The following is a 57,671-nucleotide window of genomic DNA, read 5'->3' as shown; positions in this document are numbered from 1 at the left end:
CGTCATATTAAAGACCCGGTCAAGCGCGCATCAAGAGCCATCTCGACGATGGACGGGCTGACCAATGCTTCCTATATATCCGGTACACTGATCCCGTTGCTTGCAATCGGACTTCCGCTTTCGCCAATGGCCATCGGACCGGCAAACGCACTGTTCAATGCACCGCCAGTCATGACACCGGAGAATAACTTCCACCACATCATGTCGATGAGCGAGATCATGATTGCGGCAGTTATCGGATCGGCCGTTGCCATCGTCCTGACCTTCTATGCGACGATCAAATACTCCAACCAAATCTGTGCTTTCGTGTTTAAGCGTATTCCGCACGAAGCACTCATTGGACTCTTTGCAGGACTCGTCGTCATGCTCGCGTTCATGGACGCCGGCTGGGTCAATATCTCCGGCGTGCTGCTGGTTGCACTGATCTCGGGGCTCTTGCACCGGTTTGGTGTCAACTATGGGGTGATGTTTATGGTTCTTTATGCGGCGCCTTGGTTGATGGGTGTAATCGGATAATTAAAAACACTATAAGAGGACGACACAGGTGTCACCCGTGTCGTCCTCTTTGTTCCCCATTTATATGTCATTTATCAACACTAATTTCACGACAACTTCATACTTTGTTACCCATTCGTCCCACGAAGCATCTCCGCCAGTCCAGCAGCTGCCTGCCCCGGATTCCGACTGTTGGTGATATGACTCCCCACTATGGCAATTCCCACTCCCAGTTTCCTCAGCGAAGGGAGGTCATCCGGACCGATACCTCCGGCAACAGCCAGATCTACATGATCCAGCCCCGCCACAAGGGGCAGCTGCTCTCCGAAATGCTGCCCACCGCTTGTCTGCCGGTCCTTTCCGACATGCAGACAAAACAGGTCGGCTCCTGTTAAGTGAATTTGTTGGACCCGGCCGGGATCCGTCACCTCAAGCAGGTCCACCATTACACGTTTCCCCTGTTCCTCAGCAGATCCAAGTACTTGCCGGATCGTTTCCATGCCTGCGAACCCCATCACGGTAACCACGTCCGCTCCTGCCCGAAAGGCCAGTTCTGCCTCGTGCCTGCCTGCATCACAGATTTTCATGTCGGCCACGATGGTCTTACCCGGATACGCATCTTTGATATCCTTCACAAGCCGGATACCGTGCTCCTTGATGGTTCCGGTACCTACTTCAATCCAATCGATGTCACCATGGGTTTCCGAGATAATGTCAAAACATTCCTGTCTTGAAAGGCGATCCAGAGCCAGCTGCAATTTCATGCGATTCTCCTCCCACTCAAATAAAAGGCCATGCCGTCTCCGGCACAGCCTTCTCATTCAATCAAACTCCCGAATACGCCATGAAGCCTCCGTCAACCGGCACCGTGATCCCAGTGACAAAGCCCGAGTAGGACTCGTCGGCCAGCCAAAGCACGGTACCGACCAGATCTTCCGGCTTGCCGAAACGTTTCATCGGTGTGCCGGCCATGATCTTCTCGGAACGGGGCGTAAGCGAGCCGTCCGGATTCGTCAAAAGATCTTTGTTTTGTGTTGTCAGGAAGAATCCCGGGGCAATGGCGTTGACACGCAGGCCTTTCTCGGCAAAGTGCACCGCCATCCACATGGTGAAGTTATTGATTCCGGCCTTTGCCGCGCTGTATGCCGGAACCTTTGTCATCGGCGAGTAAGCACTCATCGAAGAGATGTTGAGGATGACGGGATGCTTCTGTTTCAACAATTCTCTGCCGAACACTTGGCTGGCCAGGAAGGATCCTGTGAAGTTGGTTGAGAACACCCGGTCGAAGCCTTCCTGTTCCAGGTCGAAGAATGACTTCCCTTCTGCTGATTCATCGGCGGTTTCCATATCCGTAATGGCATCCGGATGATTGCCGCCTGCGCCGTTGATCAGGATATCGACCCGGCCGAAGCGTTCCAAAATCTGTTCTTTAGCCTGTTCAAGAGAGCTGCGGTCAAGCACGTCAGCCGCAACCGCTATCGCTTCCCCGCCATTCCTCTTGATTTCGTCGGCCACATCCAACCCTTTTTCCTCGGTCCGGTTAAGGATGGCGACTTTCACGCCCTGGGCCGCCAGCGACCGGGCCATCTCGGAACAAAGGACGCCGCTGCCGCCCGTGATGACGGCTGCCCGACCCTGAAGGTTTTCATGGGTTGTCATAATGGCTTCTCCTCTTTCCCGGACGTAAAGGCATCCCATAGTCCAAGCAGATACATGATGCCGAGTGCGCGGTCATAGAGACCGTATCCAGGCCGGCATTCCTCTCCCCAGATATGCCGGCCATGATCCGGCCGTACATAACCGTCATAGTCCTGATCGGCGAATTGACGGATGACCCCGTTAATGTCAACCGACCCGTCCGAGGTCAGGTGGGAACTTTCGATAAAGCTGCCATTTTCAAAGATGCGTACGTTTCGGACATGGCTGAAAGGTGAGTGTGCCAGATAGTCTTTTGCCAATTCGACCATGTCATTTTCAGGATTAGCGCCCATCGAACCTGTACAGAATGTAATGCCGTTCGACGGGGAATCGGAGATTTCACGGAGCTTCTTCCAGCTTTCGCCGCCGGTCATGATGCGCGGCAGGCCGAAAATCGACCACGGCGGATCGTCCGGATGAATAGCCATACGGATGCCTGCTTGCTCTGCAACAGGCAGAATCTCCCCGAGGAAGTAGGCGAGATGTTCCCAGAGCTTGTCTTCGTCAATCTCCCGATATGCCTCAAACAGCTCTTTGATCCGGGCCATCTTTTCCGGCTCCCAGCCCGGCAGCGTCAGATCGGACGCAGAAGCGACCGTACTGACAAGTTCTTCTGGATCCAGCGACTCAATCTTCTCTTTATCGAAATAAAGGGCTGTCGACCCGTCTTCGAGCGGTTCATACAGCGACGTCCGGGTCCAGTCGAAGATCGGCATGAAGTTATAGCAGATCACCTTGACGCCGGCCTCGCCCAGATTGCGGATGGTTTCCTTGTAGTTCTCGATGTAGCGGTCCCGCTCATCATTTCCCAGCTTGATTGACTCGTGCACATTGACGCTCTCTACGACATCCGCATGGAAGCCATGTGACCGGATATACTCGATTTCTTCAAGAATTTCATCCTTTTCCCATACATCTCCGACCGGCTTCTGATGCAATGCCCATACAATCCCCTTTACGCCCGGAATCTGGCGGATCTGCTCAAGCGTGACACTGTCGTTGCCGCGTCCGTACCATCTGAATGTGATGTTCAAAACTTATTCCTCCCTCATCCCTGTACAGCGGCCATATAGCTGCGGGCCGATTCCACGACGGCTTCCCTGCCGGAAGCACGGTATGTCTTCGTCAGGTCGCTTCCGACGCCCACTGCCACGGCGCCTGCCTCGAGCCAGCTATTCATATTGTCTTTGTTGATGCCTCCGGTCGGCATGATCCGGACATTTGGAAGCGGTCCCTGCACCGACTTGATAAATGACGGTTCAAACCCGTTGGCCGGAAACAGCTTGAGAATGTCACAGCCCGCTTCACTTGCAAGCACCATTTCCTTGATCGTCATGCAGCCCGGCAAATACGGCGTGCTGTAACGGTTGCACAACTTTGCCACTTCCGGATCGAAATGGGGGCTCACGATAAACGCTGCTCCCGCCAGAAGGGCATGTCTTGCGGTTTCTGCATCGAGTACGGTACCCGCTCCGACCAGTGCGTCCGTACCGGAAAGCCGCTCAATCACCTGCCCAGCTCCAGGGGTGGTGTAGGTCACCTCGATGGCCTTCATGCCTCCCTCAAGCGCCGCTTCGGAAATGGCCAACGCCTCTTCCGCATTTTCTCCCCGGATCACGGCAACCACTTTTGTATCAAGCAATTCCTCGTATACCTTTATCTTCGGAATCATGGACAGCCTCCTCAGTCAAATACAATCAGTGCTTTCCGGACCTGGTCCGGGTGCTCTTCGACAAACTTGAATGCTTCTCCGGCCTGTTCAAGAGGGAACTTGTGGGTGATCAGGCCATCCGAGTGGAGCTTCTTTCCATTCAGGAGTTCCACCACACGGCCGAACTGATTTGTCTGCAGTCGGGAACCGACGATGGTTACTTCTTTCTTGGTAACCGGAAGCTGCGGGATTGGCGAAGGACGCTCGTCGAATCCGAGTATCACAACATACCCGGCAGGCGTGACTAGGTCCACTCCGAGAGCAGCCGTTGAGGGAAGACCCACTGCATCGATGGCGACATTGACACCCTTGCCGTCCGTCAGGCGCATAACGGCCTGATCGACCTGCTCTTTTCCTGCATCAATGACTTCATCCGCACCGCTTTCAAGGGCAAACTTCATCCGTTCTTCATTCAGATCTGTCATATAAACAGTTGCCCCAGCAATCTTGGCCATCTTCAGAATACAGATGCCGATCGGCCCGCAGCCCTGGATAAGAACGGTATCCCCTTCCTCAACATTTCCACGCCATATTGCCTGAGCACCGATTGTATATGGCTCCGCCAAGACGATCTCGTCCCAATCAAGTTCAGGATCCACCGCGTGCAGCTGACGTTCAGGCAATACGATATATTCACGCATGCCTCCATCTTCGTGGACACCGAAAACGGAAAGGTGTTCGCAGACATTCGGTCGGCCTTTGCGGCATGCATAGCACTCTCCGCAATACCGGATTGGCTCAACGACCACATGATCACCCGCTTTAAGCTGATTCACGCCCGTGCCGGTTTCCACCACTTCCCCAGCAACTTCATGGCCCGTAATCCTCGGATAGGTGGCCAGAGGATTTGTGCCGTGGAAGATATGCATATCCGATCCGCAGATTCCCGCCCGCTTGACCTTCACGAGGACATCTGTCGAATTCTGGATTTCCGGTTTCTCCATTTCGATGACATTCAAAGTATGTGGTTCAGGAATATGGACAGCTTTCATCAGACATTCTCCTTAATTATCAAATAGACTTGGCAGGAATGTAGTGATTTCCGGCACAAACGCCACAAGCAGCAGGACCACGAGACTGACTCCAAGAAACGGAAGGAGCTCTCTCGTCGCCTTGCCCATCGAGACTTTCCCGATTTGAGAGGCAACAAACAAACAGACGCCCACCGGCGGTGTACACAGACCGATCACCAGGTTGAGTACCATCATGACACCGAACTGGATCGGGTCCATGCCGATGGATGTCGCCACAGGAAGAAGAACCGGGAACAAAATCACAATAGCTGCAATGGTTTCCATAAAGGTTCCGACAAACAACAAGAGCAAGTTAATCAGAAGAATGACCACAATCGCATTTGTCGAAATCCCAAGAATGGAATCAGCCACCAGCTGCGGGATCTGCTCCCGGACCATGATCCAGCCGAACAGGTTGGCGAATCCGACCAACAGCATGATCGAGGCCGTCGTTGTCATGGAATCCAGCATAATTTTCGGTATTTCCTTTATTGGAAGCTGTCGATAGACGAAGATCCCGATGACAAATGCATAAAGCACAGCCACAATGGATGCTTCTGTCGGTGTGAAGAAGCCTCCAAGGATTCCCCACAGGATGATGATCGTCATCAGAAGTGCCCAAAAGGCATTGATGAAACTTTTTCCAATTTCACCAAGTGTTTTGCGCTCCCCCTTCGGGTAGTTGCGCTTAACCGAAATGAGATATGTAGGGATCATCAGTCCCAACCCGAGCAAGATACCTGGAATGGCACCGGCAAGGAACAGATCACCGATAGAAAGGGATGCCAACGTCCCTACGATGATCAAAGGAAGCGACGGAGGAATAATCGGTCCGACCGTGGAGGACGAAGCCGTGACAGCAACCGAGAATCCCGCACCGTAGCCTTCCCGCTTCATTGCAGGAATCAGGACTGAACCGATGCTTGCCGTATCCGCAAGCGCCGTGCCGGAAATTCCGGCAAACCCCATCGACGAACCGACATTTGCAAGTCCGAGCCCGCCCCTGATATGACCGAGGAAATTATTCGCAAAATCAATGATCCTGTCTGTGATTCCGCTTGCGTTCATCAGGTTACCCGCGAGGACAAAGCCCGGGATACAAAGAAGAACAAAAGAGTTGAGACCGCCAAACATCCGCTGAGGAATGATGGTCAATGGAATATCAGCCACCAGCAGGTAAAGGAGGGAGGAGAGGCCCAGGCTGAAGGCCACCGGTACTCCCAAGAAAATTAAAACGATAAATGATACAAACAGAAGGGCAGCCATTACAAATCCTCACCTCCGAAGTCTTGGGAATAATCTTGTTCATTTCTGATCAGGTCGATCACTTTCAGAATCGCATAATAGATTAGGAAGACCGCCATAATGACCAGCGCAGCATGGATAACCGACATTTGGAATGGCATGGTTGCAGAAGCCTGGTTTTTGCCGATCAGCGTGAATTGATAGCCCTCTATCACCATAACTACACTGAGCGCAATGATGAGCACATAAATGGCTACTTCGTAGTACCGCCGGAACTTATCCGGCATTTTATTTAAGATGAGATCGACGTTAATGAATTCCCCTCTCATCAATGCCAGGGGCGCGCCGAAGCAAATGGCGTAAAGGAAGAGGTATCGGGTCAGCTCCTCTGTCCAGATAAAGGAGAACGGCGCAAACCGTGACACAATTTGCACGGAGACAATAATGATCACACCGGCAAAACTCAAAAATGTCAATGTGGCCAGAGTAAAGTCAATCGCCTTCCGGATCGTTGACACATCTGTTCAGTCCTTTCTAGTAGGAAAGGCACATATGGCTACTGTCCAGCCAGATGTGCCTTCCATCAAGTCCATTACTCTGTTTCAAGGATTTGGTTGTAGAGCTCCAACTGTTCTGGCTTCAAGGATTTTTCAATGGCCGGCTTCATCGCTTCACGGAACGCATCCTGGTCCACATCCACGAACTCCATGCCTTCGTCCTTCAATGCCTGTTCGATCTTTTCAATTTCTTCATCATAGAGTTCCATTCCATATTCTTGGGCTTCAGCCGCGGCCTCTTCAACAGCTGCCTTTTGCTCATCGGTCAGCTGGTTGAACTGCTCATTCCCGACGAGAAGATAAATCCAAGAGTAGACATGTTCCGTACGGTTGACGTAGTCCTGAACTTCATAAAGCCCACCGCTCTGAATCAAGTCGACCGGGTTTTCCTGTCCGTCAATGACACCCTGCTGGAGGCCTGTGAACACTTCTTGGAAGTCCATCACCTGCGGCTTCGCTCCTGCTGCGCTCCATGCGTCAAGGAAAAGCGGGACGTTCGGGACACGCATGCTGAATCCGGATAGGTCATCAGGAGATTCGATCGGCTCATTGGACGTCAGGTTACGCGGTGCGCGGGTATGGTAGTAAAGTGGGGTCAAGCCGGCTTTTTCTTTGATTTCATCAGCGATCTGCTGACCGATCTCCCCTTCAACTACCGACTTGACATGCTCAAGGTCACGGAAGGCATACGGCGCAGCCATCAAAGCAGCGCTTGGTGCCCAGTTCTGGAGCGTTTCGCCGGAGATGACCATGTCTGCCGTTCCTGCCTGGATGGCATTGATCGTATCCGTCTCTCCGCCAAGCGAGTTGTTCGGATAGATGGTGATTTCAATCTGGCCATCTGTTTTCTCGCTGACCGTTTCTGCAAATTGCTCGGCGGTCTTGTGCCAGATATGATTTTCATCCGCCAGGTGGCCCATCCGCCATTCGATCTTATCACCCGAACCCGATGCGCCTTCCGCTTCTCCTCCGGACGAAGTATCCGATCCGCATGCCCCCAAAATCATCGCGGATGCCAACGCTCCTGCCAACCATGCTTTTTTCATCTCAATCTCTCCCTTTTATTTGATGAATTCATTGTTTCAGCTTTTCAAATACTCATAAGTCTTGTCTGCGATCCGGATCCCCTGCTGGAGATTCCGTTCTTCATTCATCTGTTCGATTTCTCCCGGTACAAAAACTCGCTCGACCCCTTCCGCAGGAGGCGCCTCATGAAGCTCCCGGATCATCCGGTCCATCTGATCGAGGAACATATCCCGGTCGGTAAACCGTGTTGGATCGATTGCACAAAAGTAATGGCCAAGTTTGCGCTTACGGTCATAATCACCATACATCTTCGCGATGTGGGGACCGAAAGCGGCCCCGGCCAAGAGCCCGGAGAAGATGTCGACAATCAGGGAAAGGCCGTAACCTTTGGGTCCGCCAAACGGAAGAAGTGCTTTCACCTTTGAAGGGTCGTTCACTTCGCGGCCCTCTTCATCCACTCCCCATCCCGACGGAATTTCTTTTCCTTCCGCCTCACTCTGGAGGATCTTTCCGAGTGCGACATTGGATGTGGCCATATCGAGAATCAGCGGTTTTTCGTTTTTTGCCGGCACCCCGTAGGCAATCGGGTTTGTGCCGAGAAACGGTTCTTTACCGCCAAATGGCACGACAATCTTATCGGTGTGAGTCTTCGCGATTCCGATCAGGCCGCTATTTGCCGCCTTCTGGACAAAATAACTGAGCGCCCCGCAATGACTGCTGTTCATGGCGGTCACCATGCCCACTCCGTTCTCCAAGCCCATTTCAATGGCCCGGTCCATCGCAAAGTCTGCGACCATATGCCCCAGCCCATCGTCTCCGTCGACGATTCCGGTCACAGGACCGGTTGCCCTGAAAGTCCAGTTTCGGGGCAGGGTTGATGCTTTCCGATTGAAGCCGGGTCACATAATGTTCCGTCCTGAGCGATCCGTGGGAGGAAACCCCGCGCAAGTCTGCATGGATGAGCACGTCTGCAACTTTTGACGCCCCTTTTTGGGAAACGCCGTTTTCCATAAGTTTTTGTTCAATCAGCTCTTGTACCTCTTGATGAGGCACTGTGACAGTCGCCATGAGTCAACCTTCCTTCTCAGAGATTCGAGTGGCGATCCTTCAAGATTTGATGATCCAATCCGGAAGCGGGACCATCGATAACCGCCGCATCAAGCAACAGGTGCGCGCTCTGGTCAAACTGATTGCCGAGCGGCTGGACAGTCGCGGGCTCTCCGGGCTTGCGATTCCTCGTTGCAGCCGGAATCAGAATCCCGCCATCGCACCAAGTCTCTCCGAGTGCTTCCCCATCAGCGGTCACCAGCCAGACCCGATAACCTGTGGCCTCACTTTTCTTTGCCATCTCACGGATGCGTGCAGAATTGCCCGACCCGGAGATGATCAGCAGGCGATCCCCTTTGGCCAGGGAAGGGGTAATCGTTTCGTCAACGACATACACTTCACAGCCACAGTGCATCAGCCGCATGGCGATCATCCTCCCCAGGAGCCCGGATCGGCCCTCGCCGAAGATGAACAGCTTGCCCGGCTCGGCCAGCATTTCCTTGAGCTGTCGGTATTGGTCACGATCGACCTTTCCGACCACTTGGCTGATTTCCTGCAGAATGATTGATGGTGTGTTCAATGCAGATTCCTCCCCATCAACGTTCGATGACCGTTTCGTTCCCGAGGAATGCATTCACTTCATCAAGATCGGGCATTCCTTCATTGTCCCCGGAAACCGTCGTGACCAGCGCACCCACAGCATTCGCAAAGCGAAGACTCTCTTCAGGTCCAAGACCGTTCAGGTATCCGTAGAGATATCCGGCATTGAATCCGTCACCTGCTCCGACCGTATCGATCGCCTTCACCTGAAACGGTTCTCCGGTAAAGCATTTTTCTTCCCGGTAGAGCTTGGATCCCTTGCTTCCGTCCTTGATGACAACTTCCCGGATTTCGTACGAATCCAGGAAATCCAGGCATTCCTGCAAACCCTTCCGATCCGCGATCAGCTGAAGTTCTTCGAAGCCGGTCAGCAGGATGTCCACCCTCGGCAAGATCGGAGCAAAAGCTTCCCGGACCTCGTCGATCGTCCACAACTTCAGCCGGATATTCGGATCGAATGCGACCGTAATGCCTTTTTCTTCAGCAATATCGATCATTCGCAGGGCGATCGCCACATTCTTCGGGTCCAGAGAAAGGAATACACCGGACAGATAAAGCAGCTGAATCCCGTCAAACATGTCTTCGGTGATAGACTCGGGAGTCAATACACTCAGCGGAGTCGGAAACCGGTAGTAAAACGTCTTTCCCGACCCATCTTCGCGGATTTCTTTGAAATTGACTCCTGTAGCAAATTCCTCTTCATGACGGACATGGCTCACATCCACCCCTTCGCCACGGGCAAAACTGTATATGACCTTGCCGAATTCATCTTTCCCGAGCCGGCTGATCCAGCGGGCATTCAGCCCAAGCCGTGCACAGCCGATGGCAACATTCAGATCCGCCCCTCCGACCTTTCTTTCAAATCCTGATACATAACGCATCGGTCCCGTTGACATGGGATTCATGGTGATCATGGCGTCACCGATGGTCAGCATTCCATATTTCCCGGACACAGCATCCACTCCCTCAAAAAACAGTTAAATCGAATTTCTCTTCACCAGCTCAGGGGCAAACCGAATCTCCTCGCAAACCGGGTCAATCCGGCCGCCCTGAATCAGGTTAAACAGCATCTCTGCTGCAGCCTTGCCCATGTCAAACGTTGGTTGCCGGATGACCGTGATGGGCGTCTGTGCAATTTCAAGGAACGGAGAATCATCGATGGCAATCATTCCGAGATCATCCGGAATCCGGAGCCTTTCCTGTTTGGCAAACTTCATGAGCTCTATCAGAGCAAGGTCGTTCGCGGCGAAAAAAGCGGTTGGACGATCTGTTTTTTCCCACACATTCTCCAACCTGCCCTTGATGTTCGGTACCTGGTCCGCAATAATCCATTCTTCCACCACTTCAACCCCGTGTTTCTCTGCGGCATCCCGGAAACCGGCGATCCGCTCGAGTCTCGGAGTCACTTTGTTCTCGATCGAGTTGGAAACCATGCCGATCTTCCGATGCCCTCCACGGACCAGTTCCGCGACTGCCAACGATGCGGCTGCTTCGTTATCCAGCAGGACGGTCGGATAATAGGTGTGATCGATTTTCCGGTCCATGAACACGATCGGGAACTTTGAGCGTTTCAAATGCTCATAGTAATCCTCATTTCCGTTTGTAGGAAAAATGATCAGGCCGTCCACCTGCTTGGCTACGAGCATGTCGATATAGGCACGCTCTTTTTCCGGATGGTCATCCGCATTGCAGACGAATAAATGAAACCCGTTCCGCTCGCATTCGTCCTCGATTGACCGGATAATCTCCGTCGAGAAGGCATGAAGAATATTGGCGACAATCACACCGACGGTCGATGTCTTCTTTTGTCTCAGGCTTTTCGCAATGTAATTCGGAACATATCCCAAATCCTCGACTGCCTCTTCGATCCTGAGCTTGGTCGCCTCCGCCATATATTCATAGCGGTTATTGATGAATTGCGAAACGGTACTTTTGGATACGCCAGCCCGCTCTGCAACATCTGCCATAGTTACTTTTTTCATTTGTCAATCTCCTATATAAACCGGTTTAGTAAACCGGTTTAGAAAGAATTATATTTGAAAGCCCTTTCACTTTCAAGACTTTTTTCAAGAAAAGCAACAATCTCTTTTTTCAAGGCCGAGAATCACTCAAAAAATCTGACTAAAATGAATCCAGCCAAAGCTTGTTATGACAGCTTCTATTCCGGTCGGCAAACGTAAGCAGGCCGCCTGGATAGTCATTTCATCCAGGCGGCCTGTTTACTTTAATTCAATAACGGTTGTTGTATTCACTTAGCCAAACAGCTTTTCTGTACTCTTCTCTTTCAACTCCCCCGCCAGCTCCATAAAGAACGGCAGCGATTCCGGGTTGCTCATAGAGTCCGGATTAATCACGCGCTCTGGCTCAAACCCGAGGAGGAGCTTACGGATCGGCACTTCCAGCTTCTTGCCGTTCAGGGTTTTCGGGATGTCGGACACTTCGTAAATGTGGTCCGGCACGAAGCGAGGCGAAAGTTCCTGGCGAATCTGTTTTTTGATCTGGCCGGCCAGGTTCTCGTCGAGTTGGGCGCCTTCTTTTAATACAACAAACAGCAGCAGTGACGCCGTTTTTCCAATCATCTCAAGGTCGATGACGAGGCTATCGAACACATCATCCACGCCTGCGATGATCCGGTACAGGTCGCTCGTCCCCATCCGGACGCCGGAGCGGTTGATGGTGGAGTCGGAGCGGCCATAAATGATGCACCGGCCTTCCCCGTCGATTTTGATCCAGTCGCCGTGTTTCCAGATGCCCGGGTAGTCGTCGAAATAGCTTTCATGGTAACGTTCGTTGTTCTGGTCTCCCCAGAAGTAGATCGGCATGCTCGGCATCGGTTTCGTGATGACGAGTTCGCCTACTTCGTCGGTAAGCGCGTTTCCTTCTTCATCATAGGCAGCCGCCGACACGCCCAGCGACCGTCCCTGTATTTCCCCGATGCGCACCGGGTCGATCGGGACGCCGCCCACGAAACCCCCGGCGATATCGGTTCCGCCGCTGACCGATACGAGCCAGACATCAGATTTCACATGATCATATACCCACCGGTAACTCTCCGCTGTCAGCGGGGCCCCCGTGGAGAACACGGACTTCAGCTTACTTAAGTCATGCTCTTCCTTCGGGCTGACTCCCATCTTCAAGGAGCTGGCAATAAACGGCGCGCTCGTGCCGAAGAACGTGATGCCGGTTTCTTCCGCCAGTTCCCAGAGGATATTCATGTCCGGATAGGAAGGGCTGCCGTCATAAAGGACGATGGTCGAGCCGGCCTGCCAGCTGCCGACGAGCAGGTTCCACATGATCCAGCCGGTCGAGGAAAACCAGAAAACGACATCGTCGGGTCCCAGGTCATGCTGGATGGTCATCATTTTCTTGGTTTCCAGAACGATTCCGCCATGGCTATGGACAATCGGCTTCGGCAGGCCCGTCGTTCCCGACGAATAAACAATCCATAGCGGATGGCTGAACGGCAGCCGTTCTACAGCAAGCGGGACATCTTCCTGCAGCAAGCTATCCCAGGCGATGCCATCCTCCGGCACGTCTTCCTGGATATACGGAACGAAGATCGTATGCTGCACTGTCGGCAATTGCTTCCGGATAACTTCCACGTCACCGCGTCTGTCGAACTTCTTTCCATTATAGGAGTAACCGTCCACCGCAATCAGCACAACCGGTTCAATCTGGCCGAACCGGGTGATGACGCTGTCCGAGCCGAAATCAGGGGCGCATATCGACCACACTGCCCCGATGCTTGCCGTCGCCAAAAAGGCGATGGACGCTTCCGGAATGTTCGGCAGGTATGCCGCAACCCGGTCCCCAGGCTTCACGCCCAAATCCCTAAGGTTCTTGGCGACTGAAGCAACCTGCTTCTCCAGCTCCCCCCAGCTCATCGAACGGGTCGGAATAAATTCGGAGCGGGCATACAGCGCAGGCTTCTCCGCTTCCCGGTTCGAGAAGACATTCTCCGTGAAGTTCAGCGATGCCCCCTGGAACCAGCTGGCCTCCATCATGGAATTGCCTCCCAATACATTCGTATAGGACGGGTCACCGACCACGCCAGAGTACTCCCAGATCGACTCCCAGAACGACTCAAGCTCATCCACCGACCATTTCCACAGCTCGGGATAGTTCTGTACTTCAACGCCTTTTTCTTTTTTCAGCCAGGTCATGAAATCCCACATGACCGACTGTTCAACCCGCTGTCTGGAAGGTGTCCAGATGACTTCTCCCTGTGTGGTTGCTGTCATTTCACTTCCCCCTTCACCCTCAATAAGTTCTTCTGAATCTTCCCGATAGATGTCCTTGGGAAGTCGTCAATGATTCGGAATTCTTGGGGCACTTTGAAGTAGGATAGCCGTTCTCTACAGAAGTTCTCCAATTCATCTTCCGTCACCTGTTCTCCGTCAAACAGTTTGACGTAGGCAACGACTTTCTCTTCACGCAAAGCATCCGGCTCGCCGATCACGGCACAATCCTGAACGGCCGGATGATCGGACAGCACGTTCTCCACTTCAATCGAAGATATGTTTTCGCCTGCCCGCTTGATCATGTCTTTGTTTCGGTCGACAAACCAGATGAACCCCTCTTCATTCATATAGCCGTTGTCACCTGTATGTAGCCAACCATTCTGCAGAGTCTGTGACGTCGCTTCGGGATTTTTAAAATATCCTTTCATCAGAGACGGACTCTTGACCAGGATCTCTCCCGTTTCCCCGAAAGGCAGTTCTTCTCCATCAGGACCGACAATTTTCACTTCATGTCCGAGAGCCGGCTTTCCTATCGGGACAATGCCGGTCTCCGGATCGCGGACCATCTCCTCATAAATGGGCGTGACGATATTGGTCGTGATGGTCTCCGTCATACCGAACCACTGATACAGCTGAATGCCAAACCGCTCCCGGAATTTCTGCAGATCGGGATACGTGACGAACAATCCATAACCTGCCCGCTTGAGCGTATGACTCTTTTCCTTTGGATGTTCAGGACGTTCAAGAAGCATTTTGATCACTGTAGCGACCAGGCTGGATACGGTCGGCTTGTAACGGTCGACCGCATCCCAAAAACCGGAAGAACTGAACCGTTCCTGCAGGATGATGGTTCCGCCGGCGACCAAGGTCGCCATTGACGTGTAATACTGGGAGTTCGCGTGAAACAACGGAAGAAAGATCAGATACCGGTCTTCCGGTGTCAGCTGCTGATACAGAACTGATGAATGGCCGGCAAACAGATAGTTCTCATGCGTGATCAGAACCCCTTTTGGCTTTGCCGTTGTACCGGATGTGTACATGATACATGCTACATCACCAGCATTTGCCTGACATTCCACATCGGCATTCGAATGGCTCTCCCTCTCCTGTTCAAAGCTGTTGCCGGTCCCTTGTATGAAAGCCAGATCCAACTTCTCTGCCACTTCCAAATGCCCATCATCAATCAGCCCTTCTTCAAAAAGGAAACCCCGGCTTTCCGAATGATCAAGGAAGTATTCCAGCTCAGAGGGAGTGGAAGCCGTATTAATCGGGAGCATCACTGCACCGAGCGATCCGCATGCATACCACACATCATAGAAAAGAGGTGAATTGGACAGGAATGCCGCAACCGTGTCACCCTTTCCGATTCCCTTTGATGAAAGCCACCTGGCAGTGCGATTAACTCTTCCAAGCATGTCCTGATATGTGATTTCTTCATCTTCAAACAACAGAAACGGCTTGTCTTCATATCGTCTGGCCTGTTTTTGCAGCAATGTATATAATGTCTGGTTTCCGTGAGCATAGATAGGCCTCCTTACCTGGTTCTTCAGAAAATTAATGGTGCGATTGTGACGATAACACCGGATAGGATAAATAGAAGAATCATTGAGACCAGACAGTATCCCCAAATATCCTTCAGTCCCAGACCGGACAAACCGAGCGCAGGCAGGACGAAGAATGGCTGCATGAGATTGGTCACAAGGTCCCCGATCGTCACTGTATTAATTGCGGAAGAAACCGAGATTCCAAGTTGCTGGGCGGCTTCAACCATAATCGGCCCCTGTATCTGCCACTGTCCGCCTGCGGAAGGGACAAAGACGTTGACGATGGCTGCAGAGAGGAACGACAGGAACGGGAAGGTATACTCATTGGAAATGGCAACCAGTCCTTCGGTGATCACTGAGATCAGCCCGGAACCAGCCATCATTCCCATGATTCCTGCGTAGAATGGAAACTGCAGAAGGATACCGGAAGCAGACGGCATGCCTGACGTGATGGCATTGATATAACTCATCGGGGTACCATGCAGCGCAAGACCCAGGATGATAAAGAAGAAGTTCAGGATATTCAACTCGAGATTAAAGCCATTTTGCGAGAAGTATTGAAACAACCAAATAACGCCGAGAGCGACAAGGATATAGTTAATGACACGACTGTTGTCCATCTTTTCGGCAAAGGTGACCGCCTTTACTTTCTCGGGTTTCTTGAACTCCTCACTCTCCCCCTTGAAAGGAACAACTTCATCCGGTTTAGGCATCATCTTCAGGTACGCATACATGACGACCAGGAGCCCCAGGAAAGCAGTCAAGAGAAGTGTCGGACTAAAGATTGTTTCCGAAAGCGGGATCAAGCCAATTCTGTCTTCGAGTGAATGGCCGGGTGTGTTAACAAGGAGCGGAGCCGTGACCGTGATGCTCGCCGGAAGGATAGCGACTGTCCCGGTATAAGCCGCGGCAATCAGAAGGCGGAAGTCAGCCGTCTTTACGTTCTTTGCCACTTCAATCGCGAAAAGAGTTCCCAGCACAAAGCCAAGGCCCCAGCTCAGGTATCCGGCAGCAGCTGCAACCAAAATTGTAATGAGTACCGCTGATTTCTGGTTTTTCGGGATGGAAGCAATTCGGATCAGAAGCCTCTCAACGGGCGGTGCCTTAACAAGAGCATAGCCCGTGATCAGAATCAGAATCATCTGCGTGGTAAAGGCAAGGAAGTTCCAGAATCCCCCGTACCAATGCCCAGTCATTTCAAACAAAGACTGTTGCGTGACGGTCATTCCGAGAATCAGCGTCAAAAACGTCAGCAAGATGGCAAAGATAAAAGCGTTCGGCAGGTAGTTTTCGACCCCCACCTTGAATCGTTGCGAGACTGCACGTAACATCAGTTCCCCCCCTTTTTTGAATGCGCTTACATTTTTATTGAAGTTACTTTACAAAAACACTTCCGACAGGAATAATGAACAGACTATAGTCTTTATAGATAAGATGACAGACCACAGTCTGTTTGTCAATCGCATTTCATCAATATTCTGAAAGGTAAGATGATATGAATCTTCGTCAGAAACGCGGTCAGGAAACGAAGCGGAGGATCATTGAGACTGCCATTGCCCTCTTCCATGAGCGCGGCTTCAACAATGTCACGGTCGATGAGATTGTCGCTGTAACCAAGACCTCCAAAGGCGCCTTCTACAATCACTTCAAGAGCAAGCACGAAGTCTTTGCTGAGCAGTTCAAGCAGATCGACCAGTTCTACGTCGAGCACTTGGTGCCTAAGCTCGACCCTGAACAATCCATCATGGAGCGGCTGACCCTCTTCCTCGAACTCCAGATGACCTACATCCAGGACGAACTAGGATGGGACGTCACCCGCACCATCTACGAACAGGAACTCAGCACGGAACGTTCTTCGTACTTCCTCGACCCGGATCGCCCGCTGTACGATATTCTGATTTGCCTATGCCAGGAAGGGATTGAAAAGGGAGAATTCAAAGCTGGCTACTCCGCCCATGACATCGTGACGGTTTTGACTCACGGAATGCGCGGCGTGCTGTACAACTGGAGCCTGAACCGCGGGAAGATTTCGCTGGCGGATGAGCAGCGGATGGTGTTCAGGGCGTTGTTGGATGGGATGAGGGCTGAGTAACATTCTTTGAGAATATTAAATGAGAAGCGGAGAACGTATTGATGCGTTCTCCGCTTTTTCATGTCGGAAACCCGGATGTGCCACTCCGGCAAAATCAAAGTAGCGAAGCGCCATCCACAAGGCTTTATCATGAAGAAAAAGTATTTCAAAAAGTATAAAAAGTTATTGACTAACTAATCTCACTTTTCTATTATTGCTGTATACAGTATACACCCTGCAGGAAAGGTGGCTGATCGATTGCAACGAATCGCACCAAGAGAAACGCTTGCTCAACAAGCCTATCGCCAATTAAAAGAAGAGATTGTCTCGGGGAGACTCGAACCGAACGAAGAGTTACCCGAAGAAAGATTGTCGTCTCAACTGGGGATCAGCCGTACCCCTTTGCGAGAAGCATTGATGAGACTCTCAATGGAAGGGCTCGTGATTTTTAAAAAAGGAAGTCCGGCAATTGTGGCAACCTTCACCAAAGATGAATCCGGACATCTGATGGAGATCCGGCGTGTGTTGGAAGTCCATAATTTAGAGAAGATATCTGCCGACTTAAATGATAGCGTTTTCAAAAATCTGGAATCCAATCTGGCCAGCCAGGCAGAAGCCGTCAGTAACGATGACTTCCATAACTTTATTGAATACGACCGAGAATTCCACCTGATCCTCTCGTCGCTCAACGAAAATCCGAAAACCAGAGAACTCCTGAATCAGATGAACACCGGAGTGAACAGAGCATTTCTGATCCTTTCCAACACCCTTCCCATCAGCGCCAAAGAAGCCTACGAAGAACATCATAGACTCTTTGATTCCCTAAAAGCCGGCGACATCGACCTCGCCAAACAGTTGATGACAGAGCATCTGATGAATGTGGAAAAACGCTTCCTAAAATACTATCAGTGAGGATGAAGACATTTGAAGAAACTAGTTTTATTAATTGTGATGGCAGCACTGGTTGCCGCAGGCTGCGGCAGACCAACAGACAGTACGCCGTCTGCAGAAGGCGGAGAGGACTCCAAACAGTACACGATCCGAATCGCCCACCTCGTATCTGAAGAGCAGTCCAGCCACGTCGCAGCAGTAAAGTTCAAGGAGCGTCTTGAAGAAGAATCGGACGGACGCCTGAAGGTTGAAATCTACCCGAACGGCCAGTTGTACCCTTCTGACCGTGAAGCGATTGAGGCTGTTCAGCTCGGAAACGTCGAAATGACGATTCCCGCACTTGCACCGATGGCTTCGTTCAATGATAAATTCCTCGTCTTCGACCTTCCGTTCCTGTTTGATGATCACGAGTCCGCCTACGCTGCCCTCGACGGGGAACTTGGTCAGGAACTGCTTAAAGAACTCGAAGCAGACAAGCTGAAAGGTCTTGCATTCGGGGAAAACGGCTTCCGCCACATCTCCAACAACGTAGGCCCGGTTGAATCTCCGGAAGATCTGTCCGGCCAAAAATTCCGAACACTGGAGAACCCGCTCCATACCGATACTTTCAAATCGTTCGGCACAAATGCGTCCCCATTTGCATTCGGTGAACTTTACACAGCGCTCCAGCAGAAAACGTATGACGCCATGGAAGCACCGATTTCGCTCTACTACACGAACAAGTTCTATGAAGTCCAGGATTACCTGACGATGTCCGGCCACGTATATGCGGCCACCATCCTTCTCATGAACAACGACTTCTACAGCAGTTTGCCTGAAGATCTCCAGGAACTGCTTGTGGAAAAAGCAATTGAGTTCCGCGACGAGCAGCGAGTGATGGCCCAGGAACAAGACAAGGAATTCCTTGAAAAGCTGAAGGAAAGCGGCATGCAAGTCAATGAACTTTCCGCCGAACAAAAACAAGCATTCCGTGACGCGGCGCAACCGGTTTATGACAAGTACGTACCTCAGATCGGAGAAGACCTCGTCGACAAAGCAATGAATGCCAAATAAAGAATAAAGCTTTCAACAGAAAGATGGGGAATCCGAAATTTCGGATTCCCCATTCGCAAAAGGACGTGACACTATGGCTAAGAAGTTTGCCAGATTTGAAGAAATCGTACTTGTCTCCACGCTTGTTGTGATGGTCCTCCTGATTTTCTCGCAGGTGGTCGGGCGCTACCTATTCCAATCCGCTCCAAGCTGGACCGAGGAACTGGCCCGTTATATTCATATTTTCCAAGTTTGGATTGGCGCCAGCTATGCGGTGAAGCTCAGACAACATATCCGCGTGGAGGCATTTATCTCCCGCCTGCAGGGTACGCCACGAAAAATTCTTGAGACCATCAGCACACTGATCTGGTTTTTACTTGCCCTGTTTCTAGCGGTCATGGGCACCAAGCTCGTGATGACAAGCATCGAACTCGGCCAGGTGAGTCCGGCTATGCAGCTGCCGATCTGGATTCCTTTCCTGGCCATCCCGCTCGGTGCAGCCGGAATGGTCATCCGGCTGGCACAGCGGTTTGTTGAAATCTGGCGGGGGAATTATGAGGAGCCTCCAATCGAGGAGACGATGATATGACAGTCGCATTATTGTTCGGAACACTATTTATTTGCCTGCTGATCGGCGTGCCGATCGCCATCTCTCTCGGCGTGGCCGCATTGGTAGCCATCTACTTCGGATCAACCTTGCCACTTGAGATCATTTCACAAAAAGCTTTCACGTCTCTGGACTCTTTCCCTCTGCTCGCAATTCCTTTCTTTATGCTCGCGGGAATCTTGATGGGCAAAGGCGGTGTGTCCAAGCGGCTTCTGAATTTGGCGACGACCATGGTCGGCTGGATCACCGGCGGTCTCTCTGCAGTAACTATCGTGGCCAGTATGTTCTTTGCTGCCATATCGGGTTCAGGCCCTGCAACGGTGGCGGCAATCGGGGGCTTCATGATTCCGGAAATGATCCGGAAGCGATATGACAGCGGCTTTGCAGCAGCGGTTTCCGCCTCTGCCGGCTCAATCGGGGTCATCATTCCCCCGAGTATCCCGTTTGTCCTTTTCGGTGTGATCGGAAGCGTCTCCGTCGGCAGCCTATTTATGGCCGGAGTCATTCCTGGCCTTCTTATCGGATTCGCACTCATCATCACTTCTTATATCATTGCCAAGAAAAAAGGTTATGTGGCCCAGGATGTCACGGGTTTTTCCATGGCGGATGTTGTGAAAGCCACTTTTGATGCCAAATGGGCACTGCTCATCCCGGTCATCATTTTGGGAGGCATTTACGGAGGGATTTTCTCCCCTACAGAAGCAGCGGTAGTCGCAGCCGTTTACGCCTTCTTCATCGGTAAGTTTGTCTACAAGGAATTAAGCTGGGAAGACGTTTTTGAAAGCTTTCGGGAATCGGTCGTCATCAACGCCACGACAATGATCATTATCGGACTGTCTGTATCGTTCGCCTACTTCATGACGCTCGAACAGATTCCTGGACAGCTGGCACAGATTCTCACTGACTTGTCGTCCAATCCGATTGTCATTCTGCTACTGATCAACATCCTATTGCTGATTGTGGGAATGTTTATCGATACCATCTCGGCACTTGTCGTGCTTACGCCGATTTTGCTTCCGATCGTTACAGAAGTTGGCATAGACCCTGTTCACTTCGGTGTTGTTCTCGTCGCCAACCTCGCCATCGGTTTTATCACGCCTCCGCTGGGAGTCAACTTGTTTGTTGCTTCAAGCGTCGGCAATGTGAAATTCGAAAAGATTGTAGTCGGTGTGATTCCATTCCTGATTACAATGATCATCTGCCTGCTCCTGATTACGTATATCCCAGCCCTGTCCACATGGCTCCCAGGATTATTTGACTAACCAGTCAAATAATCCTTTCTCAAAAATAGAGCTGTATACAGTATACAAGCGAAGGAAGTGAAACTTGAATGCCCCCATTAATAAGCCCGCTCAACGAAAATGCCGCAGCAATCTCCATACCGGGCATCCGCGTTTTTGCAAACAAAGTAAACCTGCTTCCCGACGGCATTAACCTGACCATCGGCGAACCGGACTTTCCGACTCCGGAACCGATCAAACAGGCTGCTATCAGCGCCATCAACAACAATCTGACCGGCTATTCCCATAACGCAGGGCTGCTATTACTCCGCCAACGTGTTTCTGATCACTTTGAGAAAACTAGCGGATGCAGCTATGATCCTGAACATGAAATTCTGATCACAAACGGTGCAAGCAGCGGAATTGACGCCGCACTTCGGACGATTCTGAAGGAGGGAGATGAGGTTATCCTCCCTGCCCCGATCTACTCAGGATATGATCCGGTGATCAGGCTGGCCGGCGGTGTCCCTGTTTATCTGAATACGTCGGACACCGGCTTTAAGCCTGACCCCGACCGGCTTGAGGCACTCATCTCCCCCCGGACCAAAGCGGTCATCCTGAATTACCCGTCCAACCCTACCGGTGCCACGCTTGACCGGGATACGACCGACCGGCTTGCCGGTGTTCTGAGCCGCCATGATCTGTTCGTCATTTCGGATGAAATCTATAGCGAAAATGTTTACAGCGGAACGCACACTTCCCTAGCTTCGTATCCATCGCTTCAGAATCAGCTGATTCTGATCCACGGGCTATCCAAGTCCCACTCGATGACGGGCTGGAGAGTCGGATTCGTTCTCGCCCCCCAATTTCTGACTGAACAGATTCTGAAAGTCCATATGTCCAACTCCATATGCGCTTCCTTGCCCAGCCAGTACGCAGCGATTGAAGCGCTGAAAAACTGCCGGGACGTCCCGAAAGAGATGAACCGGGCTTATATCGAACGGAGAGATTTTGCCCACCGGCGGCTGAATGAAATGGGGCTGGACGTGGCGCTCCCGACAGGTGCCTTCTACTTATTCCCGTCCATCACGGGGACCGGACTTCCCTCCTGGACGTTTGCAGAGCAGCTTCTTGAACGTCAGCACGTCGCGGTCGTTCCAGGCGGGTCCTTCACCAAATACGGTGAAGGCTTTATCCGGATTTCTTATGCCACGTCCATGAATCAGCTTGAAAAAGGCCTTAACAGATTGGAGGCGTTCGTCCATGAACTCCACTCCTGAGCAAATGATAAAGGGAACAGATCTCTACGGGCACATCCGCAACCTGAACATCCATGAACAGGCCGAAGCCATCACCCGGCACCTCGTCGGTATCCCGAGCATCAATGGCACAGAAGGTGAAATCAGGGTTGTCCGAGAAATCCGTGACATTCTCTCTTCTTTCCCTTACTTCGTAGAGAATCCGGAAAACCTATGGCTGCAAAAAGTCGAAGGAGATGCGATCGGCAGGTACAATGTGTTCGCCCTCGTGGAAGGCCTTCCGGATTCCGATAGGACGATTCTTTACCACGCCCACATCGATACGGTCTCGGTGGAAGACTTTGGTCCGGCCAAACAACAGGCCTTCTCTCCAGATGAACTGGAGAACTATTTCAGGGAGCACTCGACAGATCCGACCCTGCGGGAAGAAGCCGGGTCCGGCGACTGGATGTTCGGCCGCGGTGCTGTTGACATGAAAAGCGGAGCCGCCGTCCACATCGCGAACCTCCTGTATTTTTCTGAACACCGGGATGAGCTGCCGGGAAATGTCCTCCTGCTCTGCAACGGTGACGAGGAAAGCGAACATAGCGGAATGGTCGGTGCTCTTGACGAACTGAACCGTTTGAAGGAACAATCCGGTTTTGATTTTGTATCTGCCATCAACACCGATTTCATCACTCCGCTTTATGAAGGGGATACGAAAAGGTATATCTATACCGGCACGGCAGGCAAAGTCCTCCCCTGCTTCCATATCTACGGCAGAGAGGTGCACGTTGGAGATACACTGGCCGGCATCGACCCGAGCTATCTGGCAGCCAAGCTCACGGAACGGATCCATAACCGTTATGAGCTGACCGAACGGATTCCGGGTGAACTTGTTTTGCCGCCGACCATCCTGCATCAGCGTGACACGAAAGAGATCTACACAGTCCAGACCGCCATGAGCAGCCATGTCTACTTTAATTATTTCATCTATGAACAGACGCCGAACCAGGTTCTTCAGATTCTGGCCCGCGAAGCGAAGGCAGTCTGCAGGGAAACGGAACAGTATTTCAGAGAGCAATACGAGCATTTTCTTTCCGTCACCGGGCACCCAGCCCGCGACTTGTCGTGGGACGTTGAGGTCACGACCTATGAAGAGTATGTTGACTATCTCTCGCACCACGAAATCGATGCTGCAGCCATAATCGGGGACGCACTGTCAGAAGCCTCCACCACGGATTTGAGGGAACTGGGCTTCCATATTGTCCAGGCCCTCCAGGAAGCCGATCCGTTCAAGAAGCCAAGGATCATCCTGTTCTTCGCTCCGCCGTTCCTTCCTCATAATTACCTGAGGGCGGACCATATAAGAGACAGCCGGATCCGCCAGGCCGTTTCGGATGTGCTGAATAAAGTCAGTGAAGAGACCGGCGAGTACTTTGAGCTCAAGAAATTCTTCCCGAGCCTGGCAGACGGAAGCTTCCTGTCCTTTCACGAAACAGCCGGCCAATTAGAACCTCTAACCGAGAACATGCCTGCTTGGGGCGAGCCATACTCCATTCCGTTTGACCGGATCCGGTCACTCGACATCCCCTCCATTACGATGGGTGTCTACGGAAAGGACGGCCACAAATGGACGGAGCGGCTCTACAAGCCATATTCTTTCGGCGTATTGCCGGGACTGATCAGGAAAGCTACGGTAAGATTGCTTGAGGGTGAGGAAACCAAATAGATTCGTTAAGCACACCATTGGGATGACCCAATGGTGTGTTTGTCTCTCGCCTCATTATTTTTATCTTCTCACCAATCCCCTATTGACACCCCATCCCCAACTCGCTTATCATACGATTAAATAATATTTATCTGAAAACATAGTAAATATTATTTTATTCATGATTGCTTCTTGGAGGCGATATACTGGTTACGACTATACAGACTGTAGGTGATTAAGATGCGGGTTAAAAGTCGGAGCGAGGAAGTCGTCAATGCGATCGGAAAAGACATCGTGAACGGAGTCATCTCCCCGGGAGAGCGTCTTCCCAAAGTGGAGGAACTCAGCGAGGATTACGGCGTGAGCCGGACGGTGATGCGGGAGGCGCTGCAAGGATTGGCTGCCCGGAAGATCATCCGTGCCAATCAGCGCTCAGGCACCGTTGTACTTCCGCGTGATGAATGGCAGCTCTGGGACTTGAGTGTTATGTCGTGGCTGAGCGAGTCCGAACAGCGAAATGAAAAGTTTCTTCTCGATCTTACTGAAGTGAGGTTGGGGCTGGAACCCGATGCGGCAGCACTGGCAGCCAAAAATGCGACAGAAGAAGAGAAAGCCAAAATCACCGCATGCTTCGAGCGCCTCGAACAGACACTGGACGATCCAAAGGCCTGGGCAGCGGCGGACTATGACTTCCACTTGAGCATCATCGAGGCCACCAACAACCAGCTCATGGCCGGCCTGCTGAAACTATTGCACAAAGGCCTGATCCTGAGCCGTGAAAAAACGGTCACCTCCTTGAACGAGCACACCGAACTGCAACAGGAACAGCCGACAACCGAGATCCTGAACCGGCACCGGAACCTTTATGAAGCAGTAATCTCAGGCGATGCGGAACAAGCAAAAGCCGTAATGACCGACATGATTCTAAGGGTGCGGCAGCTGATTGAAGCAACACAAGAACAGCAAATCTGAAGGGAGTTTTGAAGATGGGGATCAAACTTGTACGTTTTGAACATCAGGGGACAAACAAATGGGGCGTCGTTGACGGGGAGAACGTAAAGGTCCTGAACAACAGTGCCAAAACGCTTGCCGAATTCCTTGAGAATGGACAAGCAGAAGCAAGAGAAGCGCTTAACAACGACACGCTCCAAACAGTGGCACTTTCCGAAGTCACCCTCCTGAGCCCAGTCACCAAGCCGGCGAAAATCGTTTGCCAGGGGGCCAACTATTCCACGCACCGCGCAGAAGCCGGCATGGAAGCCAAACGTCCGCCGTTCAACATGATTTTCGGCAAGGCGAACAGTTCCCTCACCGGTGCCTATGACACAGTCGTGAGCCCTGAACACGTTAAGCTCCTCGATTATGAAATCGAACTCGGACTCGTGATCGGCAAGGACATCACGGAAGAAACGGCAGTCACAGACGACAACCTGCATGAATATCTGGCAGGCCTCGTCGTTGCCAACGATATTTCCGCGCGGGACGTCCAGCTTGTCCAGGGCCAGTGGCTAAAAGGCAAAAGCTACCGCACGTTCTGCCCTACCGGACCATATCTTTACCTGCTGGACAAGGAAGACATTCCGAACATCCACAACCTGGAACTCAAGCTGTGGGTAAATGACGAAATCCGACAGGAAGCCAACACGGAACAACTGTTGTTCAAGCCTTCCGAAACGATCGCTGAACTGTCCGGCGTCATGGACTTTGATAAAGGCGACATGATCCTTTCCGGTACAACAGGCGGCGTGGCGCTTAACCTGACGCCTGAGCTTCTGGCCACCGTCTCCAATCCGACCATCGATGCCAACCACCGATTGGAAGTGCTTGTTGAAGCGCAAAGCAAAAGCAACCGCTACCTGAAAGACGGCGATGTGATCCGCACTAGCATCAAGAGCGCCGACGGAAAAATCGATCTCGGCGAACAGAAAAACAAGGTACAGGCACCCGCTCTCGTCTCTTCCAAGGCATAAATCAATCGGGTGCCCTGCACCCACGGCTGAATTGTATGCGCTTACACTCACATGAAGATGGAGGTTAAACATGACGAATACACACGCTTATGACGTGATTGTGATCGGCTACGGCCCGGTCGGCAAAATGGTTTCCGCCCTGCTTGGGCAGAAAGGCTGGAAAGTCGGTGTTTTCGAGCGGTATGACCGTCCGTATGGCCTGCCCCGGGCGGTGAAATATGACCACGAAATTACTCGCCTGCTTCAGAAAATTTGCCCTGTCGAGGACATTCAGAGGATTTCAGTAAAGGTGCCTGACAACTACGTCTGGTGCAACGCCGACCGGGTTCCCCTCCTCGAAATCGACTGGTCGCAGGACGGCATCTCCGGCTGGCCGGCTGACATGCTGTTCAACCAGGCCGAACTGGAAACGATCATGAATGAAGCCTGTGAAAGCCTGCCTTCAGTTAATATCAATCTCGGCTACAACGCGATTCATCTCGATGAGCACGAAGATCAGGTCAATGTCTTGTTCAAGTCCATCAATGGTGAAGTGATCAATACGGCCGCCAAGTATGTCATCGGCTGTGACGGCGCGAACAGCTTTGTCCGTGACAACATGGAGCACACCATCACTGATCTCGGATTCTACAATGACTTCCTCATTGTGGACATCATCCCGACAGAAGATATGGAATTCAAGCCGATGAACCTGCAGGTCTGTGACCCGAAGCGGCCGACCACCTGCGTGTCCGGCGGGCCCGGCAGAAGGCGCTGGGAATTCATGCTCCTTCCCGGAGAAACCAAGGAAGAGTTTAAAAGCGAAGAGGTCGCATGGAATCTCCTGAAGTCGTGGGGCATCCATCCTGGAAATGCAAAGATGGAACGTCATGCGGTCTATACATTCAAGGCCAAGTGGGTCGATCAATGGCGCAAAAACCGGCTGTTTTTGGCCGGGGACGCCGCTCACCTCACCCCGCCTTTCATGGGACAGGGCATGTCATCCGGTATCCGGGACGCCGCCAATCTGGCCTGGAAGATGGATCTGCTTCTGAAAGGCACCACCGACGAGTCGATTCTCGACACATACACTGAAGAGCGCAAACCCCATATGGAAAAGCTGATCGAGGCTGCCATTTACCTCGGGAAAATCATCTGCACCACGGATGTGGAACGTGCTAAACAGCGGGATGAACAGTTCCTGAGCGGAAACTTCCCTCCGTTCCCCGCTTTCCCGACGCTCACAGAAGGTGTATTCGATAGGAGCGGAAGCGAAAAAGAGGTCGGATTGACCGGGCATCTTTCCCCTCAAGGAATGGTCCAATACAACGGCACCAGCGGATTGTTCGATGACGTCGTCGGCAAAGGCTGGGTGCTCATGGGATGGAACCATGATCCGAAAGAACTGCTGGATGATCAGCAGATTCAGATGCTTGAGGACATCGGGGCGGTGTTTGCCAAAGTCGTCCCGAAAGATCAGCCTGAACCGGCTGCAGTGATTGATACAGAAGGAACGTACGAAGAATTCTTCCGAAGCAATGGCGCTGAAATCGCCCTGTTCCGCCCGGATTTCTACATTTACGGTGTCCGAGCACAGAAAGAAGAACTGCCAGCATTGATCCAAGGCCTTTCCGATCAGCTTACCCGACAGTCCAACTTGGCGAATGCCCGATAAATCAGGAGGTAGATGAAAATGACAAACGTGAAAGCATTCCGGCTGGTGTATGTGAACTTTGCTTCCCCAAACGCTGAAAAGTTGAAGGATTACTATATCCGAACGATGGGTTACATCCTGACGAAGGAAGAAAGTGGCGTCATTTATCTGAGCAACGGCTTCGACCACCACAACATCATCATCACCCCTGCCCTGGAGAAAAAAGTCCTGAGCTACGGCTACCAGCTGGACGGAAAGCTGACACACGAAGAAGTCCAGGCCGAACTCAAAGAAATCGGGATCTCTTCTATCGTGAAAACGGACGCTATCCCGGGCGTTTCCGAACTGGTCGAACTCCATGACCCGGACGGCAACACCGTCCACATCTTCAATGAAATCGAGCATCCTGCACCAGGCTTCGGCCAATCGGGCATCGTCCCGCAGAAACTCGGCCACCTCGCCTTCTACGCCAAAGACTTCAAGAATGTCATCAAGTTCTACGAGGACGCACTCGGATTCATGTTCAGCGACCAGATCGGCGAAGACTTCGCCAACTTCCTCACCTGCAACACCGACCACCACGTCATCAACATCGTCGCATCCGAAACCAAAAGCCAGACGCTGCACCATATCGCGTTCCAACTCAAAGACGCCAGCCACCACACCATCAGCAGTGACTTGCTTGCCAAACACGGCCACCCCGTCATCTGGGGCCCGTCCCGCCACACCTCCGGCCATAACATCGCCACCTATCACTATGACCCCGACGGCAATGTCGTCGAACTGTTCACCGACATGGACGTCTATGTGCCGGAACTCGGAATCTACGAACCCCGCCCATGGCACGAATTCCTCCCGCTCAAGCCACGGGTATGGGACGGCCTCAGCGCCTGGGGAACCGAATTCGAAGTCGATCTGGCGAATGTCTGAAAGAAGCCGGCAACCCTCTTTTATGGAGGATTGCCGGCTTTTTTGGTTTGGTAAGAACTCAGGTGGCGTTCGTTGTATCTCAGGCCTGGATGGTGGGAGTTCAGATAGGTGGAGGTTGTGATTCGCGGGCGATTGGTAGCGATTCACTTTTCAGAGACCGCAGACAAAAACCCTTTTGTGAGATCCAAAAGGGTTTTTATTAATAGGATTTATCGGGATGATCATACTTCCATATTTTCTTTCACTTACTCGAGAAATCAGAGCGAATATTTTCTACTCGTTATTGCCGCGCTTCAACTTCCGAATATAAACAACCAACGAAAGGATAATAATTAGGAGCACTACAATACCAACAATATACCAAACCGTGTTAGTATTCTCGTCTTCCAATTCTACGGCACTTTCGTTGAGGGCTTCATCAGATTCACTTATTGAGAATTTCTCCTGCCATTGCCATTCATGATCTCCGTCAGATGCAGTCATTTCCAATAGATAGTTTCCTGCTTGGAGCGGTTCGTTATTCCAGTCAATAACATAATCCATGGCTGAGTTTGGGGCCATGTTCATGTTTTCCTGGTTTTTCTCTTTGATCGCTGCTGAATCTCCTTCTACATAGACTTTCGCCTCGATAGAAAGGTTATCCACGATCACCGGCTGGCTGTTTTGAATGTTTGTCACCACCGCAGTTCGGTGATTAACCAATCCCGGTTCAATCGAAGTCAAATTGAGTTCAGGGGCCACTTCTTCATCATTTCCGGAAATCTGGAGCCCGATGATATAAGCATATTTGTTTTGGATTTGCACCCCTTCTCCATTCGACAGTTCCTCTGGCACCTTTTCAAAATGGAGTCCACCAAGTTTCACTCCATCAAATGGCGAACCTGGAACTTTCAATGTAGCAGTAAGGGTTTCTGAGCCGGACGCGGGCACCGAAATTTCGTCTTTTTCCAAAGAAACCAATTCGGTGATCGGCTGCTCCAGGCTTGGATCTAGTTCATCCTGTTCTTCGTAGACAATTAAGCCATTGCTATTTGTCGAAGCATTTCTCACTGCAGTACGTACGGTAATCTCCTGATCTTCATGATTATAGATGGTGACCTTCAATTCCTGTTCCTGGTTTGGTTCTACACGGAGATCAAAATAGGATACATTTTGATTAACTTGATTATCCGGCAGTTCTGCTTTAACAGAGTAGCCGACGGGTTCGTCTGCAGAGACCACCATAATCGGGCTCATCGTGACATATAGGATTAGTAAAAGCAGGATGCCTGATATTCGCTTGAACATCATTCACTCTCCTCTCATCATTTTCGAAAACGACAATAAATCCTCCCATCTATCAAAAGACAGACTTGGGAGGATAATGATTGGCTTATTGTATTTACTGGCCAGGTCCCGCAGTCAATGTCCAAGTGATCACAGCAGTATGGTTCCCCTGTGTCGCCATGCCCGCCGGGACTTCCAAAGTCACATTCTCATTGGACTCTGTATTTCCCGCCAGCCATCGGGTGATCCAAGAGCCGAGACCTGCATTTTGATCAGCAGTGACAATCTTTACCTCGGCCCCGCCCGGATTCAATTCAACCGGATTATTCGGAACAGGTGCGTCACTTTTACTTGTCGAAATGACACTACCATTTGAAAGAGTCAACAACGAACCTGGCAGCGTTACTTGCTCTTCAAAAGTAAAGTTACTCATCTGCGCAGTCACGTTCCAGCCCTCACCAGTGCCCCGTCTGTCTGTAACTTGGATAAACGGGCGCAAAGTCGAAGATTGATATTTTTGAGCGGTCGTTTTAATTTCATTTTCCCCAAAGTTGATGGAAGAAACATAATCGAGAGTAAGGGGCCCTGTTTCTCCAGTGCCTGTATCTGTCGGGTCGGTTGGTTCATAAGGGTTTTCTGGGTTTTCCGGGTCAAGAACCTCTGGTGCTCCAGCCCCTGGAGTAAAAGTGATCGTAGCATTGGATGTCGCAGCACTTACACTTGATGTAATCGAAAAAGCTGCAAGAAGACTTAATACGGACAATGATACTTTTTTATATACTTTCATGATTGAACTCTCCCTCTTTAACTTTTGGAACGGTTAACTCTCGTATATCAGAAGCACTACTGTTTTTATTAACCATTTCTCACTACTATATTAACGGATTATTTTACCAAAATCCACATAATAAATGATTCTTTTAGTCTAATTTTCGACATTTAAAATGAGTCTTTTATCTCACGGCGCATCCACCAATGTCCAAGTGATTGTTGTTTCATATGATTTGGCGCGTGCGTTTCCGGCATTAACTTCAATCAGCGGTCCTTGGTCCTCCGACCACTTAATTGAAGTCATCTGCTGTTGGTCTGTATTTCCGGAATAAACTTCAATAGGACCATTTGTTAATGGAAAACTATTGTTGTTTTCATCTACAAATACAAGTGAATCAGGTAAACGATGAGTGCCATCAATCGTTGTCAGTGGTTGTTCCGCTTCAGCCAAAACACGGAAACCGCTGCCCGGTCCCCTTGTATCAATAATAGTCAGTGACCATTCTGGATCATTTCTAGGAACCCTTATGACTCCAGGCTCTATAACGGTCGGTTTAAAAGCAAGATTCTCTGGTACATGGTAGAAAGAGATAGTTGCTTCGATGACCGTAACTTCAGTTGCCTCACTCATATTACCCGCTCCGTCGATCAGAACAACTGATATCACGGTGTCAGGTTCCTGCCTTGGAATCTCCACGGAGAAAATACCATCATCATTAACTTTACCTTGGTACGCTTCACTGCCAATAGCCACCACAACGGCCGCGCCCGGCTCTCCAGTTCCGGTAACTTTCTCATGCCTGTCATTAAGACTGTTGACAAATGGGGCTTCAGGGGCCGTCACATCACTATTTTTCACAATGACAGTCGTCGGAAGACTCTCATTGCCGGCTGCATCGGTTAATGTAACCACGATCTCCGTACCGGGTACCTGATACGGAATGGCCACCGAGAAGGTACCGTCTTCATTTACCGATCCAGTGAAGAGTTCTTCTGAGATGGATACCTTTACAGTTGCATAGGGTTCACCGGTACCGGAAACTTCGGTTTCCTCATCAGTCAAATCGTTCAATAGTGGAGCTTCTGGCGGAGTGGTATCCATTACGATGACACTTGCAGGCTCACTCTCATTACCGGCTGCATCCGTCAATGTAACCGCCAGAACAGTATCAGCTTTCTGGGCAGATATCGCGACTGAAAAGGTGCCGTCGGCCGCTACTGTTCCCGTCCATACTTCCCCTTTAGAAGAAGCAACTTCAATTTGAGTTCCCGCTTCACCTGTGCCGGTTAAAACAGCATCCTGATCAGTCACTGGATTAACGAGCGGCACATCGGGAGCGGTCGCATCCTGAACAATCAGTGTTAGCGCATCACCGGATTTAACTCCTAATCCGTTGTAAGCCTGGACCGTCAAAACTGTGCCTGCAGATTGAACGGGGATCGGCACTGAATAAGGTTTATTCGAACCCAGCCCGACGTCCATTCTTCCCAGCTCAGTTCCACCGCGGAACACACGCACACTTGTTGCGGTGCTCCGCTTCTTGATGCCTGTCACAACAGAGTCCTTATCAGTGACCGGATTAGCTGTTAAGTCGTCATTTTGAATCATGGAAATAAAGTCGCTTGCCCCCTCTATGCCAAGTAGCGATAAATTGACCAGTGGAGATTTCGTAGCATAGGCAAAGAATCGATGAGTACCGCTGGGAGCTTCAGGAAGGGAAATACCCATTACGTCCAGATCGATGATCAGGTCGGCTCTCAGATTCGATGCAACACTAACATCCAGAGCTGCAAACCTTGCGGCCTCTATCGTTGTGTGTTCAGGAGTAACCGTTAAGTCGTCCCCTTTGAGTGTACCGAACGCTATAGGGACCAAACCCAACAGCAGATTCTGCCTGAATTCGACCCGCGTAGCCTCTTTAAAATTCGGCAGTTCCATGATGTCTCTGAACTCTGTCGGGAACCGATAATAAAAATGCTGCTCTGTCAGGGCACCGAGATTCAAAAGGACGAGACCGCTGATCCTTAAGCGAAGCTCATTCGTTGTAGCGTTATAAGACGCATCTAAATCTTGCCCACTTAGCAATGCCAAATCCAGCAATCCCGCTGCTTGGACTTGGTTGTCTCGGTTTGGATCTAAAGAGAAAGGAACCGTTATAAAGAGCAGCATCAAAGTAAGCATTAAAATAAATAATCTCTTTGACCGTTTAACCATCTGTTCTCTCACCAGCCATATATTTTCGTTGGAGCATATAAATTGGATAAACTAGGATGTATAACAGGATAATCATACCATGAAATAAGTCATAGTCACGTAAATAACTCTGGCATTTCGGTGACAGAACCATACAATAAAAAAAGCTTGAAGAGTATCCTCTTCGAGCAGAGCATTTAGCTATTTCTTCTTACTCTCCTATGCCTTCCCATCACCCCATCCATAAACACCGCTCTAAACTTAAAGACCCGACAAGCAACCGCCTGTCGGGTCTCTCCATTTCACTTACTGATTCACTCGCTCAACCGCCTGGTAATTATAGACGATCTGATAAAGCTCCATGATTTCCTCACCAGTCGGCACCTTCGGGTTGTTCCCGGGGCTGCCGCTGTCCAGGGCATCTTTGGCCATCTTTTCTCTGGCGTTCATGAATTCCACTTCATCGATGCCCCATTCCTTAAGGTTCGGGATGTTCAATGAATGGCAGAGTTCTTTCACAGCCTGCACAGTCCGTTCCGCGGCTTCTTCATCCGTCATTTCTTCATTCGGAGAGAAGATCCGGCCGATGTCCGCCAGCCGCTCCACGCAGGCGTCCTTGCTGTATTCCAGGACCGCCGGCAGCAGCATCGCATTGGAGAAGCCGTGCGGGACATGGAACAGCGCGCCGATCGGGCGGGACATGCCGTGGACCAGGCAGACGGAAGCGTTCGAGAAGGCCATGCCCGCCTGCAATGCCGCCAGCGACATCGCTTCTTTCGCTTCAAGGTCTTCCGAGTTGTCGTAAGCTCGCTGTAGATTGGCCGCGATCAGACGGATGGCGGAAAGGGCCAGCATGTCCGTCATCGGATGGGCCTTCTTGGAGATGTACGCCTCGATGGCGTGGCTGAGCGCATCGACGCCCGTTGCGGCGGTCACCTTTTCCGGTGTGGAAAGCGTCATCAGCGGATCGACAATCGCGGCCTCCGGCATGAGCGCGGGCTGCTTGATCATCATCTTTACTTGGGTCGTGGTGTTGGTAATGACAGTCGCGTCCGTCGCCTCGGCTCCCGTTCCGGCAGTAGTCGGAATGGCGATGTGCGGAACCGGCCGCTGATCAGCCAGTTTCCGGCCGCCCATATAGTCCCCGATATAGCCACCGTTCGTAGCCAAGATCGACACCGCCTTCGCCGTATCGATGCAGCTCCCGCCCCCAAGGGAGATGATCAGGTCGCAACGCTCTTCTCCGAAGATACGCAGCGCCTCCGCCACAAAGTCATCGGTCGGTTCCGACGCCACTCCCAAGTAGATAGCGCTTTCAATTTCATCCTCTTGAAGCAGCTTCCGGCACTCATCAATATAACCGAGCTTTTCCATGATGGTATCACTAATGATCAGTGACTTGCTCCCCTTCAAGTTCATCGCCTGCTTGCCCACCTGCTGAAACGCCCCCTGCAGATAGACAATCGACGGCGGTGTCAGGAACTCTTGACTCGTATTCATGATGTTTCCCCCTTTGTTTGAACGACGTTCTGGGAAAAGCGTAGCTTACCAGAAGTAGAGGTGTCAATGTATTATGTTATTTCTGTCTTCTTTAATGTTTATCGCAATATAAAAAGGTCGCTTGGAAATTCCAGGCGACCTGATATTTTTTATCCCAATTTGCCTATCAGTTATGAATCAGCTGATTTTTATCCGAGTCGATATAATATCCTGATAACTTTGGAATGTCTTTAGAAACAATTCTTCCATCTCGGAAAATTTCCTTGCCATCTAGTTTAATTGTCGGGAACCAGAAGATATTATCGAAATGCCCATTTACTTTAAGTTCCCCCCCCATTGTAGATTCATTATTGCCCATACCCACATGGCCAGTTCCGTAAATTGATTCATCTTCGATGAATTGACCTCTCAGTTTAGCTTTTGGATTCAAACCAATTCCCAGCTCAGCGACTTGCCTAATTCCAGGGTCACCAACTTCTTCTATACGTGTTTCCAGTAACGCCGCTTCTTTTCCGCCATCGATTTTAGTAATGGTACCATCTTGCACAGTTACATAAATAGGTTCACTTACCATTCCAATCGCTGAATGAGCTGCATCAACAACAATTGTCCCCTGAGTTGTGCCTTCCAGCGGAGCAATATTTGCTTCAACGCAAGGCGGTGCAGCAAAGTTATCTGCGTATTCCTTCTTGCCCTTATGCAACCAACCATGCTCCAGATCAATATTATAGCGCCCCTTCAAATTAAACCATAAGTTGGTCCCAGCTGGAGTCGTAACTTCTGCTTCATTAGCTTCTGTAAGCATTTGGTTTACAATCATCACTGTTTCTTTAATCTCACCGAAAGGCGTTTCCACCATGGTTCTGGCAAACAGTTCATCATCGACAGAAGGTATTGTGAGGCAGCGGACTCCTGCACGACTAGCGTCCCGACGCGCCTGAGTATGACTCATCGACCATACTGTTGGCATAAATACCACGTCGGCGGCCTTCATTGCTTCTGCAACAGTCTTATTAGGATTTTGTCCATGCAACCTACCGTAGACAGGCATAACAATTAAATCAACATTCTTTGTAACCGTTAGAGCTGCTGCCATAATAGCTTCTCCATATTTAAGACTCGCAGTGTCGGTAATAACCAATACATCTTCTCCAGGTTCTACCTTTGCACATTCGGTTACCAATACAGCTGCACCTCTGAAAATGTCCGGGCGTACGTTCAATATTCTTCATCCTCTCATTTTTTACTTCATTAGATTTAAATTAGTGTTGCTGTAATCGAGAAAACATCGTAAAGACTTTCTCAGATGGTTGCGTAAGCTTACTGACTACTATAATTAATGTCAGAGATATAACTAATGTTGGGATGATAGGATCAATGGAAGAAGAAACCAAGCCTATCATCTGTCCAAGCCTCCAACCGATTGCAATGACTGCTCCTGAAACTATACCGGCCCATGCAGCCTGCTTGGTCATGTTCCGATAATACATACTCAATAGAATGACCAGACCGCCTGCACTTCCGGCGATTGCATAGGAGATATTCATCATCTCAATAATAGAACCTGGTCTCCAAATCCCAATTGGAATAGCCACAATCCCCAGAAGCAGAACAACATACTTTGAATACCTAAGGATTTGTTGTTCCGTTGCATCTTTGTTGATGAGAGTTTTATAGATATCACGGGTCAAACTTGTCGCTGCAGTTAGCAACCAGGTGTTTACAGAAGATAAGATCCCTACGAAAATTGAAGCCATCCCGAGCCCAACAAGGAATCCTGGCGCATGATCAAACAGTGAAATAATCCAAATGGTCTCAGCATCAGCAACTGTTGGATATAAAATCTTCGCTGCTGTGGCAGTTGCAAATATGAGAATCCAAAACGGTAAATACAATATTGAAATTCCGATACCCGCTTTAATAATTTCTCGCTCATTTTTTGCAGTAAAGAAACGGGTTAAGAAGCCGGGATGGCCAAGATATCCCAAACTCCAAATGATCACCCAAGAAATGGAGGCAAAGATACCAACGTTACTAGTATTCGTAAAGTATTCAGGGGATTGAGTAATTACAGTTGAAGTAATTTCTCCCCATCCGCCTGCTGCTTGAATAATGATTGGGAAGATAATAATTGAGACGAAAAGAAGGATGAACATAGCGATAAAATCACTATTAAGGACAGCATACATTCCTCCAATGACTGTAAGGAGAGCTGTTACAATCCCAATTATCAAAACTCCTGTTGAATAGTTCATTCCGAACATATTTTCAAACAGTAGTCCTCCTTGCACATACAGGGTCCCCATCAGAATAACCATCCACACAGTAATGAGTATGGAGAATACAGGTCTTAGTAGTGGGCTATCAAAGCGTTCGGCTAAGTATTCCGGGATAGTAAATTTACCAAACCGACGAAGCTTGGGACCGATGAAGAAACACATAATGAAAAACCCTACTGAACACCCAACTAGTATCCAAAATACAGAGGCTCCTGTGTTATAAAAGGAAGCTTGCATTCCAAGAAAGGCCGCTCCACTGATTGTAGAAGCCATTAGAGATCCTAAGATCAAATACCAAGGGGCTTTCCTTTCGGCAATGAAGAAAGAAGTAGTATCTTTAATTTTCGTGAATGACCTTACAGATACAAAGACCACAAGAGCAATTACAAGAAAAAATGCAACTAAGGCCCAAAAGTCCATCCTTTTCCCTCCCCACAGTTTTTACTCTTGTGCCTCCCACGGGTATCTACCTTTTTTCAGCCAATAAGCCCCTAAAACGATTGCGGCAACAATGTTGACTAAACTTACTAAGATAATGGCGTACATATCAGTAAGCCAACCCAATTTCGCACCTCCTCCAAATATTCTGTAAATTTAGTATAAATATATTCTAAGTGAATGTATAATATATATTTAATACTCTGCCTATATCTTTTCGATATAAATAAAACTTGCTTGTGCAGTTTTGCAGACGGAGGGTTATATGGAACTAAGGCATTTACGTTATTTTGTTGCGGTGGCAGAAGAGTTGAGTTTTACAAAAGCGGCTGAGCGTTTACAAATGGCGCAACCCCCTTTAAGTCAGCAGGTAAAAAAGCTAGAGGAATACCTAGGGGTTTCTTTATTAAACAGAACACAGCGAAAAGTAGAATTAACTGAAGCTGGGCAGACTTTTTTAGAAAGGTGCTATGAAATCATAGGTCTTGCCAGCTATTCAGCAGAAGAGGCGATTAGGGTACAGAACGGAGAGATGGGACAGCTGGTTTTGGGTTTTACCGGGTCTATTACTTTTGATGTGCTTCCAAAAATTCTAAGAATATATAAAGCCGCATATCCCAAAGTTCATATCATCCTTAAACAATTAACAACTTCCGAGCAAATGGAAGCGCTCAATTCTGGTTCTATTGATGTAGGATTACTTGTCTCTCCAGTTGAGAGCACGACATTAGAACTTGTGGATCTACATGATGAAACCTTCCTAGCAGTTCTTCCAAGACATCATTGGTTAGCAAGTTCGGATGATGCCATAAATCCATATTTATTGAAAAATGAATCGTTTATTATTACTCCAAGAAAAGTCGGGGCCGCATATTATGACGCGACAATTAGTTTTTTGCAGAGTTACGGAATTACTCCAAAAATATCTTTTGAAACGCAAGAATTAAATACTAGCGTTGCTCTTGTCGCAGCCGGATTGGGAATAGCACTTCTCCCAAAGTCTATACAGTCACTACGGAACCCTAATATAGTCTACAAGGAATTAGAAAAAAGCTTTACAACAACAATTTCTATTGCATATAGCAAGAAAAGGACTCTGCCTCTTGTAAATCCGTTTATTGAATTGATAAAGGAGCATTTTATTGAGGAGAATTGATGTTTTGTTCATTATTCGATATGGCACAACAAAGAAGCCATCTTAATTGTCGCTTGCAAAAAAGCAGCCATGGGCCACATTCGTGTGATTCACCAGGGAATTGGTAGAAACTCAGCCCCCCTTGGTAGTAGCTAGGGCGTGGCTTGGTGGGGATTCAGCAGGTGGTTGGTAGTCACTTACACCTCCCAGATAACCACTCACCCACATAAAAAAAAACCACCCGGAGAGAATTTCTCTCCAGGCAGCTCCACTCCCTACCCCGCCATCTGCTGAGGCAGATACAAGGCAATCTCAGGGAAGATATAGATTAGGATGATCAGCGTCAGGATCGGGATCATGAACAGGAATGCTCCCTTAAAGATATCCGTGAGTTCCAGTTCTTTCGTGACGCCTTTCAATACAAATACGTTCATGCCGATCGGCGGTGAGATGAGGGCCATCTCGACAACCAATACGATGATGACGCCGAACCATACCAAATCAAATTCCAGCGCCGCCAAGACGGGCATAAGGATTGGGATGGTGACGACCATCATGGCGAGGGAGTCCATCAAAGCCCCCAAAATAATAAAGAGCAGGACGATCAGCGCAAAGATCATGGCATCGGACAGGTTCGCGGAAAGCAGGGCGTCTGCGAGCATGTTCGGGAACCGGGTCAGCACGAGTACATAGTTCAGGATAAAGGCGCCGATGATGATGGCGAAGATGAAGCCGGTGGTCTGCAGGGTGCTGACCATGGCTTCTTTGAATTTCGCCGGAGTCAGTGTGCGCTTGATCAGACCGATGAGCATGGCACCGAGTGCGCCGACGCCGGCAGCTTCCGTTGCGGTGAACCACCCGAGGTAGATGCCGCCCATGACGACGACAAACAGCAAAGCTACCAAGAGGTTACTCGGCAGCGAGGCGAACCGCTGTTTCCATGTGGATTTCTCCACTTCTTCCGTCTGGACGAGTTTCGGATTGATCAGAACCGCGAGCCAGATGGTGAGCATGAAGAACAGCGTGAGCAAGATTCCCGGGATGATGCCGGCAGTGAAGAGTGCGCCGACGGATTGTTCGGTGATCATCGCGTAAACGATGAATGTCGTGCTCGGCGGAATCAGGATGCCCAGGGCGCCTCCCGCGACAATCGTGCCGCCGGTGAGGCTTTTGCTGTAGCCGCCCTTCCGCATTTCATCAGTCGCAATGACGCCCATCGTACCGGTCGTCGCGACGCTGGAGCCTGCGGCTGTGGCGAACAGCGCGGAGGCACCGATCGTGGAGATACCGAGGCCGCCTTTCAGGTGGCCGAACCAATGCTTGCACGTTTCAAACAGGCTGTTCGTGACGCCGGAGGCAAACAGCAGCTGTCCCATCAAAACGAACAGCGGAATGGTGCTGAGTGTGTAGCTGAAGCTCTGGCTCCAGACGATGCTGTTGACCGCGGCGAGCAGCGTGTCGATTCCTCTTAGATAAATGATACCCAGTGCGGCCGGGACGACCATGGCAATCGCAATCGGGATCCGAAGGAACATGAGGAAGAGGACACCCAGAATGACGATGAGTCCAACGATTTCAGTCGGCAATGGTCTTCTCCCCCTTCAGGTCCGCGACCAGCTTGAGCAGCGCCTCGAGCCCCCAGGAGAGGAAGCCGAAGATGACGAACAGCTTGAACGGGACGTACGAGATGCCGAGCAGGTCGGATGTTTGGGTTTTCAGGTGGGACAAAAACGCCCAGCAGACGAGCAGGCAGAACGCCAGTGTAAGCAGATGGGCAATAAAGTCCATCACGCGCTGCATCGAGGGCGAGAACTTGTCCACGAAAAGCCCGATCGAGATATGGGTGTTGGTGGCTTCGCTGAGGGACAGCGAGCCCATGATCAGCACGACCATCACGAACTGGACAAGTTCGATGTCCCCGACAATCGGGTTGCCCGTCGTCCGCGCGACGGCGAAGACGAACACGGCCGGGAACATCAGGCCGAGTGCGATCAGGCCAATCCATTTGTTGATGTTCGTCAGGAGACGGACCGGTTTCTGCAGGAGCTCCATGCTTTCCCCCTCTTTCTATATCTGTCTTTCATGCAATTAATCTACCGGGTTGTCGATGCCCTGCTCTTCGAGCGTTTTAGTGAAGAAGTCCATCATTTCCTGGGCGTTATCGTAGCCTTTTTTCTCGGCGTTTTTCACCCATTCTTCCCAGATCTGTCCGGCTGGGGCGCGGAATTCTTCGAGTGCCTCGCCTTCCGGCACGATGACGCGGCCGCCCTTGTCCGCCACTTCCTGTTCAAACTGGACCATCGCGTCGGCTGCGCCCTCGGAATACATTTTCGAGTTGAGTTCGCTTAGTTTCGGTCCGAAGTCTTCTTCAAACTGCTTTTTGAGGTCGTCCGGCAGCTTGTCGAGTGCCCGCTCGTTCATGAGGAACAGGAGCGTTGTGGCTCCGATATCGACTTTCGTCATGTACGGTGCCGCTTCGAACAGGCGGAAGCCGTTCGTGCCGATCGCAGTGTACGTCGTCTGGTCGACGGTGCCGCGGTCGAGCGCCTGGTAGTTTTCTTCGATGCCGAGGGTGACGGGCACCCCGCCCCACAGTTCAATGAGTTGAACACGCTCTTTTCCGGAGACGATGACTTTCTTGTTTTTCACATCAGCAACGCTCTCAACAGGCTCCGTCGTAATGAGCTGATAGGCATCCGTTGCGGAGATGGCGAGCGGGATGCTGTCTTCGAATTCGTCCTGCATGAATTCATCGATAAACGGCTGGAGGACTTTCGGGCTGTCCATCGGATCCAGGATCGCAAACGGCAGGTCGCCGAGCGTCAGCGGATACGCCGGTGTGCTTGTGGAGGCACTCGGGCTCACGTAGCCGATGTCGTACAGGCCGCCTTCGATGTCCTCATAGGCGGTGGCAAGGTTGCCGAGTGCACCACTGTTGTAGATCTCGATCTTGACGCGGCCGTCGGTCTGTTCTTCCACGTATTCCGCCCACGGGGCGACGACGTCGGTATGAAACTTGTGCGTCGCCGCCGGCTGGATATTAAATGAATACACATATTCCGCCTTGCCGCTCCCGCTTGCCGAAGCGCATCCGGAAAGGACGGCAAGCAGGGCCAGCAGCATGGCGCCGAGGAGGCTCTTTTTCATTGTTCGTTCCCCCTTATTTCTTCGCTTTTTCGAATCCGGCCATCTGGTCGGCGGTGCCGCCGGCCGTCATGACGGCTTCCTGGAGTTCCGCGTCGTAGTACAGGAGCGGGTCGATCGCCGGGACGGCGGCGTTGACGATTTTCTTGGAAATGCGGAGCGGAGCGAATGACTTCGCCGTGAGCTTCCCGACAAGTTCGTCGGTTGCCGCTTCCAGTTCCGCGAGCGGGACAACCTTGTTCACCAGGCCCATCTTCTCCGCTTCTTCTGCAGTAAATGTTTCTCCTAACATGATGAGTTCCTTCGCCTTCAATGGACCCACCAGATTCACGAGCCTTGGCGTGCCGCCTCCGGAGAAGAACAGTCCGCGCTCGATTTCCGGCAGGCCGCCGTCCGCTTCTTCCGCCATGATGCTGAAGTCGCACACCATCGCGAGCGCCATGCCGGCGCCGCGCATCGGGCCGTTGATGGCCGCGACGGTGATCTGGTCGAGGGTGTCGAACTTGCGGAGGAACTCATGACGCTGCAGCTGGTCTTCGCGGATCCAGGTGGTGTCGTTTGGATTGTCTTTCAGGATCCCGCTCATTTCCTTCATGTCAGCTCCGGCCGAGAACACCCGGCCGTTTCCTGTGAAGACAATCACCCGGTACTCGTGATTCTGACGCACGCGTGTAAGGACGTCGTTGAGTTCGCTGTTCATCTGCGCGTTCATGGCGTTGGCTTTTTCAGGCCGGTTCAGGTTCACCCTGAGTACGGGCTTTTCGTCGATGACTTGGATGGTTTCGTAGTTGAGCATTTGGAATCCCCCTTTTCTCTAATTAACTCTGTATGGAGCGTGTTGATTTTCGTTTCAGGCCCTCGCGTTCCGCGGGCGTTGCTTCATCCGGCGCCAGTACGAAGACTGGCGTCTGTGCGCATCGCGCAGCGTTGCGCAACATCCAACGGGGTATTCAGCTAACGCTGTTCCCGCAGGAGTCTCGGGCCTTCCACTGCAATCAACATCACAGTCAAACTCAGATCTGCCGCTCTTTCACTTTCCAGAACGGTTCACGCAAGGCTTTCTTGTCGACTTTGCCGTAGTTGGTGAGCGGGAATTCGTCGACGATGTGGAAGGCTTTAGGCACTTTGTATTTGGACATATTGTCTTTTGCAAAGCGGACGAGTTCTTCGTCGGTGATGGTGTCCTTAAGGATGACAAAGGCATGGACCGCTTCGCCCCAGTCTTCGTCCGGCACGCCGATGACGGCGACTTGGCGGATGTCCGGGTGCAGCTGGAGGGCATTTTCGACTTCCGACGAGTAGACGTTCATGCCGCCGCTGATGATCATGTCTTTTTTGCGGTCGAGCAGGTAGACATAGCCGTCCTCGTCCTTCGAGCCGACGTCGCCTGTGTGGAGCCAGCCGTCTTCCGTCAACGCTTCGCGAGTCTTGTCCGGCTTGTTCAGGTAGCCGGTCATGTTCGTAACCGCCTTGACCAGGATCTCGCCCGGCTCTCCTGCCGGCACTTCGTTCCCCTCATCATCAACGATCTTCACCGCGCTGAAATAGGCAGGCTTTCCGCAGCTCCGGAGCAGCTTTCCGCCTTTCAGGTGATCATCTTTTCTCAGCCATGTCGCAGCGCTCTGCGTTTCGCTCAGCCCGTAGATCTGGGTGAAGACGGGACCGAACCGCTCCAGTCCCTGCTTGAGCCGCTCCGCGGTAATCGGAGCGGTGCCGTACTGGATCGTACGGATCGAGCTGACGTCGATGTCCTTGCCCTCCAGGTGATCCAGCAGGCGGTAGATGATTGTCGGTACCAGACTCAGGAACGTGATCCGGTTTTCTTCGATGTGGCGGACGACCGTCTCCAGGTCGAACTTTTCCTCAATGAAGATCTCCGCGCCCATGATCAGCCCCGAATACGTATAGAGCCAGGCCGCATGCGGAAGCGGTGTCGTGACGAGGATCTTCTCGTCGTGATGCACGTCCGCATCGATGATGATCGACGACAGTGTCAGAAGTGTCCGCTCTCGTGTATAGATGACACCCTTCGGCTCCCCTGTCGTTCCGCCCGTGTACTGGATGGTCGTCATGTCGTTCGGAACGTTGCCCACTTCCGGGAACTCAGCCGATTCGCTGTCCTTGAATGCGTGCCAATCCACGTATTCTTCAGGCTGATCCGCCGGCCCATTCAGGACGACAATCTGTCGCACCGTCGTGAGCTTGTCTTTCACATTTTCGATGACCGGCAGGTACTGGTGGTCCACGACCATGATCTCCGCACTTGAGTCATTCAGAATGTATTCGATGTCCGCTTCCCGGAGCATCGTGTTAAGCGCGACCTTCGTCCCGCCGGAGAAATAGATGGCAAGCTCGGTGACTACGTATTCGATGCTGTTTGGAATGAGCATCCCGATCCGCGTATTGCGGCGGACACCAGCGCGGATAAACGCATTCGCCAGGCGGTTGGATTCCGCAAACAAATCCTCATAATTGATCGACTCACCAGCCGCATGAAGAGCGGTTCTCTTCCCGTGAGTGGTAAATCGGTTTTTCAGGAATGTATTAAAGTCATTTGCAGGAGCAAACATTGGCCTTCCTCCCTATATAAATATTCCGACATTTAATCTTTTGAAATATACTACCATTCTGACCCCTATCGGGATAATATGTATTAAAGATGTAACGATACGTACAGGCTATCAATCAACCATTTACTTCCACCGGAGGAGTCCGCCATGGAATTAAGACATCTGAGATACTTTATCGCCGTCGCCGAACACCTGCATTTCGGGCGCGCTGCCAAGGAACTGAACATAAGCCAACCGCCCCTCTCCCAACAGATCGCACAGCTGGAAGAAGAAATCGGAGCGCAGCTTTTCTACCGGACCAATCGTTCCGTACGGCTCACCCCTGCGGGCAATCATCTCCTCCGGGAGGCAAAGGCCATCATGGGCAATCTTGAGCGTGCGACCACCCAGGCCCGGAAGATCCATAACGGTGAAGCCGGCAAGCTCGCCGTCGGCTACACGGGGATGCTGAGCAGCGGCATCATCCGGATTCTCCGCTCGTTCAAGGACAAGCATCCGGACGTCGAACTCATCCTTCACCGGATGTCGAGCGCAATGCAGAACGAAGCGTTGAAGGAGCGCCGGATCGACATCGGCTTCCTCTGCCCGCCGATCGACGGGGACGCGCTGGGATTCTTCCACCTGTACGACTATCCGTTCGTCGTCGCCCTGCCGTCCTCCCATCCTCTCGCTGCCGACACTTCACCGATCCGGCTATCCGAACTGAGTGGCGAGCCGTTTATCCTGCCGCCTAGGGGCGAGGAAGCCGGCTACTTTGACCAGATCATTGCCCTATGCAACCGGGCCGGCATCAGCCCCGACATCCGCCAGGAAGCGGAAGGCGTCACGACTATCCTCTCCCTTGTCGCAGCTGGCATCGGTATTTCCATCGTGTCGACCGCCGCGGCCGAGTCCCAGCGGGAGGAGATTGTTTACCGGGAGATTGAAAGCGCGGCTGATGCCATCTGCCTTTATTTGGCTTGGAACCGGCCGGATACCTCTCCCTTGGCGGAACGATTCGTCCAGGCGGCGGAATCCTTTATCCAACACCCGGACAAATAAAAAACGCACTCCATGAAGAAGAGTGCGTGGCGATGATATCGGCGGACTCTTCTCATCTTCTGGGATCACTCCCACAGGAATTAGCACCGATACAAGCTTTCGCCTGCCGGTTGCCGGGCATCGTCGGGCCAGTCCCTCCGCCGCTCTGGATAAGAAGTTTGTATAAAATTTTAAGTTGTATGTTATTCGGACTATTTGGTAGTTTAGCATGGTAAAGCGAATGGGTCAATGAGGGTTTTAGTTGGATAAAAATTCTTTGACCTTAATACCTGTTTCGTCATACCGCTATAAGAACTAGATTACTGCCTTAAATTTCATCTAATAGATTTGAGTGGATAAATAGTTCATCTAGTGGTTGTATCAATATATCCCTTGGAATACAAATTAGAACAGAAGGCAGACCCTCATCACTTTTTGCACAACAAAAAAACGACACCTCAACAGATGTCGCCAGCCAATGGATATGAATGCTCTTCCTTCCGCCCTTCTCGGCATACATCCGTCGGTCCGCTGCGTCAACCAATTCTACATAGGTGCTGCCGTCTTGCGGGAATCGTACGGAGCCCGTCAAAGCACCATAGCAACAGACTTGATCAAAAAGCTAAAAACACGCACTCCTCGGACGAGTGCGCATTATAACCAGTACAAGGACTAAGAGGACTTTGTATACTACCGGTCGTAGTGACAGATCCTTTAGGGAAGTTTTCGATTCCATCATACTTGCTCCCATAAATGTAAACGAGCATTCACCAATCGTTCAACTTCTTCGTTTGTTCCAAGTTGTAGTGCTTCATTGGCAAGATCGATCAGATCGGCTTGTTTTAATCCGCGAATCTGTCTCCGCGCTTTTAGGATAGATGTGGCACTCATTGAGAACTCATCCAAGCCCAAGCCGAGCAATAGCGGAATTGCCACTTCGTCTCCTGCCATTTCCCCGCACATTCCTGTCCATTTTCCTTCCCGGTGGGAAGCGTCGATTACCATCTTAATCAGCCTGAGTATGGCCGGGTTATAGGGCTGATATAAATAGGAAACACGTTCATTCATCCGATCTGCTGCCATTGAATATTGAATTAAGTCATTTGTGCCAATGCTGAAGAAATCCACTTCTCTTGCGAATTGGTTCGCTAGTAGTGCTGTTGACGGAACTTCTACCATGATGCCGACTTCAATGCCGTCGGCAACTTGCACACCCTTCTCAAGGAGTGCATTTTTTTCTTCTTCCAGCATCTTTTTGGCCTGACGAAACTCCTCCAAAGTGGCGATCATAGGGAACATTATCTTCAGATTCCCGAATACGCTTGCTCGCAAGAGAGCTTTAAGCTGCGGTCTGAAAATCTCCTTTTCCTCAAGACACAAACGAATCGCACGGAATCCCAAAAATGGATTCAATTCATTAGGGAGATTTAAATAGGAAAGCTCTTTATCACCGCCTATATCCAAGGTCCGCACGACAACCGGCTGGTCTCCCATTGCCTGGAGCACTTGTTTATAAACTTCAAATTGCTCGTCTTCTGAAGGCAGCCGGTCTTTCCCCATGTATAAAAACTCGGTCCGGAACAACCCGATTCCTTCGGCTCCATTTGAAATAACTCCCTCCAGGTCCTCGGGAGTTCCAATATTAGCAGCTAACTCAACTTCATGATGATCAATTGTAGTTGTAGGCTCACCCACTAATTTCTTCCACTCTGCTCGCTGATTTTGATACATCTGCTGTTTCTTTTCGTATAGGGTAATTTGTTCATGACCCGGGTTAAGAAGCACGACTCCTTCTATCCCGTCCACAATAACTGTGTCGCCGTTTTGAACATGCTTGGTTGCATCCTTTGTTCCAACTACTGCAGGAATCTCCAATGAACGGGCCATGATTGCCGAGTGTGAGGTTCTCCCGCCAATATTCGTTACAAACCCTTGCACGTACTTTCGGTTCAATTGAACGGTATCGGAAGGAGTTAGATCTTCCGCAATAATGATGACTTCTTCAGAAACCTCACTGGGATTCATGATATGTACACCAAGCAAATGGGACATCACCCGATTGGCTACATCCCGGAGGTCGCCTCCCCGTTCCCTCATATATTCATTATCCATCGCCTCAAACAGTTTAATGAATTGGTCTGCCGTATCCCTTAACGCAAACTCTGCATTGATTTGCTCACTTTTGATTTTATCTTCGATTGGCCCTATAAATTCCGGATCATTCAAGACCAGCAAGTGCGCGTCGAATATTGCTGCTTCAGTCCAGCCTATCTCATCCGCCGCAGAGGCTCGTATTTCTGCAACTTCATTTTTGGCAAGAGACAAGGCTTCCCGAAAGCGTTCTATTTCTTTAGCACCGTCATTAACCTTTCGTTTGTTGAATGAAAGGTCCGGCTCGACCAGAAGAAACGCTCTTGCGATGGCAATTCCGCTTGACGCAGCGATTCCCTGTACATTCATCATCCAATCAAACCTTCATTTTTTAATGTTTCTTCCAGTTTCCGAATGGCCTCTTCCTCGTCTGCGCCTTCTGCCTGTATGGTAAATTCCTCACCGTAAGGAATACCGAGGGTCATCACACCCAAAATCGACTTTAAATTGGCTGATTTTCCACTGTACCTGATTTTGAGTTCAGATTGGTATTGATTCGCTGTATCTACCAGAATCGAAGCAGGCCGTGCGTGAACACCTGCTTGGTCTTTTACTTGAAAGTCCCTTTCCATCATCCTTGTCCAACTCCTTTACGGTACCTTCCCAAAGCTCTCTGTTCGAATATGCTGTCTAGATCAACTCAGCTTTTCAACGCGAATTTCTCGTAAACACCAATCAATTTTCTGGGTGTCGATGAAACCTGTCATTTCCTCCATGGCATTCAGGACCCCCATCGCAATTCCATATTTTATTACTTCTGTGGGCGGGAGCTGACGTGACAAAGCAAATGCAAATCCCGCGATGACGGAATCTCCGGAGCCTACCGGGTTTTTCACGGTTACTTCAGGAATTTGCACACGGTAAAGAGTTTCTTTGAAGCGAACCAACGCCCCCCTGCTTCCCAACGTCACCACAACCCATTGCACCCCATTTAAAACGGGATCCTGAAAAGCACTAATCACTTGTTGCTCTGTACCGATCTCCCGGTTCACTAATTGCGCCAACTCTTCCAAATTGGGTTTTATCAAATGAGGTTTATGGACACCTTCCAGTGAACGTTTAAGTGCTTGGCCACTCGTATCCAACAAAACAATGGAACCGGCACCATTAGTAATCTTCAATATTTCTTCATAGAAATCTGTATTAAGTCCTCTAGGCAAACTTCCTGAAATGGTAATGACGTCCGCCTGCTTAGAGAATGTATCAAATTTCTCCAAGAACTCTTCCGCTATTTGCTTACTGATTTCCGGGCCGCTTTCTAGCACCTCTGTTTGTCTGCCATCATGAATGATCGCGATGCAATTTCGCGTCTCCTCTTGGCTGTCTATAAAATAATCCTCAATTGACAGTTCATTAATTTGAGTACGGATAAACTCCCCCAGACTCCCTCCCAGAAATCCTGTAGCCGAAACCTTTTCACCCAATTGCACGAGCACCCTCGAAACATTTAGACCTTTCCCGCCTGCTGTCTTAGAGACGTCTGTCACACGGTTCACCGTGTCCAGCTCAAACTGATCAAGTTTGTACCTAATATCAACAGAAGGATTTAAGGTAACTGTAAGAACCATTTACCCGCACTCCTTTACCATTCAAATACGATGAATGAAGAAGAGTTAAATCTTCCCGTCACTCATACAAATAAGGATCTTATTAATTACAGCTTCCTTCATTTTCTCTTTTGCAGGCGCCATGTATTTTCTTGTATCCGACTCCTTTGGGTTTCCCACCAAAAATTCTCGTAAAGCCGTTGAAAAAGGAATTTTTAATTCCGTAGATATATTCACTTTAGCGCATCCCAAAGAAATACATTTCCGCACATCCTCCTTGGAAATACCGGAGGCCCCGTGCAAAACAATAGGAAGGTCAACCAATTTTCCGATCTTCTCCAACCGGTCAAAATCCAGATTTGGCTTGGTCTCATACACTCCATGACCAGTACCGAATGCAACCGCTAATGAATCAACGCCAGTCCGCTCCACAAATTCCACAACAGCATCAGGGTCCGTATAAGCAGCATCTTTTGCTTCAACGATTAAGTCATCTTCCTGACCAATAAGCTTTCCCAGTTCTGCCTCCACAGTGGCTCCGTAAGAGTGGGCCAACTCAACAACCTTCTTCGTTAATTCAATGTTTTCTTCGAAGGAGTTATGGGAACCGTCAATCATGACTGATTTTGTTCCCAGTTTCAGCGATTGAGCAATCGATCCTACTGTTTCGTGATGATCCAGGTGCAGAGCGATTGGGATTTCATTCTCCTTAGCAGCTACTTCAGAAATTGCTTGGATATAGGCCCTTCCGGCATATTTCATTGTCCCGGGTGTAGCAGCCAAAATGACAGGCGATTTCATTTCAACAGCCGCCTCAACAACAGTTTGTATTGTTTCCAAGTTGTGAATATTAAACGCAGGAACCGCATAGCCTTCTCTTCTTGCTTTGATTAACATATCTTTCGTGTTTTGTAAGTGCGTCATAGTGATTCCCCCATGATGATAATGACCTATAAGTATGAAACTGATTGTGGATCTCTTACGTATTTCAAAACTCCATCTACCGTTGTCGCCATGATCGTCAAATCGGCATCTACAACAACAAAGTCCGCTACTTTTCCTTTTTGAATACTTCCGAGCTGTTCTGCTTTTCCGATACTGGCGGCAGGAGATAAAGAAGCACGATGCCAGATTTCGGATAAAGATCGGCCACTCCAATTTTGTAAGTTCTGCACCCCATCAATCAGTTTCAGTGTGCTTCCTGCGAGAGATCCAGTTTCCGTCCGAGCCACTCCATTTCTGATTGTCACGGGATATTCCCCAAGAACATACTGACCGTCAGGCATCAGACCCGCGCGCATACAATCCGTAATGAGAACAAGATGATCCTTTTTATACTCCAGAGCCATTGAGGCCACAGACGGGTGGACGTGGTGTCCATCGCAAATCAATTCTGCAAAGGCACGTTCCTCACTTAAAGCAGCACCTACTGTGCCCGGCTCACGGTGATGTAAACCGGACATTCCATTAAAGAGGTGGACATAGTTACGGACGCCCGCGTTTACAGCTTCCATACAGCAATCATAATCCGCATCGGTATGTGCAATGCTGACCAACGCCTGTTTGCTTACTGCTCTGATAAATTCCATCGCACGCTGTCGTTCCGGGGCAAGCGCAACCTTTATAATGCTTCCGTCCGCAAGCTTTTGCCACTTCATAAATTCATCAATGTCCGGATCTCTAAAGTACTTAGGGTTTTGGGCACCTTTATACTTATCTGTAAAATAAGGGCCTTCCAAAAAAATCCCTTCCGATTGGGCACCAGGCATTTCGTTTTCTGTTGCCTTCACAATTGCAAGAATTGCTTTTTCTAATGCTTCATCGGAAGAGGTCAATGTCGTCGGAAGAAAACGGGTAACACCCAACTGAACAACCGCTTTGGAAATCTCCAGTACGGCCTCTACCGTTCCATCCATGACGTCATATCCTTTGACGCCGTGAATGTGCGTGTCAAATAAACCGGGAGCAACCATATAACCTTTCCAATCCATGACTTCCGCATTGTAAGGAATTTCATCTTTAAATCCAGAGAATATCCCGTCTCTTATTTCGAGGTAACCCGATTCTCTTGTGCCGTCTTCCAATAAAAACTGATCAGCTATTACGTAGTAATTCATAGGTTGATTCCTTCTTCAATTGAAATTGTGATAAAACGTTTATGACTTACTCACCATTTTCTCTTCTGTTTCTACATTCCTTCTTCGCTTAATCAAGCCCGATGCAAGCACCCCTACTATGGAAGCGATTACAACGATGGGAACAATATTCAGGTCGGAGAAGATCTTTAGTAAGGTAAGAACAATAATTCCATCCGGTACTAGGAATGCAACTCCTGAAATCCCGTACACTTCCAAACCGAACAAAGGATAGAACAGCGCAACCGGAATCGTAAGAATCAATCCATATACAACACCGGCTACCATCGCTCCGCGCCTTCCGCCCAAAGCATTACCGAATATTCCCGCTGCTCCCCCTGTAAAGAATCCGCCGATAATAGAAGGCAATGGAATAACTGTTCCAAACGCTTTGGAAACAAACATACCGATGACCATACCAATGACGGAGAAAACAAAGCCGATCATTAACGCGGTTGGAGCGAACCCGAAAATAACAGGAACATCTAAAGCTGGCTTAGCACCCGGAACCAATTTCACTGCAACTCCGCGGAATGCCGGGACAATCTCTCCCAAGAACATCCTTACACCCTGGAGCAAGATCAGAACCCCTGCAGTAAATCCAAACGCCTGAACGATAGAGAACACCAGCCAATTCTGGTCTCCGCTCAAGGTTCCAATAAACTCCGGTCCCGCCACAAGAGCTGTAATCAAGTACAAAATCAACATCACTACTGAAATCGAAATTGCCGTATCTTTAAACATTTCTAGCCCTTTGGGCATTTTAACTTCTTCGGAACCCTTCGAAGCATTTCCGAACGCCTTCCCAATATAAGCTGAAAGCACCACACCACTTGTGGTTAAATGCCCGTAAGCAATTTGATCATTGCCGGTGACTTTCCTCATAATTGGCTGGGCAAGAGCCGGGAATAGGACCAAGACCAACCCCTGAATTAAAGAGCCCCATAGGACCGCTTCGGTAGTAGAATATCCGAGGTCATAAAATGCCCATGCCAATGCTCCCGACATAATCCAGAGCATGTGGCCTGTCAGATAGATATACTTAAACGGGGAAAGCCTGGCTAAAATGATATTGACCACGAATCCAAACGCCAAAATCAAAGAGGTGTTTCGGGCAATCTCAGTTACATTTTCTGAGAGTGCCCCTATGACCGCTTCATCAAATGGCACGACTCCTGTCAATTGAAAGGCCTCGGTGAACATTTCACTAAACGGAGTAATATATTGGACAATCACACTGGATCCGGCTGTTAATATAAGGATTCCCAAAATCGTTTTAAAGGTTCCTTTGACAACATCCCCAAACCCTTTTCGCTGAATGAGCAGACCGATTAATGCAACCATTCCAAGCATAATGGCCGGTGTTGTCAATAACTGAATGATAAAATCTAACATAAACATCCCCCCCATTTCTGAGCTAATCATTCATAGGTATTTCTTAGTCCCCCGACATCCTTGTCACACACCGACAAAGCCAAGAATCTTCTCCTTGATTTCCGCTTTATCTACCATGTTTTCCAGATAAATAACCGGTGCATCAACGCTCGGAAATGAGCCTTTCATATCGTTTGAGGTTACAAATAAATCTGCACTCAGGCCTTTTGCGGATCCCATATCAATGGCCTCGACGTTAGCTTCTTTTCCGATTTCCTGCAGAACCTCGTCAATTGTCATCTTTACCATGAGGCTGGTTCCAAACCCCATACCGCATACAGTATAAATCTTCATCAGAATCTCCTCCTGCTTTTTTGGATTATAAGCATTTCACTCGACTTTTGTATTTGCGAATATGTTCCTTATTGATTTCATCGCCTTGGTCCAGATTGGAACTTACCCAAACGCTAGGTTCTATTCCTTCATCCAACAAATCGCCAATCGTTTGTACAATGATGCTCTGTAAGAGCATCATGCCGATTACCGAGGAAGTAGGACCAAACTTGGTTGCAAACCCTTCCACTTCCATGACCGCATCTCCGCTCACTCCGCAGTTGTCTAATACGACATCCGCAATATCAATTAATCTCTTTCCGGATGCATGTCTGGAGGTTACATCATTTGTAAACTCTGTGGATGTTAGCGCGATCACGTTTAATCCCTTTTTCTTCGCTTCCAGCGCCATCTCGACAGGAACCGAGTTTCTGCCCGATGTAGAGGCAATGATCATCACATCGCCTTTTTCTGTTTCTTCACTATCTAGAATTTTTTTGGCATAACCATCAAGCCGCTCGAACCATGTACTTTTGGTGGCTTCAGGCCTTAAAGACAGAGCAGGTTCTAGAATCGGATTCACTGCAACAAGTCCGCCGGCTCTGTAAAAAATCTCTTCCGCATACATTTGGGAATGACCACACCCAAAGATATGAACCAATCGATCATTTTTGACCGCTTCGGTAACCAATGCGGATGCTTCTTTAATGGCATCCACTTGTGTTGTCATTACTTTTTTAATAATCCCTTCGATTTCTTCTATATAGTTTAAAGCCAACATGTTCTTCACCCTTTCTTATATTTTCTGCAGTTCATTCAGGAGTGCCAATGCCTCTGTAACATCATTTGATTCCCTCAGTTTATTCAGTCGCTTCTCATCATTAAGCAATTCCATCAACTGTTGCAATGCAGCTAAGTGTGACTGTGCATCGACAGCACCAAACGCAAATACCAATGTGACCGGATCTCTTTTCTCATGACCGAAAGGCACACCATTTTTCAATATTTGCAAACTCATGCACGCTTCCTTGACACCGTCTTCCGGTCTCGCATGAAGCAAGGCAATACCCGGAGCAATGACCATGTATGGACCATTTTTTTCAACGGATTCTTCCATGGCCGTGATATATTGACCTTCAATAGCTCCCGTCTTCTTCAATAATTCTCCGCCAGTTTTTACGGCATCCTTCCATGTATCACAAGCCTCAGCTATAACAACCGTTTCTTCCGTCAGCAAATTGGCCAGCATCTTGACACCCCTTTTTACTTCGTAAAATGGTAAATCTTAACCCCTTCAACTACCCGATTAATTCGGCCCTCCGGACTTGGATTATCTGGTGTGATTCCTAGCTTCAACGATTTTTTCATTGCAAAAACCTGTGCAAAGATGATATACAGCAAAGCAAGCTCAAAGTCATTCGATACCTTTAATCCGTCCGGATTGACCGGGATGACCCAATCCGCTAGCTCTTCTACTGAAGCATCACTTTTATCGGTTAATACAACAATTTTCAAATCGGATTGGTCAGAAGCGATTTCACGTAGAATATCCAAATCATACTTCCTGGTGTAAGAATCTTGGGAGACAAACAAGACAACGACCGTTTTATCATTTAATACTGATTTGGGTCCGTGACGGAACCCCAGGGAAGATTCGTGCATAGCCACTACATGACCAGCGGAAAGTTCCAACATTTTCAATGCTGCTTCATGAGAAAGCTGACCCAAAGTTCCCGACCCTAAATAAATAATTCGTTCAAATTCATATTCCAAAATCCGATCCACTTGGCCGGCGACAGTATCAACGAGGCGCTGTCCGTTTTCAATCACAGATTCAAAATTTCTCTCTTCATTAGGAGCAAAGATTGTATAGGCAGCCAGAATCATACTAGTGAAACTGCTTGTCATAGCCATTGCCTGATCATTTGCTTTTTCAGGCATCAAAACTGTTATGCTATTCTGATCATCTTTTGTGTTCTTTGCGAGTTTTCCATCTTTATTACATGTTACAATGACCTGGTAAAAATCTGAGATCAACTCTTTCCCCAGAGACACCGTTGCCACGCTCTCCGGACTGTTACCTGACCGGGCAAACGACACGAGTATGGTCGGAATATGCCTAATCAAGTATTCTGTTGGATTCGACACAATGTCGGTTGTCGGTATAGATTCAAACTGCAGACTTTTGTTGTCAATATTCTCTTTACGCAGTACCGGTACGAGTGTATCTCCCGCAAATGCCGACGTACCCGCGCCTGTAAAGATCACCCTAACATACTCATGTTTAAGGCAAATTTTTTGGATAAAGCTTTGTATACTTCCTTTACTTTTTTGCAGTGAATAAGTCAGTTCCTTCCAGACGGATGGCTGCTGATAAATCTCACGTGCGGTGTGAAGCGCTTTCAATTCATCCAGCTGCTCCTGTTCAAGATTAAGCATTTAGAAATCCCTCCATAAAATTATTGGTTATGTTGTCATAACCAGTTGAGTCAGGAATGGACCTGCTACATAAAGTTTATCTAGTCTGATAATCTCTAGGTCAGTTCCACCGTATATGAAAATTTGTCTCCAAGCGCAACGCTTATCGTATATTCGATCAATTCATTTTGATGATATGAAAAACGCTTAACCAACATTCCTGGCTGCTTACTCTTGACCTTTAGAAATTGTGCTTCATGGTCCTGGATAAGCGTTGCTGAAAACTGTTCAATTGCTCTTGTGACCCCGATCTGATAATCCTCATTAAAGATTTCATACATCGGCCTTTCACTTAGTGCTTCTCTGGTCAGGTTTGGAAATGTTTTTTTGGGAATATAAGAAGTTTCATACATTAGCGGGCTTCCATCTGCTAAACGCAAACGGACAACCTTATAGACTTCTTCCAGAGACTCTAAGTTCACCTTTTCCGCTAAGCGTTCATCGGTAGCAATAATCTCGAATGACAGAACTTCAGTTGATGGTTTTTTTCCCAGTCTTCCCATTTCATTTGTAAAACTATATAGTTTAACCAGATTTTGATTGTATGGACGAGAGGAGACAAAGGTGCCGACACCATGAACTTTGTATATATAACCTTCACGTTCTAAATCTTGTAGCGCTTGCCTAACCGTTATCCGACTCAAACTATAGATTTCACATAGCTCACGCTCGGATGGAAGTTGTTCGTTCTCCGCATATTCTTTGTCCTCGATTTTTTTAATCAAGTTTTCCATGAGCTGCAAATAAAGAGGAACCTTGCTTTTCTTATCCATTTGATCCCGGGCACTTCCTAACGTAGATATTAAAAGTGGTTATAACCAGTTCTCTTATAAGTTAACAAAGTTTAAAGAACTTGTAAAGGGTATTAAATGATTGTTCTGAACTTTACATCCCGATAAGTTAGCTGCTCTTATTTCAATTTTTTGGTACAAACAGCTTAATATCATCAATCACTGCAGAACCTTCGTAGTAATTAATATGCGGAATTCCAATGATGAAATTATCGGGGTACGCTGAACCCTCCGGCCACTGTTCTACAGAATAACTACCGTAAGGGCCTTCAAAAGTAATCGTGGAATTAAATTGGCCATCATATTCTTCAGGAGTGTTGTTGTAATGCCAGATCGGCCTGCCGTCCTGAATAAATTCCCGTTCATACCGCAGAGTCTTGTGACCGATGTATTTAAAGTTTCCTGTCATCTCCATCACATATCCTGTTTGATTCCGCTCAATCGCAAACTTGTAATTTTCCTCAGGCATAAGCTCTGGCTGGATTTCTGCATTTGCAATAATCGAATACTCAGTGTCCGTATCAGAGTACGATCCGCATTCTGTCTCAAAAATGAAGGAATTATAGGCTATTGACAAATCCCTAAATGTGTCGCCTGCAAAAAAGAGACCATTAATAGCATTATTTGTACTCTTGTCGCTTAGCTGATTATAGAGCTCTCCGGTGGAAGGATCACAGGTTCCATAGGAACTTGCCCAACTTGCATTCGTATTATAAGCATCCATGCCTACTTTACGGTGATTGTGAATGAACACATTGTTATGGGGAGCAGGATTTTCATAATCCATAATGGACAAGAAATAGTAACCATTTTCTTTCGTCACATCACCAAAATTTTCGTTTGAGTGATTCGCTTCCCCAGTGAATGCACCGCTTCGCTTCCAGGGATGGTTAGACTTGCGTTGCTCCATTTCATAGCCATTGTACTTGCCATCGTAACTAAAGCTGCCATTTCTCTGCCCACCAAAATCAATACTCTTCAATACATATTCCACCCTATATTCGGAGGGTAACGCTTCTGTGGAACGTATGATTAATCCAGAATCAAAGCTCGTTTTTAACTCGGCTGCTTTGGATCCTTTTTTCATTTTTAGGTTACGCAAGGACGCCTCAGTATCGGGATTTCCATCCTTGTCATAATCTCTTACTGCAAACTCTGCAGTTAACCAGTTGTCCTTGCCAAATTCTACTCGTTTTCGAAGCAGATCAAAACTATTCAGTTGTCTGAAGAAATCATCACCACCTTGAATTTCAAAGAATTTACCGTCATCATCCAAGTGGTCTACGTGCCAAGGACTATCCTCACCGTAATGATCCACTGTCCAATCAACAGTATCGATCGGCAAAGGCTTACTAAAGTTTTCATGATACTTCAACTTCCACTGTTTATGAACATTCGGCTCTTCATCCAAGACTTCTGCTTGTGTCTGATGAGTAGCAAATGGAAAGACGAGCAGTGTGGATAACAGAATTCTAGTCAATCCTTTTTTCTTCATCATTTCAGTCCTCCTCTAAAAAAACATCTTTAATCGCAAATGGTAAACCTGTAATGCCCTCCTTTCGAATCGGTAAGCGCTTTCGTTTTTTTCTTTACGAAACAGACAACTGGTTATAACCAATTATAGGTTATAATAATCAGAATTGAACGTCAATGAATCGGAAAGAAATTGAAGCTTATGACCCACCGGAACTGATTAGCGTTCGTACTGTTCAACAAAAGAATGTTTTCAAGATCTTAGGTAGTTTGAACCCTTATGTCCTTTCCAAAAACCCTTTTATTAATGGGACCATTAGCATTCAAGTGCCTATTTGACTATGCAATATTATTATCCTCAAGAGAATGATATAATTGATTTTGGAAATAAGTTGATTTCAAGGAACCGCACCCCATTGTAACCGTCAAGTAGAAAGTTACCATTTTCGAAAATTAGGATGTTACCACTTTCGCAAATTAGGATGGAGCCAGCGTATCTGAAAACAAGGTCTTGCGATGCTTCATTCGGAGGCTGTCATCGTGCTCACTGAATGAGATGACCTCACTGCGGTGAAGCAGGCGGTCAAGAATC

The 57,671-nt window shown here is 49.3% G+C and carries 51 protein-coding genes, 1 pseudogene and 1 riboswitch (1 of these 53 running past the window's edge); of the genes and pseudogenes, 14 read left to right on the top strand and 38 right to left on the bottom strand.

The window, feature by feature from the left end:
• A protein-coding gene (locus tag AC6CHQ_RS13200) for a tripartite tricarboxylate transporter permease (RefSeq protein WP_498081751.1) crosses the window boundary here: on the top strand, positions 1-516 show its final stretch. 837 nt of this gene lie to the left of the window's left edge; 516 of the gene's 1,353 nt are visible here — the last part of the coding sequence; its start codon lies off the left edge, out of view; the stop codon is at positions 514-516.
• Between the two features lie 107 nt (positions 517-623).
• Here the strand turns inward: AC6CHQ_RS13200 and hxlA are convergent, their stop codons facing one another.
• The 15 genes and pseudogenes from hxlA to AC6CHQ_RS13125 form a co-directional block, all read right to left on the bottom strand.
• Positions 624-1,259, bottom strand: a complete 636-nt coding sequence (hxlA, locus tag AC6CHQ_RS13195) for a 3-hexulose-6-phosphate synthase (protein ID WP_498081750.1) — start codon at positions 1,257-1,259, stop codon at positions 624-626.
• Positions 1,260-1,320: 61 nt separating this feature from the next.
• A complete protein-coding gene (locus AC6CHQ_RS13190) occupies positions 1,321-2,157 on the bottom strand; it encodes an SDR family oxidoreductase (protein WP_498081762.1) in 837 nt (278 codons plus the stop codon).
• Positions 2,151-3,227 (bottom strand): mannonate dehydratase, encoded by a 1,077-nt coding sequence (uxuA, locus tag AC6CHQ_RS13185; protein ID WP_498081749.1) that lies wholly within the window; start codon positions 3,225-3,227, stop codon positions 2,151-2,153. The genes AC6CHQ_RS13190 and uxuA overlap by 7 nt, the downstream gene beginning before the upstream one ends.
• 14 nt (positions 3,228-3,241) lie before the next feature.
• Positions 3,242-3,865 (bottom strand): bifunctional 2-keto-4-hydroxyglutarate aldolase/2-keto-3-deoxy-6-phosphogluconate aldolase, encoded by a 624-nt coding sequence (locus tag AC6CHQ_RS13180; protein WP_498081748.1) that lies wholly within the window; start codon positions 3,863-3,865, stop codon positions 3,242-3,244.
• A gap of 11 nt (positions 3,866-3,876) precedes the next feature.
• The gene (locus AC6CHQ_RS13175) at positions 3,877-4,896 is read right to left on the bottom strand and encodes a zinc-binding alcohol dehydrogenase family protein (protein WP_498081747.1); all 1,020 of its coding nucleotides are present in this window, start codon (positions 4,894-4,896) and stop codon (positions 3,877-3,879) included.
• 12 nt (positions 4,897-4,908) lie between these two features.
• The gene (locus AC6CHQ_RS13170; protein WP_498081746.1) at positions 4,909-6,183 is read right to left on the bottom strand and encodes a TRAP transporter large permease; all 1,275 of its coding nucleotides are present in this window, start codon (positions 6,181-6,183) and stop codon (positions 4,909-4,911) included.
• Complete coding sequence (locus AC6CHQ_RS13165; RefSeq protein WP_498081745.1) at positions 6,183-6,680, bottom strand: TRAP transporter small permease; 498 nt, start codon at positions 6,678-6,680, stop codon at positions 6,183-6,185. Before AC6CHQ_RS13165 ends, AC6CHQ_RS13170 begins: the two co-directional genes overlap by 1 nt.
• Positions 6,681-6,754: 74 nt before the next feature.
• Positions 6,755-7,765, bottom strand: a complete 1,011-nt coding sequence (locus AC6CHQ_RS13160; RefSeq protein WP_498081744.1) for a TRAP transporter substrate-binding protein — start codon at positions 7,763-7,765, stop codon at positions 6,755-6,757.
• A 36-nt stretch (positions 7,766-7,801) separates the two neighbouring features.
• A pseudogene (gene allD, locus AC6CHQ_RS13155) lies at positions 7,802-8,813 on the bottom strand (ureidoglycolate dehydrogenase).
• A 16-nt stretch (positions 8,814-8,829) separates the two neighbouring features.
• On the bottom strand, positions 8,830-9,372 hold the full coding sequence (gene hxlB, locus AC6CHQ_RS13150; protein WP_498081743.1) for a 6-phospho-3-hexuloisomerase: 543 nt from the start codon (positions 9,370-9,372) through the stop codon (positions 8,830-8,832).
• A 16-nt stretch (positions 9,373-9,388) separates the two neighbouring features.
• Positions 9,389-10,345, bottom strand: coding sequence for a sugar kinase (locus AC6CHQ_RS13145; protein WP_498081742.1), 957 nt, complete (start codon positions 10,343-10,345; stop codon positions 9,389-9,391).
• Between the two features lie 24 nt (positions 10,346-10,369).
• Positions 10,370-11,374, bottom strand: coding sequence for a LacI family DNA-binding transcriptional regulator (locus AC6CHQ_RS13140; RefSeq protein WP_498081741.1), 1,005 nt, complete (start codon positions 11,372-11,374; stop codon positions 10,370-10,372).
• A gap of 270 nt (positions 11,375-11,644) precedes the next feature.
• A complete protein-coding gene (locus tag AC6CHQ_RS13135) occupies positions 11,645-13,633 on the bottom strand; it encodes an acetoacetate--CoA ligase (RefSeq protein WP_498081740.1) in 1,989 nt (662 codons plus the stop codon).
• Complete coding sequence (locus AC6CHQ_RS13130) at positions 13,630-15,126, bottom strand: class I adenylate-forming enzyme family protein (protein ID WP_498081739.1); 1,497 nt, start codon at positions 15,124-15,126, stop codon at positions 13,630-13,632. Before AC6CHQ_RS13130 ends, AC6CHQ_RS13135 begins: the two co-directional genes overlap by 4 nt.
• 53 nt (positions 15,127-15,179) lie before the next feature.
• Complete coding sequence (locus tag AC6CHQ_RS13125; protein WP_498081738.1) at positions 15,180-16,508, bottom strand: short-chain fatty acid transporter; 1,329 nt, start codon at positions 16,506-16,508, stop codon at positions 15,180-15,182.
• Between the two features lie 164 nt (positions 16,509-16,672).
• Here AC6CHQ_RS13125 and AC6CHQ_RS13120 point away from each other — a divergent pair, with 164 nt between their 5' ends.
• From AC6CHQ_RS13120 to AC6CHQ_RS13070, 11 genes are all read left to right on the top strand, one after another.
• Positions 16,673-17,269, top strand: a complete 597-nt coding sequence (locus tag AC6CHQ_RS13120; protein ID WP_498081737.1) for a TetR/AcrR family transcriptional regulator — start codon at positions 16,673-16,675, stop codon at positions 17,267-17,269.
• Between the two features lie 237 nt (positions 17,270-17,506).
• Positions 17,507-18,160 (top strand): GntR family transcriptional regulator, encoded by a 654-nt coding sequence (locus AC6CHQ_RS13115; RefSeq protein WP_498081736.1) that lies wholly within the window; start codon positions 17,507-17,509, stop codon positions 18,158-18,160.
• Positions 18,161-18,172: 12 nt separating this feature from the next.
• On the top strand, positions 18,173-19,192 hold the full coding sequence (locus tag AC6CHQ_RS13110; RefSeq protein WP_498081735.1) for a TRAP transporter substrate-binding protein: 1,020 nt from the start codon (positions 18,173-18,175) through the stop codon (positions 19,190-19,192).
• Positions 19,193-19,265: 73 nt separating this feature from the next.
• Positions 19,266-19,760 carry a TRAP transporter small permease gene (locus AC6CHQ_RS13105; protein WP_498081734.1) on the top strand — a complete coding sequence of 165 codons (495 nt, stop codon included), beginning with the start codon at positions 19,266-19,268 and terminating at the stop codon, positions 19,758-19,760.
• Positions 19,757-21,040 carry a TRAP transporter large permease gene (locus AC6CHQ_RS13100; RefSeq protein WP_498081733.1) on the top strand — a complete coding sequence of 428 codons (1,284 nt, stop codon included), beginning with the start codon at positions 19,757-19,759 and terminating at the stop codon, positions 21,038-21,040. Before AC6CHQ_RS13105 ends, AC6CHQ_RS13100 begins: the two co-directional genes overlap by 4 nt.
• 68 nt (positions 21,041-21,108) lie before the next feature.
• Positions 21,109-22,278 (top strand): aminotransferase class I/II-fold pyridoxal phosphate-dependent enzyme, encoded by a 1,170-nt coding sequence (locus tag AC6CHQ_RS13095; RefSeq protein ID WP_498081732.1) that lies wholly within the window; start codon positions 21,109-21,111, stop codon positions 22,276-22,278.
• Positions 22,262-23,968 carry a M20/M25/M40 family metallo-hydrolase gene (locus AC6CHQ_RS13090; RefSeq protein ID WP_498081731.1) on the top strand — a complete coding sequence of 569 codons (1,707 nt, stop codon included), beginning with the start codon at positions 22,262-22,264 and terminating at the stop codon, positions 23,966-23,968. Before AC6CHQ_RS13095 ends, AC6CHQ_RS13090 begins: the two co-directional genes overlap by 17 nt.
• Positions 23,969-24,187: 219 nt before the next feature.
• Positions 24,188-24,919 (top strand): FadR/GntR family transcriptional regulator, encoded by a 732-nt coding sequence (locus tag AC6CHQ_RS13085; protein WP_498081730.1) that lies wholly within the window; start codon positions 24,188-24,190, stop codon positions 24,917-24,919.
• Between the two features lie 14 nt (positions 24,920-24,933).
• Positions 24,934-25,917 carry a fumarylacetoacetate hydrolase family protein gene (locus AC6CHQ_RS13080; RefSeq protein WP_498081729.1) on the top strand — a complete coding sequence of 328 codons (984 nt, stop codon included), beginning with the start codon at positions 24,934-24,936 and terminating at the stop codon, positions 25,915-25,917.
• A 70-nt stretch (positions 25,918-25,987) separates the two neighbouring features.
• Positions 25,988-27,571 carry a bifunctional 3-(3-hydroxy-phenyl)propionate/3-hydroxycinnamic acid hydroxylase MhpA gene (gene mhpA / locus AC6CHQ_RS13075; RefSeq protein ID WP_498081728.1) on the top strand — a complete coding sequence of 528 codons (1,584 nt, stop codon included), beginning with the start codon at positions 25,988-25,990 and terminating at the stop codon, positions 27,569-27,571.
• Positions 27,572-27,589: 18 nt separating this feature from the next.
• A complete protein-coding gene (locus AC6CHQ_RS13070; RefSeq protein WP_498081727.1) occupies positions 27,590-28,480 on the top strand; it encodes a VOC family protein in 891 nt (296 codons plus the stop codon).
• Between the two features lie 273 nt (positions 28,481-28,753).
• Here AC6CHQ_RS13070 and AC6CHQ_RS13065 read toward each other — a convergent pair whose 3' ends face one another.
• The 6 genes from AC6CHQ_RS13065 to AC6CHQ_RS13040 all read right to left on the bottom strand — a co-directional run bounded on the left by AC6CHQ_RS13065 (position 28,754) and on the right by AC6CHQ_RS13040 (position 36,910).
• Entirely contained in the window at positions 28,754-29,767 is a 1,014-nt protein-coding gene (locus tag AC6CHQ_RS13065; RefSeq protein ID WP_498081726.1) for a WxLIP family cell surface protein, read from the bottom strand.
• A gap of 94 nt (positions 29,768-29,861) precedes the next feature.
• Complete coding sequence (locus AC6CHQ_RS13060) at positions 29,862-30,533, bottom strand: WxL domain-containing protein (protein WP_498081725.1); 672 nt, start codon at positions 30,531-30,533, stop codon at positions 29,862-29,864.
• A gap of 171 nt (positions 30,534-30,704) precedes the next feature.
• Positions 30,705-32,732 carry an Ig-like domain-containing protein gene (locus tag AC6CHQ_RS13055; RefSeq protein WP_498081724.1) on the bottom strand — a complete coding sequence of 676 codons (2,028 nt, stop codon included), beginning with the start codon at positions 32,730-32,732 and terminating at the stop codon, positions 30,705-30,707.
• Between the two features lie 285 nt (positions 32,733-33,017).
• Complete coding sequence (locus tag AC6CHQ_RS13050; RefSeq protein WP_498081723.1) at positions 33,018-34,211, bottom strand: iron-containing alcohol dehydrogenase; 1,194 nt, start codon at positions 34,209-34,211, stop codon at positions 33,018-33,020.
• Between the two features lie 166 nt (positions 34,212-34,377).
• Positions 34,378-35,433 carry an aminopeptidase gene (locus AC6CHQ_RS13045; RefSeq protein WP_498081722.1) on the bottom strand — a complete coding sequence of 352 codons (1,056 nt, stop codon included), beginning with the start codon at positions 35,431-35,433 and terminating at the stop codon, positions 34,378-34,380.
• Between the two features lie 40 nt (positions 35,434-35,473).
• Positions 35,474-36,910 carry a sodium:solute symporter family protein gene (locus AC6CHQ_RS13040; protein WP_498081721.1) on the bottom strand — a complete coding sequence of 479 codons (1,437 nt, stop codon included), beginning with the start codon at positions 36,908-36,910 and terminating at the stop codon, positions 35,474-35,476.
• 283 nt (positions 36,911-37,193) lie between these two features.
• Between AC6CHQ_RS13040 and AC6CHQ_RS13035 the strand changes: the two genes are divergently transcribed.
• Positions 37,194-38,084 (top strand): LysR family transcriptional regulator, encoded by an 891-nt coding sequence (locus tag AC6CHQ_RS13035; protein WP_498081720.1) that lies wholly within the window; start codon positions 37,194-37,196, stop codon positions 38,082-38,084.
• Positions 38,085-38,338: 254 nt separating this feature from the next.
• Here the strand turns inward: AC6CHQ_RS13035 and AC6CHQ_RS13030 are convergent, their stop codons facing one another.
• From AC6CHQ_RS13030 to AC6CHQ_RS13010, 5 genes are all read right to left on the bottom strand, one after another.
• Complete coding sequence (locus AC6CHQ_RS13030; RefSeq protein WP_498081719.1) at positions 38,339-39,649, bottom strand: TRAP transporter large permease; 1,311 nt, start codon at positions 39,647-39,649, stop codon at positions 38,339-38,341.
• Positions 39,639-40,115 carry a TRAP transporter small permease gene (locus tag AC6CHQ_RS13025; RefSeq protein ID WP_498081718.1) on the bottom strand — a complete coding sequence of 159 codons (477 nt, stop codon included), beginning with the start codon at positions 40,113-40,115 and terminating at the stop codon, positions 39,639-39,641. Before AC6CHQ_RS13025 ends, AC6CHQ_RS13030 begins: the two co-directional genes overlap by 11 nt.
• 36 nt (positions 40,116-40,151) lie before the next feature.
• Positions 40,152-41,210: a TRAP transporter substrate-binding protein DctP gene (gene dctP, locus AC6CHQ_RS13020; protein WP_498081717.1), complete on the bottom strand. Its 1,059-nt coding sequence runs from the start codon at positions 41,208-41,210 to the stop codon at positions 40,152-40,154.
• A 13-nt stretch (positions 41,211-41,223) separates the two neighbouring features.
• Positions 41,224-42,003 carry an enoyl-CoA hydratase/isomerase family protein gene (locus tag AC6CHQ_RS13015; protein ID WP_498081716.1) on the bottom strand — a complete coding sequence of 260 codons (780 nt, stop codon included), beginning with the start codon at positions 42,001-42,003 and terminating at the stop codon, positions 41,224-41,226.
• Positions 42,004-42,220: 217 nt separating this feature from the next.
• A complete protein-coding gene (locus AC6CHQ_RS13010; RefSeq protein ID WP_498081715.1) occupies positions 42,221-43,777 on the bottom strand; it encodes a long-chain-fatty-acid--CoA ligase in 1,557 nt (518 codons plus the stop codon).
• Positions 43,778-43,924: 147 nt separating this feature from the next.
• Here AC6CHQ_RS13010 and AC6CHQ_RS13005 point away from each other — a divergent pair, with 147 nt between their 5' ends.
• Positions 43,925-44,818, top strand: coding sequence for a LysR family transcriptional regulator (locus AC6CHQ_RS13005; protein WP_498081714.1), 894 nt, complete (start codon positions 43,925-43,927; stop codon positions 44,816-44,818).
• Positions 44,819-44,867: 49 nt separating this feature from the next.
• A riboswitch (SAM riboswitch) is annotated at positions 44,868-44,974 on the bottom strand.
• Positions 44,975-45,532: 558 nt separating this feature from the next.
• Here AC6CHQ_RS13005 and ptsP read toward each other — a convergent pair.
• From ptsP to AC6CHQ_RS12945, 12 genes are all read right to left on the bottom strand, one after another.
• Entirely contained in the window at positions 45,533-47,260 is a 1,728-nt protein-coding gene (gene ptsP / locus AC6CHQ_RS13000; protein ID WP_498081713.1) for a phosphoenolpyruvate--protein phosphotransferase, read from the bottom strand.
• The gene (locus AC6CHQ_RS12995) at positions 47,257-47,523 is read right to left on the bottom strand and encodes a phosphocarrier protein HPr (RefSeq protein WP_498081712.1); all 267 of its coding nucleotides are present in this window, start codon (positions 47,521-47,523) and stop codon (positions 47,257-47,259) included. The genes ptsP and AC6CHQ_RS12995 overlap by 4 nt, the downstream gene beginning before the upstream one ends.
• A 60-nt stretch (positions 47,524-47,583) precedes the next feature.
• Positions 47,584-48,516, bottom strand: a complete 933-nt coding sequence (pfkB, locus tag AC6CHQ_RS12990; RefSeq protein ID WP_498081711.1) for a 1-phosphofructokinase — start codon at positions 48,514-48,516, stop codon at positions 47,584-47,586.
• A gap of 45 nt (positions 48,517-48,561) precedes the next feature.
• Positions 48,562-49,419 (bottom strand): tagatose-bisphosphate aldolase subunit GatY, encoded by an 858-nt coding sequence (gatY, locus tag AC6CHQ_RS12985; protein ID WP_498081710.1) that lies wholly within the window; start codon positions 49,417-49,419, stop codon positions 48,562-48,564.
• A 26-nt stretch (positions 49,420-49,445) separates the two neighbouring features.
• Positions 49,446-50,612 (bottom strand): N-acetylglucosamine-6-phosphate deacetylase, encoded by a 1,167-nt coding sequence (nagA, locus tag AC6CHQ_RS12980; protein WP_498081709.1) that lies wholly within the window; start codon positions 50,610-50,612, stop codon positions 49,446-49,448.
• 39 nt (positions 50,613-50,651) lie between these two features.
• Positions 50,652-52,025 carry a PTS ascorbate transporter subunit IIC gene (ulaA, locus tag AC6CHQ_RS12975; RefSeq protein WP_498081708.1) on the bottom strand — a complete coding sequence of 458 codons (1,374 nt, stop codon included), beginning with the start codon at positions 52,023-52,025 and terminating at the stop codon, positions 50,652-50,654.
• Between the two features lie 63 nt (positions 52,026-52,088).
• Positions 52,089-52,358 carry a PTS sugar transporter subunit IIB gene (locus AC6CHQ_RS12970; protein ID WP_498081707.1) on the bottom strand — a complete coding sequence of 90 codons (270 nt, stop codon included), beginning with the start codon at positions 52,356-52,358 and terminating at the stop codon, positions 52,089-52,091.
• 25 nt (positions 52,359-52,383) lie between these two features.
• Entirely contained in the window at positions 52,384-53,118 is a 735-nt protein-coding gene (locus tag AC6CHQ_RS12965) for a sugar isomerase domain-containing protein (RefSeq protein WP_498081706.1), read from the bottom strand.
• 15 nt (positions 53,119-53,133) lie between these two features.
• On the bottom strand, positions 53,134-53,586 hold the full coding sequence (locus AC6CHQ_RS12960; RefSeq protein WP_498081705.1) for a PTS sugar transporter subunit IIA: 453 nt from the start codon (positions 53,584-53,586) through the stop codon (positions 53,134-53,136).
• 14 nt (positions 53,587-53,600) lie between these two features.
• Complete coding sequence (locus tag AC6CHQ_RS12955) at positions 53,601-54,776, bottom strand: SIS domain-containing protein (RefSeq protein WP_498081704.1); 1,176 nt, start codon at positions 54,774-54,776, stop codon at positions 53,601-53,603.
• Between the two features lie 95 nt (positions 54,777-54,871).
• The gene (locus tag AC6CHQ_RS12950; RefSeq protein WP_498081703.1) at positions 54,872-55,588 is read right to left on the bottom strand and encodes a GntR family transcriptional regulator; all 717 of its coding nucleotides are present in this window, start codon (positions 55,586-55,588) and stop codon (positions 54,872-54,874) included.
• A gap of 142 nt (positions 55,589-55,730) precedes the next feature.
• Positions 55,731-57,104 carry a hypothetical protein gene (locus AC6CHQ_RS12945; protein WP_498081702.1) on the bottom strand — a complete coding sequence of 458 codons (1,374 nt, stop codon included), beginning with the start codon at positions 57,102-57,104 and terminating at the stop codon, positions 55,731-55,733.
• Positions 57,105-57,671 lie beyond the last annotated feature (567 nt).

The organism is Bhargavaea sp. GQ12 (assembly GCF_059758705.1).
The sequence above is the reverse complement of the archived record's forward strand: the minus strand, read 5'-3'. Positions and strand labels throughout refer to the sequence as shown.

Excerpts from the sequence above, each read along its gene's own strand:
- hxlA (WP_498081750.1), bottom strand. The coding sequence starts at position 1,259 with ATGAAATTGCAGCTGGCTCTGGATCGCCTTTCAAGACAGGAATGTTTT.
- AC6CHQ_RS13180 (WP_498081748.1), bottom strand. The coding sequence starts at position 3,865 with ATGATTCCGAAGATAAAGGTATACGAGGAATTGCTTGATACAAAAGTG.
- AC6CHQ_RS13175 (WP_498081747.1), bottom strand. The coding sequence starts at position 4,896 with ATGAAAGCTGTCCATATTCCTGAACCACATACTTTGAATGTCATCGAA.
- AC6CHQ_RS13170 (WP_498081746.1), bottom strand. The coding sequence starts at position 6,183 with ATGGCTGCCCTTCTGTTTGTATCATTTATCGTTTTAATTTTCTTGGGA.
- AC6CHQ_RS13160 (WP_498081744.1), bottom strand. The coding sequence starts at position 7,765 with ATGAAAAAAGCATGGTTGGCAGGAGCGTTGGCATCCGCGATGATTTTG.
- AC6CHQ_RS13140 (WP_498081741.1), bottom strand. The coding sequence starts at position 11,374 with ATGAAAAAAGTAACTATGGCAGATGTTGCAGAGCGGGCTGGCGTATCC.
- AC6CHQ_RS13135 (WP_498081740.1), bottom strand. The coding sequence starts at position 13,633 with ATGACAGCAACCACACAGGGAGAAGTCATCTGGACACCTTCCAGACAG.
- AC6CHQ_RS13125 (WP_498081738.1), bottom strand. The coding sequence starts at position 16,508 with ATGTTACGTGCAGTCTCGCAACGATTCAAGGTGGGGGTCGAAAACTAC.
- AC6CHQ_RS13120 (WP_498081737.1), top strand. The coding sequence starts at position 16,673 with ATGAATCTTCGTCAGAAACGCGGTCAGGAAACGAAGCGGAGGATCATT.
- AC6CHQ_RS13105 (WP_498081734.1), top strand. The coding sequence starts at position 19,266 with ATGGCTAAGAAGTTTGCCAGATTTGAAGAAATCGTACTTGTCTCCACG.
- AC6CHQ_RS13100 (WP_498081733.1), top strand. The coding sequence starts at position 19,757 with ATGACAGTCGCATTATTGTTCGGAACACTATTTATTTGCCTGCTGATC.
- AC6CHQ_RS13095 (WP_498081732.1), top strand. The coding sequence starts at position 21,109 with ATGCCCCCATTAATAAGCCCGCTCAACGAAAATGCCGCAGCAATCTCC.
- AC6CHQ_RS13090 (WP_498081731.1), top strand. The coding sequence starts at position 22,262 with ATGAACTCCACTCCTGAGCAAATGATAAAGGGAACAGATCTCTACGGG.
- AC6CHQ_RS13085 (WP_498081730.1), top strand. The coding sequence starts at position 24,188 with ATGCGGGTTAAAAGTCGGAGCGAGGAAGTCGTCAATGCGATCGGAAAA.
- AC6CHQ_RS13080 (WP_498081729.1), top strand. The coding sequence starts at position 24,934 with ATGGGGATCAAACTTGTACGTTTTGAACATCAGGGGACAAACAAATGG.
- mhpA (WP_498081728.1), top strand. The coding sequence starts at position 25,988 with ATGACGAATACACACGCTTATGACGTGATTGTGATCGGCTACGGCCCG.
- AC6CHQ_RS13070 (WP_498081727.1), top strand. The coding sequence starts at position 27,590 with ATGACAAACGTGAAAGCATTCCGGCTGGTGTATGTGAACTTTGCTTCC.
- AC6CHQ_RS13065 (WP_498081726.1), bottom strand. The coding sequence starts at position 29,767 with ATGTTCAAGCGAATATCAGGCATCCTGCTTTTACTAATCCTATATGTC.
- AC6CHQ_RS13060 (WP_498081725.1), bottom strand. The coding sequence starts at position 30,533 with ATGAAAGTATATAAAAAAGTATCATTGTCCGTATTAAGTCTTCTTGCA.
- AC6CHQ_RS13055 (WP_498081724.1), bottom strand. The coding sequence starts at position 32,732 with ATGGTTAAACGGTCAAAGAGATTATTTATTTTAATGCTTACTTTGATG.
- AC6CHQ_RS13050 (WP_498081723.1), bottom strand. The coding sequence starts at position 34,211 with ATGAATACGAGTCAAGAGTTCCTGACACCGCCGTCGATTGTCTATCTG.
- AC6CHQ_RS13040 (WP_498081721.1), bottom strand. The coding sequence starts at position 36,910 with ATGGACTTTTGGGCCTTAGTTGCATTTTTTCTTGTAATTGCTCTTGTG.
- AC6CHQ_RS13035 (WP_498081720.1), top strand. The coding sequence starts at position 37,194 with ATGGAACTAAGGCATTTACGTTATTTTGTTGCGGTGGCAGAAGAGTTG.
- AC6CHQ_RS13025 (WP_498081718.1), bottom strand. The coding sequence starts at position 40,115 with ATGGAGCTCCTGCAGAAACCGGTCCGTCTCCTGACGAACATCAACAAA.
- dctP (WP_498081717.1), bottom strand. The coding sequence starts at position 41,210 with ATGAAAAAGAGCCTCCTCGGCGCCATGCTGCTGGCCCTGCTTGCCGTC.
- AC6CHQ_RS13015 (WP_498081716.1), bottom strand. The coding sequence starts at position 42,003 with ATGCTCAACTACGAAACCATCCAAGTCATCGACGAAAAGCCCGTACTC.
- AC6CHQ_RS13010 (WP_498081715.1), bottom strand. The coding sequence starts at position 43,777 with ATGTTTGCTCCTGCAAATGACTTTAATACATTCCTGAAAAACCGATTT.
- AC6CHQ_RS13005 (WP_498081714.1), top strand. The coding sequence starts at position 43,925 with ATGGAATTAAGACATCTGAGATACTTTATCGCCGTCGCCGAACACCTG.
- ptsP (WP_498081713.1), bottom strand. The coding sequence starts at position 47,260 with ATGATGAATGTACAGGGAATCGCTGCGTCAAGCGGAATTGCCATCGCA.
- AC6CHQ_RS12995 (WP_498081712.1), bottom strand. The coding sequence starts at position 47,523 with ATGATGGAAAGGGACTTTCAAGTAAAAGACCAAGCAGGTGTTCACGCA.
- pfkB (WP_498081711.1), bottom strand. The coding sequence starts at position 48,516 with ATGGTTCTTACAGTTACCTTAAATCCTTCTGTTGATATTAGGTACAAA.
- gatY (WP_498081710.1), bottom strand. The coding sequence starts at position 49,419 with ATGACGCACTTACAAAACACGAAAGATATGTTAATCAAAGCAAGAAGA.
- nagA (WP_498081709.1), bottom strand. The coding sequence starts at position 50,612 with ATGAATTACTACGTAATAGCTGATCAGTTTTTATTGGAAGACGGCACA.
- ulaA (WP_498081708.1), bottom strand. The coding sequence starts at position 52,025 with ATGTTAGATTTTATCATTCAGTTATTGACAACACCGGCCATTATGCTT.
- AC6CHQ_RS12970 (WP_498081707.1), bottom strand. The coding sequence starts at position 52,358 with ATGAAGATTTATACTGTATGCGGTATGGGGTTTGGAACCAGCCTCATG.
- AC6CHQ_RS12965 (WP_498081706.1), bottom strand. The coding sequence starts at position 53,118 with ATGTTGGCTTTAAACTATATAGAAGAAATCGAAGGGATTATTAAAAAA.
- AC6CHQ_RS12960 (WP_498081705.1), bottom strand. The coding sequence starts at position 53,586 with ATGCTGGCCAATTTGCTGACGGAAGAAACGGTTGTTATAGCTGAGGCT.
- AC6CHQ_RS12955 (WP_498081704.1), bottom strand. The coding sequence starts at position 54,776 with ATGCTTAATCTTGAACAGGAGCAGCTGGATGAATTGAAAGCGCTTCAC.
- AC6CHQ_RS12950 (WP_498081703.1), bottom strand. The coding sequence starts at position 55,588 with ATGGATAAGAAAAGCAAGGTTCCTCTTTATTTGCAGCTCATGGAAAAC.
- AC6CHQ_RS12945 (WP_498081702.1), bottom strand. The coding sequence starts at position 57,104 with ATGATGAAGAAAAAAGGATTGACTAGAATTCTGTTATCCACACTGCTC.